The organism is Cupriavidus sp. 05L411, from assembly GCF_056398045.1.
Map to the genome: position 1 here is coordinate 56,327 of NZ_JBFTOQ010000007.1, position 56,282 is coordinate 112,608.

Annotated in this window: 56 protein-coding genes, 1 tRNA gene and 1 pseudogene (1 of these 58 cut by a window edge); 51 read left to right on the plus strand and 7 right to left on the minus strand. The window is 64.3% G+C overall.

Translation table 11 applies throughout. From position 1 onward, the window contains the following. The first annotated feature begins 159 nt into the window (after positions 1-159). The 7 genes from AC1DQR_RS09920 to AC1DQR_RS09950 all read left to right on the plus strand — a co-directional run bounded on the left by AC1DQR_RS09920 (position 160) and on the right by AC1DQR_RS09950 (position 7,819). A complete protein-coding gene (locus AC1DQR_RS09920) occupies positions 160-1,920 on the plus strand; it encodes an acetolactate synthase 3 catalytic subunit (protein WP_043344716.1) in 1,761 nt (586 codons plus the stop codon). Continuing rightward, positions 1,920-2,411, plus strand: coding sequence for an acetolactate synthase small subunit (ilvN, locus tag AC1DQR_RS09925; protein WP_006156850.1), 492 nt, complete (start codon positions 1,920-1,922; stop codon positions 2,409-2,411). Before AC1DQR_RS09920 ends, ilvN begins: the two co-directional genes overlap by 1 nt. 97 nt (positions 2,412-2,508) lie before the next feature. Beyond that, positions 2,509-3,525, plus strand: coding sequence for a ketol-acid reductoisomerase (gene ilvC, locus AC1DQR_RS09930; protein WP_043344720.1), 1,017 nt, complete (start codon positions 2,509-2,511; stop codon positions 3,523-3,525). 154 nt (positions 3,526-3,679) lie between these two features. Continuing rightward, positions 3,680-4,324: a phosphatidylserine decarboxylase gene (locus tag AC1DQR_RS09935; protein WP_416048001.1), complete on the plus strand. Its 645-nt coding sequence runs from the start codon at positions 3,680-3,682 to the stop codon at positions 4,322-4,324. A gap of 42 nt (positions 4,325-4,366) precedes the next feature. After that, positions 4,367-5,269: a CDP-diacylglycerol--serine O-phosphatidyltransferase gene (gene pssA / locus AC1DQR_RS09940; RefSeq protein WP_416048002.1), complete on the plus strand. Its 903-nt coding sequence runs from the start codon at positions 4,367-4,369 to the stop codon at positions 5,267-5,269. 145 nt (positions 5,270-5,414) lie between these two features. Beyond that, the gene (gene lysM, locus AC1DQR_RS09945; protein WP_253932763.1) at positions 5,415-5,924 is read left to right on the plus strand and encodes a peptidoglycan-binding protein LysM; all 510 of its coding nucleotides are present in this window, start codon (positions 5,415-5,417) and stop codon (positions 5,922-5,924) included. A gap of 356 nt (positions 5,925-6,280) precedes the next feature. Continuing rightward, complete coding sequence (locus AC1DQR_RS09950) at positions 6,281-7,819, plus strand: 2-isopropylmalate synthase (protein ID WP_416048003.1); 1,539 nt, start codon at positions 6,281-6,283, stop codon at positions 7,817-7,819. 104 nt (positions 7,820-7,923) lie between these two features. On the opposite strand, the gene AC1DQR_RS09955 is transcribed toward AC1DQR_RS09950, so the two are convergent. Continuing rightward, positions 7,924-8,454, minus strand: a complete 531-nt coding sequence (locus tag AC1DQR_RS09955) for a hypothetical protein (RefSeq protein ID WP_416048004.1) — start codon at positions 8,452-8,454, stop codon at positions 7,924-7,926. A gap of 218 nt (positions 8,455-8,672) precedes the next feature. Between AC1DQR_RS09955 and AC1DQR_RS09960 the strand changes: the two genes are divergently transcribed. The 28 genes and pseudogenes from AC1DQR_RS09960 to AC1DQR_RS10095 form a co-directional block, all read left to right on the plus strand. Continuing rightward, complete coding sequence (locus AC1DQR_RS09960; RefSeq protein ID WP_253932765.1) at positions 8,673-9,917, plus strand: branched-chain amino acid ABC transporter substrate-binding protein; 1,245 nt, start codon at positions 8,673-8,675, stop codon at positions 9,915-9,917. 190 nt (positions 9,918-10,107) lie between these two features. Further along, the gene (gene rpsO, locus AC1DQR_RS09965; RefSeq protein ID WP_006156843.1) at positions 10,108-10,380 is read left to right on the plus strand and encodes a 30S ribosomal protein S15; all 273 of its coding nucleotides are present in this window, start codon (positions 10,108-10,110) and stop codon (positions 10,378-10,380) included. Between the two features lie 512 nt (positions 10,381-10,892). Further along, positions 10,893-13,088 (plus strand): polyribonucleotide nucleotidyltransferase, encoded by a 2,196-nt coding sequence (pnp, locus tag AC1DQR_RS09970; RefSeq protein ID WP_477132943.1) that lies wholly within the window; start codon positions 10,893-10,895, stop codon positions 13,086-13,088. A gap of 209 nt (positions 13,089-13,297) precedes the next feature. Beyond that, a complete protein-coding gene (locus tag AC1DQR_RS09975) occupies positions 13,298-14,302 on the plus strand; it encodes an NAD(P)H-quinone oxidoreductase (RefSeq protein ID WP_416048006.1) in 1,005 nt (334 codons plus the stop codon). 138 nt (positions 14,303-14,440) lie between these two features. Further along, a complete protein-coding gene (gene tpiA, locus AC1DQR_RS09980; RefSeq protein WP_183033672.1) occupies positions 14,441-15,178 on the plus strand; it encodes a triose-phosphate isomerase in 738 nt (245 codons plus the stop codon). Between the two features lie 46 nt (positions 15,179-15,224). Further along, on the plus strand, positions 15,225-15,593 hold the full coding sequence (gene secG, locus AC1DQR_RS09985; RefSeq protein WP_150983745.1) for a preprotein translocase subunit SecG: 369 nt from the start codon (positions 15,225-15,227) through the stop codon (positions 15,591-15,593). A gap of 207 nt (positions 15,594-15,800) precedes the next feature. Continuing rightward, positions 15,801-15,885: transfer RNA gene (locus AC1DQR_RS09990), tRNA-Leu, on the plus strand. A 164-nt stretch (positions 15,886-16,049) separates the two neighbouring features. Then, positions 16,050-16,409: an NADH-quinone oxidoreductase subunit A gene (locus tag AC1DQR_RS09995; RefSeq protein WP_006156838.1), complete on the plus strand. Its 360-nt coding sequence runs from the start codon at positions 16,050-16,052 to the stop codon at positions 16,407-16,409. 6 nt (positions 16,410-16,415) lie between these two features. After that, positions 16,416-16,898: a NuoB/complex I 20 kDa subunit family protein gene (locus tag AC1DQR_RS10000; protein ID WP_006156837.1), complete on the plus strand. Its 483-nt coding sequence runs from the start codon at positions 16,416-16,418 to the stop codon at positions 16,896-16,898. A gap of 1 nt (position 16,899) precedes the next feature. Then, complete coding sequence (locus tag AC1DQR_RS10005; RefSeq protein WP_174426495.1) at positions 16,900-17,499, plus strand: NADH-quinone oxidoreductase subunit C; 600 nt, start codon at positions 16,900-16,902, stop codon at positions 17,497-17,499. Positions 17,500-17,508: 9 nt separating this feature from the next. After that, complete coding sequence (locus AC1DQR_RS10010; protein WP_416048007.1) at positions 17,509-18,762, plus strand: NADH-quinone oxidoreductase subunit D; 1,254 nt, start codon at positions 17,509-17,511, stop codon at positions 18,760-18,762. 212 nt (positions 18,763-18,974) lie between these two features. Then, a complete protein-coding gene (nuoE, locus tag AC1DQR_RS10015) occupies positions 18,975-19,481 on the plus strand; it encodes an NADH-quinone oxidoreductase subunit NuoE (RefSeq protein WP_006156834.1) in 507 nt (168 codons plus the stop codon). A 1-nt stretch (position 19,482) separates the two neighbouring features. Continuing rightward, positions 19,483-20,778, plus strand: coding sequence for an NADH-quinone oxidoreductase subunit NuoF (gene nuoF / locus AC1DQR_RS10020; protein ID WP_043344740.1), 1,296 nt, complete (start codon positions 19,483-19,485; stop codon positions 20,776-20,778). Between the two features lie 12 nt (positions 20,779-20,790). Beyond that, on the plus strand, positions 20,791-23,169 hold the full coding sequence (gene nuoG / locus AC1DQR_RS10025) for an NADH-quinone oxidoreductase subunit NuoG (protein ID WP_416048008.1): 2,379 nt from the start codon (positions 20,791-20,793) through the stop codon (positions 23,167-23,169). Between the two features lie 18 nt (positions 23,170-23,187). Continuing rightward, on the plus strand, positions 23,188-24,252 hold the full coding sequence (gene nuoH / locus AC1DQR_RS10030) for an NADH-quinone oxidoreductase subunit NuoH (protein WP_043344744.1): 1,065 nt from the start codon (positions 23,188-23,190) through the stop codon (positions 24,250-24,252). Positions 24,253-24,317: 65 nt separating this feature from the next. Next, the gene (nuoI, locus tag AC1DQR_RS10035) at positions 24,318-24,809 is read left to right on the plus strand and encodes an NADH-quinone oxidoreductase subunit NuoI (RefSeq protein ID WP_006156830.1); all 492 of its coding nucleotides are present in this window, start codon (positions 24,318-24,320) and stop codon (positions 24,807-24,809) included. Between the two features lie 143 nt (positions 24,810-24,952). Further along, entirely contained in the window at positions 24,953-25,603 is a 651-nt protein-coding gene (locus AC1DQR_RS10040; protein WP_043344747.1) for an NADH-quinone oxidoreductase subunit J, read from the plus strand. A gap of 16 nt (positions 25,604-25,619) precedes the next feature. After that, positions 25,620-25,925 (plus strand): NADH-quinone oxidoreductase subunit NuoK, encoded by a 306-nt coding sequence (gene nuoK / locus AC1DQR_RS10045; RefSeq protein ID WP_006156828.1) that lies wholly within the window; start codon positions 25,620-25,622, stop codon positions 25,923-25,925. Between the two features lie 59 nt (positions 25,926-25,984). Further along, positions 25,985-28,084 carry an NADH-quinone oxidoreductase subunit L gene (nuoL, locus tag AC1DQR_RS10050; protein WP_183033668.1) on the plus strand — a complete coding sequence of 700 codons (2,100 nt, stop codon included), beginning with the start codon at positions 25,985-25,987 and terminating at the stop codon, positions 28,082-28,084. A gap of 13 nt (positions 28,085-28,097) precedes the next feature. Beyond that, positions 28,098-29,564, plus strand: coding sequence for an NADH-quinone oxidoreductase subunit M (locus tag AC1DQR_RS10055; RefSeq protein WP_416048010.1), 1,467 nt, complete (start codon positions 28,098-28,100; stop codon positions 29,562-29,564). A gap of 18 nt (positions 29,565-29,582) precedes the next feature. Then, positions 29,583-31,058 (plus strand): NADH-quinone oxidoreductase subunit NuoN, encoded by a 1,476-nt coding sequence (gene nuoN / locus AC1DQR_RS10060; RefSeq protein ID WP_416048011.1) that lies wholly within the window; start codon positions 29,583-29,585, stop codon positions 31,056-31,058. 22 nt (positions 31,059-31,080) lie between these two features. Further along, on the plus strand, positions 31,081-31,389 hold the full coding sequence (locus AC1DQR_RS10065; RefSeq protein WP_416048012.1) for a DUF2818 family protein: 309 nt from the start codon (positions 31,081-31,083) through the stop codon (positions 31,387-31,389). 52 nt (positions 31,390-31,441) lie between these two features. Further along, a complete protein-coding gene (locus AC1DQR_RS10070) occupies positions 31,442-32,065 on the plus strand; it encodes an NUDIX domain-containing protein (RefSeq protein ID WP_416048013.1) in 624 nt (207 codons plus the stop codon). A gap of 334 nt (positions 32,066-32,399) precedes the next feature. After that, the gene (locus tag AC1DQR_RS10075) at positions 32,400-32,849 is read left to right on the plus strand and encodes a DUF1178 family protein (protein ID WP_150983760.1); all 450 of its coding nucleotides are present in this window, start codon (positions 32,400-32,402) and stop codon (positions 32,847-32,849) included. 95 nt (positions 32,850-32,944) lie between these two features. Further along, entirely contained in the window at positions 32,945-34,147 is a 1,203-nt protein-coding gene (locus tag AC1DQR_RS10080) for an acyl-CoA dehydrogenase family protein (RefSeq protein ID WP_174422901.1), read from the plus strand. Between the two features lie 13 nt (positions 34,148-34,160). After that, positions 34,161-35,279 (plus strand): acyl-CoA dehydrogenase family protein, encoded by a 1,119-nt coding sequence (locus AC1DQR_RS10085; RefSeq protein ID WP_477132944.1) that lies wholly within the window; start codon positions 34,161-34,163, stop codon positions 35,277-35,279. Between the two features lie 125 nt (positions 35,280-35,404). Further along, complete coding sequence (locus AC1DQR_RS10090; protein ID WP_043344764.1) at positions 35,405-35,854, plus strand: MaoC family dehydratase; 450 nt, start codon at positions 35,405-35,407, stop codon at positions 35,852-35,854. 104 nt (positions 35,855-35,958) lie between these two features. Beyond that, positions 35,959-36,393 (plus strand): annotated as a pseudogene (locus tag AC1DQR_RS10095) (MaoC family dehydratase); the annotation flags it as partial. Between the two features lie 65 nt (positions 36,394-36,458). Here the strand turns inward: AC1DQR_RS10095 and AC1DQR_RS10100 are convergent. The 3 genes from AC1DQR_RS10100 to AC1DQR_RS10110 are packed head-to-tail and all read right to left on the minus strand — an operon-like array spanning position 36,459 to position 39,419. Next, positions 36,459-37,760: an MFS transporter gene (locus AC1DQR_RS10100; RefSeq protein ID WP_416048014.1), complete on the minus strand. Its 1,302-nt coding sequence runs from the start codon at positions 37,758-37,760 to the stop codon at positions 36,459-36,461. A 3-nt stretch (positions 37,761-37,763) separates the two neighbouring features. Next, positions 37,764-38,606, minus strand: coding sequence for an alpha/beta fold hydrolase (locus tag AC1DQR_RS10105; RefSeq protein WP_416048015.1), 843 nt, complete (start codon positions 38,604-38,606; stop codon positions 37,764-37,766). Between the two features lie 45 nt (positions 38,607-38,651). Continuing rightward, entirely contained in the window at positions 38,652-39,419 is a 768-nt protein-coding gene (locus AC1DQR_RS10110; RefSeq protein WP_477132945.1) for an SDR family oxidoreductase, read from the minus strand. A 537-nt stretch (positions 39,420-39,956) separates the two neighbouring features. Between AC1DQR_RS10110 and urtA the strand changes: the two genes are divergently transcribed. From urtA to AC1DQR_RS10185, 15 genes are all read left to right on the plus strand, one after another. Further along, entirely contained in the window at positions 39,957-41,222 is a 1,266-nt protein-coding gene (gene urtA / locus AC1DQR_RS10115) for an urea ABC transporter substrate-binding protein (RefSeq protein ID WP_150983768.1), read from the plus strand. Between the two features lie 183 nt (positions 41,223-41,405). Then, the gene (urtB, locus tag AC1DQR_RS10120) at positions 41,406-43,043 is read left to right on the plus strand and encodes an urea ABC transporter permease subunit UrtB (protein WP_416048017.1); all 1,638 of its coding nucleotides are present in this window, start codon (positions 41,406-41,408) and stop codon (positions 43,041-43,043) included. Then, a complete protein-coding gene (gene urtC, locus AC1DQR_RS10125; RefSeq protein WP_416050453.1) occupies positions 43,043-44,248 on the plus strand; it encodes an urea ABC transporter permease subunit UrtC in 1,206 nt (401 codons plus the stop codon). Before urtB ends, urtC begins: the two co-directional genes overlap by 1 nt. Beyond that, positions 44,245-45,093: an urea ABC transporter ATP-binding protein UrtD gene (gene urtD, locus AC1DQR_RS10130; protein ID WP_416048018.1), complete on the plus strand. Its 849-nt coding sequence runs from the start codon at positions 44,245-44,247 to the stop codon at positions 45,091-45,093. The genes urtC and urtD overlap by 4 nt, the downstream gene beginning before the upstream one ends. Positions 45,094-45,126: 33 nt before the next feature. Further along, positions 45,127-45,819: an urea ABC transporter ATP-binding subunit UrtE gene (urtE, locus tag AC1DQR_RS10135; RefSeq protein WP_006156811.1), complete on the plus strand. Its 693-nt coding sequence runs from the start codon at positions 45,127-45,129 to the stop codon at positions 45,817-45,819. A 218-nt stretch (positions 45,820-46,037) separates the two neighbouring features. Continuing rightward, positions 46,038-46,910 (plus strand): urease accessory protein UreD, encoded by an 873-nt coding sequence (locus AC1DQR_RS10140; RefSeq protein ID WP_416048019.1) that lies wholly within the window; start codon positions 46,038-46,040, stop codon positions 46,908-46,910. Between the two features lie 67 nt (positions 46,911-46,977). Continuing rightward, positions 46,978-47,280, plus strand: a complete 303-nt coding sequence (locus tag AC1DQR_RS10145) for an urease subunit gamma (RefSeq protein WP_043351444.1) — start codon at positions 46,978-46,980, stop codon at positions 47,278-47,280. Positions 47,281-47,312: 32 nt separating this feature from the next. After that, complete coding sequence (locus AC1DQR_RS10150; RefSeq protein ID WP_416048020.1) at positions 47,313-47,936, plus strand: HupE/UreJ family protein; 624 nt, start codon at positions 47,313-47,315, stop codon at positions 47,934-47,936. 28 nt (positions 47,937-47,964) lie between these two features. After that, on the plus strand, positions 47,965-48,270 hold the full coding sequence (locus AC1DQR_RS10155; RefSeq protein WP_150983775.1) for an urease subunit beta: 306 nt from the start codon (positions 47,965-47,967) through the stop codon (positions 48,268-48,270). Then, a complete protein-coding gene (ureC, locus tag AC1DQR_RS10160) occupies positions 48,270-49,988 on the plus strand; it encodes an urease subunit alpha (protein ID WP_150983776.1) in 1,719 nt (572 codons plus the stop codon). Before AC1DQR_RS10155 ends, ureC begins: the two co-directional genes overlap by 1 nt. Before the next feature lie 9 nt (positions 49,989-49,997). Further along, entirely contained in the window at positions 49,998-50,633 is a 636-nt protein-coding gene (gene ureE, locus AC1DQR_RS10165; protein ID WP_416048021.1) for an urease accessory protein UreE, read from the plus strand. A 22-nt stretch (positions 50,634-50,655) separates the two neighbouring features. Then, positions 50,656-51,348: an urease accessory protein UreF gene (locus tag AC1DQR_RS10170; protein WP_416048022.1), complete on the plus strand. Its 693-nt coding sequence runs from the start codon at positions 50,656-50,658 to the stop codon at positions 51,346-51,348. A 49-nt stretch (positions 51,349-51,397) separates the two neighbouring features. Next, the gene (ureG, locus tag AC1DQR_RS10175) at positions 51,398-52,027 is read left to right on the plus strand and encodes an urease accessory protein UreG (protein ID WP_416050454.1); all 630 of its coding nucleotides are present in this window, start codon (positions 51,398-51,400) and stop codon (positions 52,025-52,027) included. Positions 52,028-52,076: 49 nt separating this feature from the next. Beyond that, positions 52,077-52,241 carry a hypothetical protein gene (locus AC1DQR_RS10180; protein WP_477132946.1) on the plus strand — a complete coding sequence of 55 codons (165 nt, stop codon included), beginning with the start codon at positions 52,077-52,079 and terminating at the stop codon, positions 52,239-52,241. A gap of 101 nt (positions 52,242-52,342) precedes the next feature. Then, complete coding sequence (locus AC1DQR_RS10185) at positions 52,343-53,362, plus strand: threonine/serine dehydratase (RefSeq protein WP_416048023.1); 1,020 nt, start codon at positions 52,343-52,345, stop codon at positions 53,360-53,362. Between the two features lie 11 nt (positions 53,363-53,373). On the opposite strand, the gene AC1DQR_RS10190 is transcribed toward AC1DQR_RS10185, so the two are convergent. After that, positions 53,374-53,763, minus strand: coding sequence for a helix-turn-helix domain-containing protein (locus AC1DQR_RS10190; protein ID WP_416048024.1), 390 nt, complete (start codon positions 53,761-53,763; stop codon positions 53,374-53,376). 409 nt (positions 53,764-54,172) lie between these two features. On the opposite strand from AC1DQR_RS10190, the gene AC1DQR_RS10195 reads away from it, so the two are divergent. After that, positions 54,173-54,934: a hypothetical protein gene (locus tag AC1DQR_RS10195; protein ID WP_477132947.1), complete on the plus strand. Its 762-nt coding sequence runs from the start codon at positions 54,173-54,175 to the stop codon at positions 54,932-54,934. 33 nt (positions 54,935-54,967) lie between these two features. Here the strand turns inward: AC1DQR_RS10195 and AC1DQR_RS10200 are convergent, their stop codons facing one another. Further along, positions 54,968-55,660 (minus strand): glutathione binding-like protein, encoded by a 693-nt coding sequence (locus tag AC1DQR_RS10200; protein ID WP_416048026.1) that lies wholly within the window; start codon positions 55,658-55,660, stop codon positions 54,968-54,970. Positions 55,661-55,848: 188 nt separating this feature from the next. Then, positions 55,849-56,282: the final stretch of an acyl-CoA dehydrogenase family protein gene (locus tag AC1DQR_RS10205; protein ID WP_253932722.1), read on the minus strand. It continues 829 nt past the right edge of the window; only the last 434 of its 1,263 coding nucleotides appear in the window; its start codon lies off the right edge, out of view; its stop codon occupies positions 55,849-55,851.

Here is a 56,282-nt window from a genome sequence, read left to right on the forward strand (position 1 = left end):
CAATCCAGTATCGTCGCGGGTTCACACGACATCAGTGGTTGTCTCATTCGGCCGCTTATGAGGCGGTCTATCATGCAGACGCGCACCGCTTGAACCCGTGCCACAAGCCCGGCAGAGAGCATCCGAACAATTTTTTGCCGAAAATTGCAAAGGACTAAAATGAACATGCCCAGCGCGGAATTCCACGCAGACAGCAATTCATCCGCCGCACCGGAAATGATCGGGGCGGAAATTCTCGTTCACGCACTTGCCGAAGAAGGCGTCGAGTACGTCTGGGGCTACCCCGGCGGCGCAGTGCTGTATATCTACGACGAGTTTTACAAGCAAAAGAAAATCGAGCACATCCTGGTGCGCCACGAGCAGGCCGCGGTTCATGCCGCAGACGGCTATGCGCGTGCGACCGGCAAGGTGGGCTGCGCCCTGGTGACCTCTGGTCCCGGCGTCACCAATGCGGTGACGGGCATTGCCACGGCCTACCTGGACTCGATCCCGATGGTGATCATCACCGGTAACGTGCCGACGCACGCTATCGGCCAGGACGCTTTCCAGGAATGCGACACGGTCGGCATCACCCGCCCCATCGTCAAGCACAACTTCCTGGTCAAGGACGTTCGCGATCTCGCCGCGACCATCAAGAAGGCGTTCTATATTGCCGCAACCGGCCGTCCCGGCCCCGTTGTCGTCGATATTCCCAAGGACGTCTCGCGCAATTCCTGCAAGTACGAGTATCCCAAGTCGATCGACATGCGCTCGTACAACCCGGTGAACAAGGGCCATTCGGGCCAGATCCGCAAGGCGCTCGCGCTGTTGCAGGGCGCCGAACGGCCGTTCATCTACGCAGGTGGCGGTGTAGTGCTGGCCAATGCCAGCGAAGAGCTGCGCCAGCTTGCCGCGCTGACCGGCCATCCGGTCACCAACACGCTGATGGGCCTCGGCTCGTTCCCCGGTACCAGCAAGCAGTTCGTCGGCATGCTCGGCATGCACGGCACGTATGAAGCCAACATGGCCATGCAGAACTGCGACGTGCTGATTGCCATCGGGGCGCGTTTCGACGATCGCGTGATCGGCAACCCGGCGCACTTCACCTCGCAGCCGCGCAAGATCATCCATATCGACATCGATCCGTCTTCCATCTCGAAGCGGGTCAAGGTCGACATTCCCATCGTGGGCCACGTCAAGGATGTGCTGCAGGAGCTGATCTCCCAGCTGCAGGCCAGCGACGTCAAGCCCAAGCGCGAGGCCCTGGCCAAGTGGTGGGAACAGATCGAGCAATGGCGTTCGGTGGACTGCCTCAAGTACGACCGCAACTCCGAGATCATCAAGCCGCAGTATGTGGTGGAAAAGATCTGGGAACTGACGCACGGCGATGCCTTCGTCTGCTCGGACGTGGGCCAGCACCAGATGTGGGCCGCGCAGTTCTACAAGTTCAACGAGCCGCGCCGCTGGATCAATTCCGGTGGCCTGGGCACGATGGGCGTGGGTCTGCCGTACGCGATGGGCATCAAGAAAGCCTTCCCCGAGAAGGAAGTGGTGACCATCACCGGCGAAGGCTCGATCCAGATGAACATCCAGGAACTGTCGACCTGCCTGCAGTACGACACCCCGGTGAAGATCTGCGCGCTCAACAACCGCTACCTCGGCATGGTGCGCCAGTGGCAGGAAATCGAGTACGACAACCGCTACTCGCATTCCTACATGGACGCGCTGCCCGACTTCGTCAAGCTGGCCGAGGCCTATGGCCATATCGGCATGCGCATCGAAAAGACGGCCGATGTCGAGCCCGCCCTGCGCGAAGCCTTCCGCCTGAAAGACCGTACCGTGTTCCTCGATTTCCAGACCGACCCGACTGAAAACGTGTGGCCGATGGTCCAGGCCGGCAAGGGCATCTCCGAGATGCTGCTCGGCGCGGAGGACCTGTAATGCGACATATCATTTCGGTCCTGCTGGAAAACGAACCGGGCGCGCTGTCGCGCGTGGTGGGCCTGTTCTCGGCGCGCGGCTATAACATCGAGACGCTGACGGTGGCCCCCACCGAAGACGCCTCGCTGTCGCGCATGACGATCGTCACCAGCGGTTCGGACGACATCATCGAGCAGATCACCAAGCACCTGAACCGCCTGGTGGAAGTGGTCAAGGTGGTGGACCTGACCGAGGGCGCGCACATCGAGCGCGAGCTGATGCTCGTGAAGGTGCGTGCGGTTGGCAAGGAGCGCGAGGAAATGAAGCGCACCGCCGACATTTTCCGCGGCCGCATCATCGACGTCACCGAGAAGACCTACACCATCGAGCTGACCGGCAACGGCGGCAAGCTGGATGCCTTCCTGGACGCCATCGACCGCGCCGCCATCCTCGAGACCGTCCGTACCGGCGGCTCGGGCATTGGCCGCGGCGAGCGCATCCTGAAGGTCTGAGCCTGATTGCAGTATCCAAGGGCGGCGCCGGTGCCGGCACTAGCCGGGCGGTGGCCGCCAACCCGACACACGAAAACGAAAGACTGAAGGAACCATCATGAAAGTGTTTTACGACAAGGACGCCGACCTCTCCCTGATCAAGGGCAAGAACGTCACCATCATCGGCTACGGCTCGCAAGGCCACGCCCACGCGCAGAACCTGAACGACTCCGGCGTCAAGGTCACAGTTGGCCTGCGCAAGAGCGGCGCATCGTGGAACAAGGCAGTCAACGCCGGCCTGCAGGTCAAGGAAGTGGCTGACGCCGTCAAGGACGCCGACGTGGTCATGATCCTGCTGCCGGACGAGCAGATCGCAGACGTGTACAAGAACGAAGTGCACGACAACATCAAGCAAGGCGCCGCACTGGCCTTCGCCCACGGCTTCAACGTGCACTACGGTGCCGTGATCCCGCGCGCCGACCTCGACGTCATCATGATCGCCCCGAAGGCGCCGGGCCACACCGTGCGCTCGACCTACGCCCAAGGCGGCGGCGTGCCCCACCTGATCGCCGTGCACCAGGACAAGTCCGGCGCCGCCCGTGACATCGCCCTGTCGTACGCTACCGCCAACGGCGGCGGCCGCGCCGGCATCATCGAAACCAACTTCCGCGAAGAAACCGAAACCGACCTGTTCGGCGAGCAAGCCGTGCTGTGCGGCGGTACCGTCGAGCTGATCAAGGCTGGCTTCGAAACGCTGGTGGAAGCTGGCTACGCGCCGGAAATGGCTTACTTCGAATGCCTGCACGAACTCAAGCTGATCGTCGACCTGATCTATGAAGGCGGCATCGCCAACATGAACTACTCGATCTCCAACAACGCCGAATACGGCGAATACGTCACCGGCCCGCGCGTCGTGACCGAGGAGACCAAGAAGGCCATGAAGCAATGCCTGACCGACATCCAGACCGGCGAGTACGCCAAGAGCTTCCTGCTCGAGAACAAGGCCGGCGCCCCGACCCTGATCTCGCGCCGCCGCCTGACCGCTGAGCACCAGATCGAAGAAGTGGGTGCCAAGCTGCGCGCGATGATGCCCTGGATCGCAAAGAACAAGCTGGTCGACCAGTCGAAGAACTAAGCTGTACTACAGCCCGACGGCCCGCCGCTGCTGACGGCGCGGGCCGCAGCCGTTCAGTCATCCGCACATTTCCCCCTATCGAGGGGTTATTCAGGCGGGGACTGAACGGCTTTTTGTTATCCTTGTCAGACTTTATCCACCAAGTAAGCATTGCATGAACTATCCTCATCCGCTGATCGCCCGTGAAGGCTGGCCGTTCCTGGCTGGCGCCTTTGTCATCTCGCTGCTGGTGCAGGTCAGCGCCGGCTTCTGGTGGGCCTTGCCGCTGTGGATCATTACACTGTTCGTGCTGCAGTTTTTCCGTGATCCGCCGCGGTCCATTCCCGCCCAGCCGAACGCTGTCCTGGCGCCCGCCGATGGCCGCATCGTGGTGGTCGAGAAGACCATGGACCCGTACGCGGGCCGCGAGGCGCTGAAGATCAGCGTCTTCATGAACGTGTTCAACGTACACTCCAACCGGGTGTCCGTGGACGGCAAGGTCGAGAAGGTCGAGTATTTTCCCGGCAAGTTCGTCAACGCCGACCTCGACAAGGCTTCGCTCGAAAACGAACGCAACGCCGTGGTCATCCGCCGTGCCGCAGATGGCAAGGTGGTGACCCTGGTACAGGTGGCCGGCCTGGTGGCCCGCCGCATCCTCTGCTACACCCGCGTCGGCGAGACGCTGTCGCGCGGCCAGCGCTATGGCTTCATCCGCTTTGGCTCGCGTGTCGACGTTTACCTGCCGGTGGATGCGCGCCCGCGCGTGACCATCGGCGAGAAGGTGTCGGCCTCGTCGACCATCCTGGCTGAGCTGGATTAATCCGGCGACGCCGGAACAGATCAGACCCACTGGAGAACAGGCATGGGTGCTTTCAACCGACGCAATAAGCGCGTTACCAATGGCAACGTGACCAACTTGCGTCCTTTCCGCCACAACCAGTTGCGTGGCAACGGGTCCGACAATTTCGACGACGAAGCCGGGGACGATCACGACATCGAGTACGTGCGCCCGCGCCGTCGCGGCATTTACCTGCTGCCCAACGCGTTCACCACCGCGGCGCTGTTCGCCGGCTTCTTTGCCATCGTACAGGCCATGAACATGCGCTTTGACAGCGCGGCCATCGCCATCTTCGCCGCGATGGTGCTGGACGGCATGGACGGGCGCGTCGCACGCATCACCAATACGCAGAGCGCGTTTGGCGAGCAATACGATTCGTTGTCGGACATGACCTCGTTCGGTGTGGCGCCGGCGCTGGTGATGTATGAGTGGATCCTGCACGACCTGGGCAAGTGGGGCTGGATTGCCGCCTTTGTCTATTGCACCTGCGCCGCGCTGCGCCTGGCGCGCTTCAATGCCAACATCGGCGTGGTCGACAAGCGCTTCTTCCAGGGGCTGCCCAGCCCGGCGGCGGCGGCGCTGGTGGCTGGCTTTGTCTGGCTGGTGATCGACAACAAGCTGCCGGTCAAGGACCTGTGGATGCCCTGGGTGGCGTTCGGCATCACGCTGTACGCGGGGCTGTCGATGGTCTCCAACGCGCCGTTCTATAGCGGCAAGGCGCTCGATGTGCGCTATCGCGTGCCCTTCGGCATGATGGTGCTGGTGCTGGTCTTGTTCGTGGTGGTCTCGACGGATCCGCCGGTGGCGTTGTTCGGCCTGTTTGTCGCCTACGCCATCTCCGGCTACCTGCTGTGGGGCTGGCATGCACTGCATGGCAAGCCGGCCGAAATCCGCAAGGTGCGGGACGGCGGGAACGATCGTTCCTGATCGCAGGTTGGTAAAAAGGCGCTAAGGCGCCTTTTTTTACATTTGTTTTCCAGGCTGTCGCATTGCCGTGGCGTTTGCCGTGGTTCACTGTAGCCTGGGTTGTACTGTAGTCCCCCTTGTTGTCCACTTATCACTGGAGGTTCTCATGGGCATGCTCGACTTCATCAAGGAAGCAGGAGAGAAACTGTTTGGCGGCAGCGCAGCGCAAGCCGCGCCCGCGGCGGCTCCGGCCGATGCGCCGGCGGCGGATGCCGATGCCGATGCGGCCAACCGCGCCGCCGGCGATGCCATCGAAGGCTACATCAAGCAGATGAACCTCGACGCCACCGGGCTGATGGTGCAGGTGGACGGCTCGCAGGGGCTGGTGACGGTGTTCGGCGTGGCGCCGGACCAGGCCACCCGCGAGAAGATCATCCTGTGCTGCGGCAATGTGCAAGGCGTGGACAAGGTCGACGACAAGATGTCGGTCAATGTCGACTCCACCGAATCGACCTGGCATACCGTGGTCAAGGGCGACACCCTGTGGGCGATCTCCCAGACGGCCTACGGCAACGGCGCGCTGTACACCGCGATTTTCGAGGCCAACGAGCCGATGTTGACGAATCCGGACAAGATCTACCCCGGCCAGAAGCTGCGCATCCCGCCCAAGGCCTGACGCCCCCTGGCCTGTTTTTCGGCTATCGGCCTGATGCTGGCCTGAATGAGGCATCCATATTGCACACACCCGGCTTCTCGGCTATAGTCGCTCACATGATTTCGCGCCAAGCCCTACTCGCCCGCACCATTCTAGGTGGCCTACTAGGCCGTCAGGTCGGGGCGCGTTCGCGCTGAGGGAAGCCAAGCCCCTCGCGTAAAGTCACACAGGATTTACAAAACGCCCCGGCCTGCATCACTGCACGCCGGGGCGTTTTGCATTCAGCACGAATACAGCAGCACAGCAAAACGAAACGGCGAATGCCGAGGCATCCACCCGATTCGCCGAATACAAAAGTCAGCCCAGGAGCCCCAACCATGTCCGACAAACTCATTATTTTCGACACCACCTTGCGCGACGGCGAACAGTCGCCCGGCGCCTCCATGACCCGCGAGGAAAAGATCCGCATCGCGCGCCAGCTGGAGCGCCTGAAGGTCGACGTGATCGAAGCGGGCTTTGCCGCCAGCTCCAACGGCGACTTCGAAGCGATCCGCTCCATCGCCCAGGTCGTCAAGGATTCGACCATCTGCTCGCTGGCCCGCGCCAACGACCGCGATATCGCCCGCGCCGCGGAGGCGCTCAAGCCGGCCAACGCCTTCCGCATCCATACCTTCATCGCCACCTCGGCGCTGCATATGGAAAAGAAGCTGCGCATGACGCCGGACCAGGTTTTCGAGCAGGCCATCCAGGCGGTGCGCTTTGCGCGCCAGTTCACCGACGATATCGAATTCTCGCCTGAAGACGGCAGCCGCTCGGACATGGATTTCCTGTGCCGCGTGCTCGAAGGCGTGATCAAGGAGGGCGCTACCACCATCAACCTGCCGGACACGGTGGGCTACGCCGTGCCGGAAGGCTACGCGGGCCTGATTCGCTCGGTGCGCGAACGCATCCCCAATTCCGACAAGGCCATCTGGTCCGTGCATTGCCACAACGACCTCGGCATGGCCGTGGCCAATTCGCTGGCGGCGGTCAAGCTTGGCGGTGCGCGCCAGGTCGAGTGCACCATCAACGGCCTCGGTGAGCGTGCTGGCAATACCAGCCTGGAAGAAGTTGTGATGGCGGTCAAGACGCGCCGCGACTACTTCGACATGGACGTCGGCGTGGACACCACGCAGATCGTGCCAGCCTCCAAGCTGGTGTCGCAGATCACCGGCTTCGTAGTGCAGCCCAACAAGGCCGTGGTGGGCGCCAACGCCTTCGCGCATGCTTCGGGCATCCACCAGGATGGCGTGCTGAAGGCGCGCGATACCTACGAGATCATGCGAGCGGAAGACGTGGGCTGGACCGCCAACAAGATCGTGCTGGGCAAGCTCTCGGGCCGCAATGCGTTCAAGCAACGCCTGCAGGAACTTGGCATCGAGCTGGAGAGCGAGGGCGAGGTCAATGCCGCGTTCACCCGCTTCAAGGAACTGGCCGACCAGAAGTCCGAGATCTTCGACGAAGACATCATGGCCATCGTTTCCGACGAGGCGCACGACGTCAACGAACACTTCCGCTTTATCTCCCTGTCGCAGCACTCCGAGACCGGCGAGCGCCCGCATGCGCGCGTGGTGTTCAACATGGACGGCAATGAGGTGACGGGTGAAGGCGAGGGCAATGGCCCGGTCGACGCCACGCTGCACGCCATCGAGGGCAAGGTCGCCAGCGGCGCCGAGCTGGTGCTGTATTCGGTCAATGCCATCACCGCCGGCACACAGGCCCAGGGCGAAGTGACGGTCCGCTTGTCCAAGGGCGGGCGCATCGTCAACGGCGTGGGCACCGATCCCGATATCGTGGCCGCCTCGGCCAAGGCCTACCTGGCCGCGCTGAACAAGCTGCACGACAAGGCAGTGCAGAAGATCAACCCGCAGATCTGATCCCGATCTGACCGGTAAGCCCGCGGCCTATCCGGCCGCGGGGCTTGAATCGGCCCGCCGCATTCCCATGAGGATGACGGCGGGCTTTTTGCATTCTCCTGCCCTCAGCGGCGCCGGCCGCGCCCCTCCGCGAGCGGGTCTGGCGTGATCTGGGTCTGGCGCAGCACGCCGGCGTCGTCGAAATAGAAATTGAACATCGACGGCCAGGTGTCCTCATGCCTGAAGCGGTAAGACCATACTTCGCGCTTCATCAGCGGGTAATACTGCTTGGGCTCGCGGGGCTTGCCGAAGTGCTGTTCCACGTCCAGCTTGGTCCAGACATCGACCTTCGCCTTGTAGAGCTCGCTGGTCTGCAGCATCTGGCGGAAGGCGCTCAGGTGGCCATCGCGGTCGAAGTCGGCCGCGTAGGATTGCTGCCCGAAGGGTTGCTTCGAGTAGATCCATCGCTGCGTGCCGTCGGATAGCTGATAGGTATCGGTTGGTGTGCCAAAGCGGGCTTGTACGGCGGCTTCTGGCGCGCCCATCATGTCCTGGCCGACTTTGACCGGTTGCAGCACCGAGCAGGCTGGCAGGATGGTTGCCGCTGTTGCTAGCACGAGCCAGCGGGCGGCACGGCGCGACGATGAGGCTTTCATGGCAGTCCTCTTATTGAAATTCGTGGTGATATGAATTAAGAGTGTAGCGGCGCGCAAAAGTTGTGTGCGCCTCATGTGGCATGCGCGGCTTTTTGAGGGCAAGCGCCGCCATGGCACCGCCATCCTCGCCCAATTTCCCGTTTTGCCGCGAACGCGATCCGATTTGCCTAGGCTGGGTCCCTGGCTTACCATGCAGCGCTTTGGCGGGAGATCACTCGATGTGGGCTAAACGATGGCTGGCGGGCTGTTTGCTGGCGGTGGCGGCGAGCGCCGGCGCGCAGGAGCCGATTCGTCTCGGCATGATCGAGGGTTTGTCCGGCCCCTTTGCCAACGCGGGCGACGCGGTGGTGCGCAACCTTCGGATCGCCATCGACCGCGTCAATGCGCGCGGTGGCGTCAAGACCGCGGAAGGCGCGCGGCCCCTTGAGCTGGTTACCTTCGATAGCAAAGGCAATGTCGACGAGAGCCTGATCCAGTTGCGCGGGCTGGTGGACAAGCGGATTCCCTTTGTCCTGCAAGGCAATAGCTCGGCGGTGGCTGGCGCGCTGGTCAGTGCGATCAACCGCCATAACAGCCGGCAGCCCGATGCCCGCGTGCTCTTCCTGAATTACTCGGCGGTCGATCCCACGCTGACCAATGAGGGGTGCAGTTTCTGGCACTTCCGCTTCGATGCCAGCGCCGACATGCGCATGCAGGCCCTGACCGAAGTCATCCGTGCCGATGCCGGCGTGCGGCGCGTCTACCTGATCGACCAGGACTACAGTTTCGGCCATCAGGTGTCGCGTTCGGCGCGCGAGATGCTGGCGGCCAAACGGCCCGAGCTGCGCATCGTGGGCGATGAGTTCCACCCGATCGGCAAGATCAAGGACTTCGCCCCGTATATCGCCAAGATCAAGGCCAGCGGCGCGGATGCGGTGATCACGGGCAACTGGGGCAACGATCTCACCCTGATGATCAAGGCCGCGCGCGAGGGCGGGCTGAATGCCAAGTTCTACACCTTCTACGGCAACGGGCTGGGCGCGCCGGCGGCCATGGGCGATGCCGGGGTAGGGCGCGTGCTTGCGGTGGCGGAGTGGCACCCGAACGTGGGCGGCGCGGCCTCGGACGCGTTCTACCAGGCGTTCCGTGCCCGTTACCCTGAGCCCAAGGACGACTACGTTCACCTGCGCATGCAGATGATGGTGGAAATGCTCGCCCGGGCCATCGAGCAGGCGGGCTCGACCGACGCCGTCAAGGTGGCGCGTGCGCTGGAGGGCATGCGCTACGTCAACGACTTCCATGATGCGACGATCCGCGCCGACGACCACCAGGTGCTGCAGCCGCTCTACGTGTCGGTGATGGAGAAGCAGGGCGGCGATGTGCGCTTTGACAATGAAGGGTCGGGATATGGCTTTCGCACGGTGAGGAAGCTAAAGTCGGCGCAGACCATGTTGCCTACGACCTGCAAGATGGAGCGGTTCTAGCGGTTCCAGGCCGGCGTTGCCGCAAACGCCATCGCCGGCCCGTTTTCCGTTATAATCGCCCGCTGTCATAGCCAGCCGGTTGTCAAAAACCGGTCCGGCGAGACAGTTGCCTGTATGTAGGACACGCACAAGGCACGACGCATGCGGCACATTTCGTGCTGTAGCGTTCGCAAGTGAAAAGGAAATCACCATGGCAGAAGCCCAAATCAGCAGCAAAACCGAAGTCATCAAGCAGTTCGCACGTGCCGCCAACGACACGGGTAGCCCCGAAGTCCAGGTCGCTCTGCTGACCACCCGCATCAACGAACTGACCCCCCACTTCAAGGCCAACATGAAGGATCACCACAGCCGCCGCGGTCTGCTGCGCATGGTGAGCCGTCGTCGTCGCCTGCTGGACTACCTCAAGGCCAACGATGCCGACCGTTATCGTTCGCTGATCGAGAAGCTCGGCCTGCGTAAGTAAGCAGCCAGGATCGTCCGGATGGCAGCACGAATGGATGCACTGCACGCCTTCGCGTGAGCCACTAATGCCTGCGTCAGCCTCGCTGATGCAGGCATTTTGTTTTTGCGGATGAAATGCCGCAGGTCCGGCCGTCGTTCGGTCGCTGTCCTGTCGATGTTCAGCATTGCTGCAAGTGATTTTTGCTCTACTTGATGGTGCCATGGCCCCGGGGGCTGGCACACGTTGCGCCAAGACGTGCAACGGAGTAAGTTACTGTGTTCTTTAGCTTTTTTTAGCTTTTTTCTGTTAATCCATACCGGAGTCGGGCAAGGAAGCGGGGCTTTGTGTCATTCCAGCGCGGTATCTGCCCAGGCAGATGCCACGTACCAGCTACCAGCTGCCAGCTATCAGGTATCGCGCTGGAATGGCATAGCACTTCCCTGTGACTGAGGCCGACGCTGATCCGGCAGTTCGCCCGCGGCTGCTAACGCGGGCGTTGCACAAGCGTGCAAGCACGAACAAAAGGAACGCTCATGACCATGTTCAACAAGATCGTCAAGGAATTCCAGTGGGGCCAGCACAAGGTGCGCCTGGAAACCGGCGAGGTTGCCCGCCAGGCTGGCGGTGCCGTGATCGTCGACATTGAAGACACCGTGGTGCTCGCCACCGTTGTCGCGGCCAAGTCGCCCAAGGCCGGCCAGGATTTCTTCCCGCTGACCGTCGACTACATCGAAAAGACCTACGCTGCTGGCAAGATCCCCGGCGGCTTCTTCAAGCGTGAAGGCCGTCCGTCGGAAAACGAGACGCTGACCTCGCGCCTGATCGACCGCCCGCTGCGCCCGCTGTTCCCGGAAGGCTTCTACAACGAAGTGCAAGTGGTCATCCACGTGCTGTCGCTGAACCCGGAAGTCCCGGCTGACATCCCCGCCCTGATCGGCGCCTCGGCTGCCCTGGCAGTGTCGGGCATTCCGTTCAGCGGCCCGGTCGGCGCAGCGCGCGTTGGCTACAAGGACGGCCAGTACCTGCTGAACCCGACCCGTTCGCAGATCGCCGCTTCGGAACTGGACCTGGTGGTTGCCGGTACCGAGCGCGCCGTGCTGATGGTGGAATCGGAAGCCCGCCAACTGTCGGAAGAGGTGATGCTGGGCGCCGTGGTCTATGGCCACGAGCAGATGCAGACGGCCATCAATGCCATCCATGACCTGGTGCGCGACGGCGGCAAGCCGGAGTGGGACTGGACCGCGGCACCGAAGAACGAAGCGCTGATCGCCAAGGTTGGCGAGATCGCCCTGCCGCTGCTGCAGGACGTCTACCAGCTGCGCCAGAAGTCGGCTCGCAGCCAAAAGCTCAAGGAAGTCTACGCTACCGTGTCGGCCAAGCTGGCCGAAGCCGGCGTGGAAGCCGACAAGGTCGAAGTGGGCAACGTGCTGTTCGATATCGAAGCCAAGATCGTGCGCAGCCAGGTGCTGTCGGGCGAGCCGCGCATCGATGGCCGCGACACCCGCACCGTGCGCCCGATCGAGATCCGCTCGTCGGTGCTGCCGCGCGCTCACGGCTCGGCCATCTTCACCCGTGGCGAAACCCAGGCGCTGGTGGTTGCCACGCTGGGCACCAAGGGCGATGAGCAGATCATCGACGCGCTCGCCGGCGAATACCGCGACCGCTTCATGCTCCACTACAACATGCCTCCGTTCGCCACCGGCGAAACCGGCCGCGTGGGCAGCCCCAAGCGCCGCGAAATCGGCCACGGCCGCCTGGCCAAGCGCGCGCTGATTCCGGTCCTGCCGAAGGATGACGAATTCGCCTACACCATCCGCCTGGTGTCCGAAATCACCGAATCCAACGGCTCGTCGTCGATGGCATCGGTGTGCGGCGGCTGCCTGGCGCTGATGGACGCGGGCGTTCCGATCAAGGCGCACGTGGCCGGCGTGGCCATGGGCCTGATCCTGGAAGGCAACAAGTTTGCCGTGCTGACCGACATCCTGGGCGACGAGGACCACCTCGGCGACATGGACTTCAAGGTCGCGGGTACCGACACCGGCATCACCGCGCTGCAGATGGACATCAAGGTCCAGGGCATCACCAAGGAAATCATGCAGGTCGCGCTGGCGCAAGCCAAGGAAGGCCGCCTGCATATCCTGGGCAAGATGCAGGACGCGATGGGCCATGCGCGCACCGAGCTGTCGGAGCACGCGCCGCGCATGATCACCATGAAGATTCATCCGGACAAGATCCGCGAAGTGATCGGCAAGGGCGGCTCGACCATCCAGGCCCTGACCAAGGAGACCGGCACCACCATCGACATCCAGGAAGACGGCACCATCACCATCGCCTCGACCTCGACCGAAGGCATGGCCGAAGCCAAGCGCCGCATCGAAGGCATCACCGCCGAAGCCGAAGTGGGCAAGATCTACGCCGGCACCGTGCTCAAGCTGCTGGACTTTGGCGCCATCGTCAACATCCTGCCGGGCAAGGATGGCCTGCTGCATATCTCCGAGATCGTCAACGAACGCGTCAAGGACATCAAAGACTGGCTCAAGGAAGGCCAACACGTGCGCGTCAAGCTGATCCAGGCTGACGAGAAGGGCCGCCTGCGCCTGTCCCTGAAGGCCGCGCTGGCCGAAGAGGGCGGCAGCATCAGCCCGATCGCCAACACCAGCGAGGCACCGGCAGCACCGGCCGCGCCGGCAGCACCGACGACGCCTTCGGCTGATCAGCAACAGCAGTAAGTGTTTTACGGTGCCGGCAGAACGACGGTACCCGTAGCAGAAAAAGCGGCTGGCGATGTCCAGCCGCTTTTTTGTTTACACTCCCGCCAGTCCCACCCCATGCGGCCCGGCTGTTCGGCTCGCTGCATGGCGGGTGCCCAGATTGATCTCCCCGCCATGCGTGCGTGAGCCCGCCGCATGCGCGAGGTCCCTAACCGCAAGGAGCAGCAATGCAAGCCATCGAAATCCGCGAGTACGGCGCCCCCGAAGTCCTGCAACTGGCGCAACGCCCCGACCCGGTGCCCAAGGCCGGCGAGATCCTGATCCGCGTGGCCGCGGCCGGCATCAACCGCCCCGACGTATTCCAACGTACCGGCAACTACCCGGTGCCACCCGGCGCGTCCGACCTGCCGGGCCTGGAAGTAGCCGGCGTGGTGGCCGGCGGCGACCTGGCGCACCCCGACAACCGCTTCGGCCTGAAGCTGGGCGATCGCGTGTGCGCGCTGGTGCAGGGCGGCGGTTACGCCGAGTTGTGCGTGGCCCCCGCGGCGCAATGCCTGCCGGTGCCGGAGGGCCTGTCGGATGTCGAGGCGGCCGCATTGCCGGAGACGTTCTTCACCGTGTGGAGCAACGTATTCGATCGCGGCTACCTGGGTCGCGGCCCGCTGGGCAAGGACGAGACCCTGCTGATCCAGGGCGGCTCGAGCGGCATCGGCACGACCGCCATCCAGATCGCCAAGGCCCTGGGCCACAAAGTCTTCGTCACCGCCGGCAGCGCCGACAAGTGCCGTGCCTGCGAGGAACTGGGCGCCGATCGTGCCATCAACTACAAGACCGAGGACTTTGTCGCCGAGGTGAAAGCCCTGACCGGCGGCCGTGGCGCAGATGTCATCCTCGACATGGTGGCTGGGCCGTATCTGGCGCGCGAACTGTCCTGCGTCGCCGACGATGGCCGCATTGTGATCATCGCGCTGCTGGGCGGCGCCAAGGCCGAGATCCCGCTGGGCGATATCCTGCGCCGCCGTATCACCGTGACAGGCTCCACGCTGCGTCCCCGCCCGGTGGCGTTCAAGGGCGAGATCGCGCAGGCGCTGCACCAGCACGTGTGGCCGCTGCTGGCGGCGGGCAAGATCAAGCCGGTGATCCACCAGACCTTCCCGGCCGCCCAGGCCGCCGATGCGCATCGCCTGATGGAGTCCAGCGAGCACATCGGCAAGATCGTCCTGACCTGGTAATGCCGCTGCTAGCGGGCTGATGGCTGAGAGCGGCCAGGTGCGGCCGGGGCCCCGCGCCCCGGCCGATTTCGGGGCCCTTCTGTGGCGTAGGGCCTTGGCCCGCGCTACAATAGCCGGTTTGATTGAGAGGGGCGCCCTGTGAGACAAAAGCTCGTTATCGGCAACTGGAAGATGCACGGCAGCCTGGCTGCCAATGTGACCTTGCTGGAAGCGATCAAGGCGGCGCCCGCAAGCGCGCGCCTGGCAGTATGCGCGCCGTTCCCGTATCTTGCGCAGTGCCAGGCGTTGCTGGCCGGGTCCGCGGTGGCCTGGGGCGCGCAGGACGTGTCCGCCGAGGCGCGCGGTGCCTTCACGGGCGAAGTCGCGGCCTCCATGCTGGCTGAGTTCGGTGTTTCGTATGCCCTGGTGGGGCATTCGGAGCGACGCAGCTACCATGGCGAGACGGATGCCACGGTAGCGGCCAAGGCGGTGCGTGCGCTGGAGTTCGGCATTGTGCCGGTGGTGTGCGTGGGCGAGAGCCTGGCGCAGCGCGAGGCAGGCGAGACCGAGGCCGTGGTCGGCCGTCAGCTCGGCGCCGTGCTCGAGGCCCTGTCGCTTGAGCAGCTCGGCCGCATCGTGCTGGCCTATGAGCCGGTGTGGGCGATTGGCACGGGCAAGACCGCAAGCAGCGAGCAGGCCCAGGCCGTGCACGCTTTCCTGCGCGCCCAGGTGGCGGCGCGCGACGCCGGCGTGGCCGCTCGCATGGCCATGTTGTATGGCGGCAGCGTGAAGCCGGACAATGCGGCAGAACTATTTTCCATGCCCGACATCGACGGGGGCCTTATCGGAGGCGCCTCGCTGAAGTCGGACGATTTCCTCGCGATCGGCAACGCCTGAATGCCGGCCGCTCATAGGGTCTGATCAGGCAAGCGAATCGAACCAAATGGCAATTTTCAAAACTTTGTTGGTAGTGGCGCAGGTACTGTCCGCGCTTGGCGTGATTGGCCTGGTGCTGCTGCAGCATGGCAAGGGCGCCGATGTCGGTGCGGCGTTCGGCTCGGGGGCCTCGGGCAGCCTGTTCGGCGCCACCGGCTCGGCCAACTTCCTGTCGCGTACCACCGCCGTGCTGGCGACGCTGTTCTTCATCTGCACGCTGAGCCTGACGCTGATGGGCAACTATCGGCCGGCAGCCTCGCTGGGCGTGATGGGCTCCGCGCCCGCGGTGGCACCGGCGGTGGCGGGGGCTTCGGCGCCTGCTGCTGCATCGGCTGCCGCGGCCTCGAATCCTTCTGCGCCTGCTGTACCGAAATAATCAACGAGCCTTGTGACTTATTCTTGAAGATTTTTGCTGTTGTGCATTGAACAAAACAAGAATCCTAGGTTAGAATACAAGGCTTGAAACGATCCCCAGCGACGGGGCTCCAGCCAGGATAAAGTAGTATCCCAGCCAGAGTTCCGAAGGGTGTAAAAACCCAGGGCCCTGAAAAGCCCGGCGCGAGGCAATATTGTTTCTCCCCCAGCCGACGTGGTGAAATTGGTAGACACGCTATCTTGAGGGGGTAGTGGCGAAAGCTGTGCGAGTTCGAGTCTCGCCGTCGGCACCAAACAACTTGATCGGGGCATACATCCGGAAACCATCCCGGATGTATGCCCCGGCCAGTCCGCAAGGCGGCGTCGTAATTTCTACGGAATGGCGCTTGGGGTGGGCAACAGGACGCCGCTTACCGCTGGTGCTGTTGACAACATTCCAGATAAGGCTGGCCGTACCTTGAATCTCGAAGCCTACTTCCCCGTCCTCATCTTCATCATCTTCGGTGTCGTGCTCGGCATTGCACTGATGTCGATCGGCCGAATTCTCGGTCCAAACAAACCTGATCCCGCGAAGCTCTCTCCGTACGAGTGCGGCTTCGAAGCGTTCGAGGACGCGCGCATGAAGTTCGACGTGCGCTACTACCTCATCGCTATTCTTTTTATCCTGTTCGATCTCGAGACCGCCTTCCTGTTTCCCTGGGGTGTAGCCCTGCGGGATATCGGCTGGCCGGGCTTCTTCGCCATGGGCGTGTTTCTGCTGGAATTCATCGTGGGCTTCGTCTACATCTGGAAAAAGGGCGCGCTCGATTGGGAGTGATGTGATATGGCAATCGAAGGCGTTCTCAATGAAGGCTTCGTCACGACTACCGCTGACAAGCTGATCAACTGGACCCGCACCGGGTCGCTCTGGCCGATGACCTTTGGCCTGGCGTGCTGCGCTGTGGAAATGATGCATGCCGGCGCCGCGCGCTACGACATGGACCGCTTCGGCGTGATTTTCCGCCCGTCGCCGCGCCAGTCGGACGTGATGATCGTGGCCGGCACGCTGTGCAACAAGATGGCCCCCGCGCTGCGCAAGGTCTATGACCAGATGGCAGAGCCGCGTTGGGTGATCTCGATGGGTTCCTGCGCGAATGGCGGTGGCTACTATCACTACTCGTATTCAGTGGTGCGTGGTTGCGATCGGATCGTGCCGGTGGATATCTATGTGCCTGGCTGCCCCCCGACGGCGGAAGCGCTGATCTACGGCATCATCCAGCTGCAGAACAAGATCCGTCGCACCAACACCATCGCGCGCAAGGGCTGACATGTCGAACCTCGATACTCTGAAGGCCGCGCTCGAAAAGGTACTGGGCAAGCGTATCCAGAAACTGGTAGAGGCGCTAGGCGAGATTACCCTTATCGTCAAGGCCGATGACTACCTGGAAAGCGCGCTGATGCTGCGCGACGATCCCTCACTGCATTTTGAGCAACTGCTCGATGTGTGCGGCGTCGACTATTCCACCTATGGCGACGGCGCCTGGGACGGCCCCCGTTTCGCGGCCGTGACGCACCTGATCTCGATCAAGCATAACTGGCGCCTGCGCGTACGCGTGTTCGCGCCGGACGACGACGTGCCCGTGGTGCCCTCGCTGACCGACGTCTGGAACTCGGCGAACTGGTTCGAGCGCGAAGCGTTCGACTTCTACGGCATCGTGTTCGAAGGCCACAACGACCTGCGCCGCCTGCTGACCGACTACGGTTTCGTCGGCCACCCGTTCCGCAAGGATTTCCCGGTCTCGGGCTATGTCGAGATGCGCTACGACCCCGAGCAAAAGCGGGTGATCTATCAGCCCGTCACGATCGAGCCGCGCGAGGTCACGCCCCGCGTGATCCGCGAAGAGAATTACGGCGGCTTGCAGCACTGAGAACGCGCAATGGCAGACATCAAGAATTACACCCTTAACTTCGGCCCGCAGCACCCTGCGGCACACGGCGTGCTGCGCCTTGTGCTGGAGCTGGACGGCGAAGTCATCCAGCGCGCCGACCCCCATATCGGCCTGCTGCACCGTGCCACCGAAAAGCTGGCCGAGCAGAAGACCTGGATCCAGAGCGTGCCTTACATGGACCGCCTCGACTACGTGTCGATGATGGTCAACGAGCATGCCTACGTGATGGCCATCGAGAAGATGCTGGGTCTCGAGGTGCCGATCCGCGCGCAATACATCCGCGTGATGTTCGACGAAATCACGCGCTTGCTGAACCACCTGATGTGGATCGGCTCGCACGCGCTCGACGTGGGCGCGATGGCGGTGTTCCTGTACGCCTTCCGCGAACGCGAAGACATGTTCGACATGTACGAGGCGGTGTCGGGCGCGCGCATGCACGCGGCCTATTACCGTCCGGGCGGCGTGTACCGCGACCTGCCGGACACGATGCCGCAATACAAGGCGTCGAAGATCCACAACGAGCGCGCCATCAAGGCCATGAACGAAGCGCGTTCGGGCTCGCTGCTGGACTTCATCGAGGACTTCACCAACCGCTTCCCGAAGTACGTCGACGAATACGAGACGCTGCTGACGGACAACCGGATCTGGAAGCAACGCCTGGTCGGCATCGGCGTGGTGAGTCCCGAACGTGCACTGCAGATGGGCTTTACCGGCCCGATGCTGCGCGGCTCTGGCATCGAGTGGGACCTGCGCAAGAAGCAGCCCTACGAAGTGTATGACCGCATGGAGTTCCAGGTGCCGGTGGGCGTGGGCGGCGATTGCTACTCCCGCTACCTGGTGCGCGTGGAAGAAATGCGCCAGTCGAACAACATCATCAAGCAGTGCATCGACTGGCTGCGCCGCAATCCGGGCCCGGTGATGAGCGACAACCATAAGGTTGCGCCGCCGTCGCGCGTGGACATGAAGTCGAACATGGAAGAGCTGATCCACCACTTCAAGCTCTTCACCGAAGGCATTCACGTGCCTGAAGGCGAGACTTATGCGGCAGTGGAGCACCCGAAGGGCGAGTTCGGCATCTATGCCATCTCCGACGGTGCGAACAAGCCGTATCGCCTGAAGATCCGTGCCCCGGGCTTTGCCCATCTGGCCGCACTGGATGAAATGGCCAAGGGCCACATGATTGCGGATGCGGTAACGATCATCGGTACGCAAGACATCGTCTTCGGCGAAATCGACCGCTGACGAGCTAACAAGAGCCGCCGGCCCCGGACGACGATCCGGGCGCCCCTGGCACGGACCCACAAATGATCGTGTCCGGTCACGGGAAACCCGCGGTGAGCCCAGCATGCCTTTGACATGCGGGCTGCAACGGCAGCGACGGCTGCAAACCTGCGGGATGCGCGCCATGTGGCGGCGCAGATCCGCAAATGACACGGCGTATTACAGCAACGACCATGCTATCAGCAGAAGCTCTCAAGGAAATCGATCGCGCGATCGCCAAGTATCCGGCTGACCAGAAGCAGTCGGCCGTGATGGCGGCGTTGGCCGTGGCGCAGGGCGAAGTGGGCTGGGTCTCCCCGGAAGTCATGCAGTTTGTTGCCAGCTACCTCGACATGCCGCCGGTATGGGTCGAGGAGGTTGCAACCTTCTACAACATGTACGACACCAAGCCGGTCGGCAAGTACAAGCTGACCGTCTGCACCAACCTGCCGTGCGCACTCTCCGGCGGCGAACGTGCCGGCGACTACCTCAAGCAAAAGCTGGGGATCGGCTACAACGAAACCACCCCGTGCGGCACCTTCACCCTCAAGGAAGGCGAGTGCATGGGTGCCTGCGGCGACGCACCGGTGATGATCGTCAACAATACCCGCATGTGCAGCCATATGAGCGACGCCAAGCTGGATGCGCTCGTCGACGAGCTCAAGGCCGCCGGCAGCACTGCAGCCAAGGGAGACAAGTAACATGACCTCTCTGCACGACCGTCATATCAAGCCGCTGATCCTGGCTGGCCTCGATGGCAGCAACTGGCACCTCGATGACTACGTCAAGCGCGGTGGCTACCAGCAGCTCAAGCGCATCCTGACCGAGAAGATCACGCCCGAGCAGGTGATCGCGGACGTCAAGGCCTCTGGCCTGCGCGGCCGTGGCGGCGCAGGCTTTCCCACCGGCCTGAAGTGGAGCTTCATGCCGCGTCAGTTCCCCGGCCAGAAATACCTGGTCTGCAACACCGACGAGGGCGAGCCCGGTACCTTCAAGGACCGCGACATCATCCGCTACAACCCGCATGCGCTGATCGAAGGCATGGCCATCGGTGCGTACGCGATGGGCATCACCGTGGGCTACAACTACATCCACGGCGAGATCTGGAACGAGTACAAGATCTTCGAGCAAGCCCTCGAAGAGGCGCGTGCCGCCGGCTTCCTGGGTGACAACATCCTGGGCTCGGGCTTCGACTTCCAGCTGCACGCCCACCACGGCTACGGCGCCTACATCTGTGGCGAGGAAACCGCGCTGCTCGAATCGCTGGAAGGCAAGAAAGGCCAGCCGCGCTTCAAGCCGCCGTTCCCGGCCAGCTTCGGCCTGTACGGCAAGCCGACCACCATCAACAACACGGAAACGTTTGCCGCGGTGCCGTTCCTGCTGTCGATCGGGCCGGAGAATTACCTGAAGATGGGCAAGCCGAACAACGGCGGCTCCAAGATCTTCTCGATCTCCGGCGACGTCGAGCGCCCCGGCAACTACGAGATCCCGCTGGGCACGCCGTTCGCGACCCTGCTGGAACTCGCCGGCGGCATGCGCGGCGGCAAGCGCATCAAGGCAGTGATCCCTGGCGGCTCGTCCGCCCCGGTGGTGCCGGGCGACATGATGATGGCGTCCGACATGGACTATGACTCGATCGCCAAGGCCGGCTCGATGCTGGGCTCGGGCGCGGTGATCGTGATGGACGAGACGCGGTGCATGGTTCGCTCGCTGCTGCGTCTGTCGTATTTCTACTTTGAAGAATCGTGCGGCCAGTGCACGCCGTGCCGTGAAGGCACTGGCTGGCTCTATCGCATGGTGAATCGTATCGAACACGGAGAAGGGCGCCAGGAAGATCTGGACCTGCTCAATAACGTCGCTGAAAACATCATGGGCCGTACTATCTGCGCGCTTGGTGATGCGGCAGCGATGCCGGTCCGCGGCATGCTCAAGCACTACTGGAAAGAGTTCGAATATCACGTCGAACACAAGCAGTGCATGGTTCCGGCCTACTCTTAAGCGTGGCAGAACATGGTTGAACTCGAGATCGACGGCAAGAAGGTTGAGGTTGCTGAAGGCAGCCTGGTGATGGAAGCCGCCCGCCAGTTGGGCACCTACATCCCGCACTTCTGCTACCACCGTAAATTGTCCATCGCGGCGAACTGCCGCATGTGCCTGGTTGAGGTTGAGAAAGCGCCCAAGGCGCTGCCCGCCTGCGCCACGCCGGTCACCCCTGGCATGAAGGTCTTCACCAATTCGGAGAAGGCAGTCAAGGCCCAGAAGTCGGTGATGGAATTCCTGCTGATCAACCACCCGCTGGATTGCCCGATCTGCGATCAGGGCGGCGAGTGCCAGTTGCAGGATCTGGCGGTGGGCTACGGTGCATCGGAATCGCGCTACAAGGAAGAAAAGCGCGTCGTATTCCACAAGAACGTGGGCCCGCTGATCTCCATGGAAGAGATGAGCCGCTGCATCCACTGCACCCGCTGCGTGCGCTTTGGCCAGGAAGTGGCCGGCGTGATGGAGCTGGGCATGCTGGGCCGTGGCGAGCACTCCGAGATCACGACCTTCGTTGGCCAGACCGTGGATTCGGAACTGTCCGGCAACATGATCGACCTCTGCCCGGTCGGCGCGCTGACCAGCAAGCCGTTCCGCTACTCGGCACGTACCTGGGAACTGGCACGCCGCAAGTCGGTGTCGCCGCACGATGGCCTGGGCGCGAACCTGGTGGTGCAGACCAAGAACCAGCGCGTGATGCGCGTGCTGCCGCTGGACAACGAAGCCGTCAACGAATGCTGGCTGTCCGACAAGGACCGCTTCTCGTACGAAGGCCTCAACAGCCCGGACCGCCTCACCAAGCCGCTCGTCAAGCAGGGCGGCGAGTGGATGGAAGCCGACTGGCAGACCGCGCTGGAATACGTGGCCAACGGCCTCGCGAGCATCAAGCGCGACCATGGCGCCGACCAGATCGCTGCGTTGGCCAGCCCGCACAGCACGCTGGAAGAACTCCACCTGCTGGGCAAGCTGGTGCGTGGCCTGGGCAGCGACAACGTCGACTTCCGCCAGCGCCAGACCGATTTCTCGGCCGCCATCAAGGGCGCGCCGTGGCTTGGCCTGCCGATCGCCGATGTCTCCACGCTGCAACGCGTGCTGGTGATCGGTTCCGCCCTGCGCAAGGATCATCCGCTGCTGGCCGCGCGTCTGCGCCAGGCTGGCAAGAAGGGGGCCCGCGTGGCCGTGCTCGGCGCCAGCGCCGACGATCTGCTGATGCCGCTGGCCGCACGCATTGACGTGGCGCCGTCCGGCTGGACCGCGGCCCTGGCCGGCGTGGCACGTGCCGTTGCCGCCGCCAAGGGCGTGGCCGCTCCGGCGGGCACCGATGGCTTCGATGGCGATGACAAGGCCAAGCTCGTGGCCGACGCGCTGCTGTCGGGCGAGCGCCGCGCGGTGTTCCTCGGTAACGAGGCCGTGCGTCATCCGCAATTCGCCGCGCTGCATGCGCTGGCACAGTGGATCGCCACGGAAACCGGCGCGACGCTGGGCTTCCTGACCGAAGCCGCGAACACCGTCGGTGGCTATATCGCCGGCGCGCTGCCGCAGAACGGCGGCGCCAATGCGCAGGCCATGTTCGACACGCCGCGCCGTGCCTACGTGCTGTTGAACACGGAACCCGAGTTCGATGCCGCCAACCCGACTCAGGCGCTGGCCGCGCTGGCCCAGGCCGGCACCGTGGTGGTGCTGTCCGCCTTCCGCTCGGACGCCGCGCTGCAATATGCTGACGTGATCCTGCCGGTGACCCCGTTCACCGAAACCGCCGGCACGTTCGTGAACTGCGAAGGCCTGCCGCAAAGCTTCAACGGCGTCGTCCGCGCGCTGGGCGATTCGCGTCCGGGCTGGAAGGTGCTGCGCGTGCTGGGCAATCTGCTGGACGTGCCTGGCTTCGACTTCGAGACCGCCGAAAGCGTGCGCGACGAAGTGCTGGCCAAGCCGGTCGCACCGCAACTGAACAACGGCACCGACGCGGCCATCCGCGTCACCGCCCAGGTGGCAGGTGGGATCGAACGCATCGCCGATGTGCCGATCTACCACGCCGACCCGATCGTGCGCCGTGCGGATTCGCTGCAACTGTCCGCAGCCGCGCGCCGCGCCATGCAAGCCGGCCTGTCGGCAGACCTGTTCGCCTCGCTGGGTGTGCAGGCTGGCGATCCGGTGCGCGTGACGCAAGGCCAGGGCAGCGTGGTGCTGCCGGCCGCCCTCGAAGCCGCGTTGCCTGCCGGCACCGTGCGCGTGTCCGCTGGCACCGTTGCCGCGACCACGCTGGGTGCACCGTTTGGCACCGTCACCGTAGAGAAAGCCATCGACCTGGCCGCCACCGCGAAGGGCGCGGCCGAGCCGGCGGCCACGGCATAAGAAGAGCGAGAAAGAAACATGATCGATTGGATTACCTCGCAAGGACAGAATCTCTTCGGCGGCGCCTGGACGCCGCTGTGGATCCTGATTCGCGCCGTGGTCATTGTGGTGCCGCTGCTGTTGTGCGTGGCCTACCTGATCCTGTGGGAGCGCAAGCTGATTGGCTGGATGCACGTGCGTATCGGCCCGAACCGGGTCGGCCCGCTGGGCCTGCTGCAGCCGATCGCCGACGTGCTCAAGCTGCTGCTCAAGGAAGTGATGATGCCCACGCAGGTCAGCCGGGGCATGTACCTGGTTGCCCCGCTGATGGTGCTGATGCCCGCCGTGGCGATCTGGGCGGTGATTCCGTTCCAGGCCGAAGTGGTGATGGCCAACGTCAACGCCGGCCTGCTGTACGTGATGGCGATCAGCTCGGTTGGCGTCTACGGCGTGATCCTGGCCGGTTGGGCCTCCAACTCCAAGTACGCCTTCATCGGCGCCATGCGCGCCGCGGCGCAGATGGTCTCGTATGAAATCGCCATGGGCTTTGCCCTGGTGACGGTGCTGATGGTGTCGGGCAGCCTGAACCTGTCGGCCATCGTCAACTCGCAGAACACCGGCTATTTTGCCAACATGGGGATCAACGTACTGTCGTGGAACTGGCTGCCGCTGCTGCCCATGTTCGGCGTGTACTTCATCTCCGGCGTGGCCGAAACCAACCGCCACCCGTTCGACGTGGTGGAAGGCGAGTCGGAAATCGTTGCCGGCCACATGATCGAGTACTCGGGCATGGGCTTTGCGCTGTTCTTCCTGGCTGAGTACATCAACATGATCGTCATCTCGACGATGACCGCGTTGATGTTCCTGGGAGGCTGGGCGCCGCCGTTCGAGAGCTTCATCACCAATGCGGTCCCGGGCTTCTTCTGGCTGGTGATCAAGGTATTTTTGCTGCTGTCGGTGTTTATCTGGATTCGTGCTTCGTTCCCGCGCTACCGCTATGACCAGATCATGCGCCTGGGCTGGAAGATCTTCATCCCGCTGACGGTGGGCTGGCTGGTCATCGTCGCGATCTGGATCCGGTCGCCCTGGAATATCTGGCATTGAACGGCCAAAGCAGGGGCGCTGCCACGACAGGCGGCGCCCTGCGGAATCATTAGGAAGCAATCGTCATGCTGCTCGCCATCAAGGACTTCTTCAACAGCCTGCTCCTGAAGGAACTCTTCAAGGGCATGGCTCTGACCGGGCGCTATCTCTTCGCCCGCAAGATCACGGTCCAGTTCCCCGAAGAGAAAACGCCGATGTCGCCGCGTTTTCGTGGCCTGCATGCGCTGCGCCGCTACCCCAACGGGGAAGAGCGCTGCATCGCCTGCAAGCTGTGCGAAGCGGTTTGCCCGGCTGTGGCCATCTCCATCGAGTCTGATGCCCGCGCCGATGGCACCCGCCGCACCACGCGCTATGACATCGACCTGACAAAGTGCATTTTCTGCGGCTTCTGCGAAGAAGCTTGCCCGGTCGACGCCATCGTCGAGACGCATATCCTCGAATACCACGGCGAGAAGCGCGGCGACCTGTACTTCACCAAGGACATGCTGCTGGCAGTGGGGGACCGCTACGAGCCGCAGATCGCCGCGGCCAAGGCCGCGGACGCCAAGTACCGCTGATAAGCGCATTACAGGGCATGCCCGCCGAATCTGGTGGGCGTTGCCAATGCATTGTGAATCGGGCCCCGTGTGGGGCTAACGAAAAGGATGCCGCAAGGGCAGGCCACCGGGGGTGGCTTGTGCCGGAAGGCTCGACGAGGACCATGGAACTCACGACCACCATCTTCTATGTCTTTGCGCTGGTGCTGGTGCTCTCCGCACTGAAAGTCATCACCGCGAAGAACCCGGTGCACTCCGCACTGTTCCTCGTGCTGTCGTTTTTTACGGCAGCCGCGATCTGGATGCTGCTGAAGGCCGAATTCCTCGCCATCCTGCTGGTGCTGGTGTACGTGGGCGCCGTGATGGTGCTGTTCCTGTTCGTGGTGATGATGATCGATATCGACATCGAGCACCTGCGACGGGACTTCTGGACCTACGTGCCGCTGGCCTCGGTGATCGGTGCGCTGATCATCGGCGAGATGGCCACCGTGCTGGTGCGTAACTTCATCGGCACCACGGTGCCGCTGAACAACGTCGCGCAGGGCCCGGACTACTCCAACACGGCCGCGCTCGGCAAGCTGATCTACACCGACTACATCTACGCGTTTGAAGTGGCGGGCATCATCCTGCTGGTGGCGATCATCGCCGCCGTCGCGCTGACGCTGCGCCGCCGCAAGGACAACAAGTCGCAAGACGTGGGCGAGCAGTTGCGTACCCGCCGCCAGGACCGCGTGCGCCTGGTCTCGATGCCCAGCGAAGCCCGTGCCGGCACCCAAGCCAGCCCGGATGCCGCGGCTGCCGCTAACAAGAACTAAAGCCCGGAGAAACGCTGTGCTCTCTCTCGCCCATTTCCTCGTGCTCGGTGCGATCCTGTTCGCCATCAGCATCGTTGGTATTTTCCTGAACCGCAAGAACGTGATCGTGCTGCTGATGGCGATCGAGCTGATGCTGCTTGCGGTCAATATGAACTTCGTCGCCTTCTCGCACTATCTGGGCGACCTGGCAGGACAGGTTTTCGTTTTCTTTATCCTCACGGTGGCTGCGGCCGAATCGGCAATCGGCCTTGCAATCCTGGTCGTGCTGTTCCGCAACCTGGACACGATCAACGTGGACGACATGGACACCCTCAAGGGCTGATCCGCGCCGCTACGTTATGAATCAAGACCGTTCTCCGACCGCACACCACTAAGCGTCCTATGGCAACCACGCTCGACCCCAACCTGCTACTGGCGATTCCGCTCGCACCGCTCGCCGGTGCAGCCATCGCCGGCCTGTTCGGCACCAAGTTCTTCAGCACGTTCTCCTCGGAGACACGCGCCGGCCGCACGCTGGCCCACACCGTGACGATTCTCGGTGTGGCGATTTCCTGCCTGCTGTCGATCATCGTGCTGATGGACGTCATGAACGGCGCGAGCTTCAACGCCACCGTGTACGAGTGGATGAAGATCGGCGACCTGAAGATGGAAGTGGGCTTCCTGGTCGACTCGCTGACCGCGATGATGATGGTGGTGGTGACCTTCGTCTCGCTGATGGTGCACATCTACACCGTCGGCTACATGAGCGAAGACCCCGGCTACAACCGCTTCTTCGCCTACATCTCGCTGTTCACCTTCTCGATGCTGATGCTGGTGATGAGCAACAACTTCCTGCAGCTTTTCTTCGGCTGGGAAGCTGTGGGCCTGGTGTCGTACCTGCTGATCGGCTTCTGGTACACCCGCCCGACCGCCATCTTCGCCAACCTGAAGGCGTTCCTGGTCAACCGTGTGGGTGACTTCGGCTTCATCCTCGGCATCGGCCTGCTGCTGGCCTACAGCGGCAGCATGAACTACACCGAAGTCTTCGCCGCGCGCGACCAGCTCGCCACGGTGATCTTCCCGGGCACCGACTGGTTGATGATCACGGTCGCCTGCATCTGCCTGTTCATCGGCGCCATGGGCAAGTCGGCGCAGTTCCCGCTGCACGTGTGGCTGCCCGACTCGATGGAAGGCCCGACCCCGATCTCCGCGCTGATCCACGCCGCCACCATGGTGACGGCCGGCATCTTCATGGTCGCGCGCATGTCGCCGCTGTTCGAGCTGTCGGACACCGCGCTGTCGTTCGTGCTGGTGATCGGCGCCATTACCGCGCTGTTCATGGGCTTCCTGGGCATCATCCAGAACGACATCAAGCGCGTGGTGGCTTACTCCACGCTGTCGCAGCTGGGCTACATGACCGTCGCGCTGGGCGCCTCGGCATACTCGGTGGCCGTGTTCCACCTGATGACCCACGCATTCTTCAAGGCGCTGCTGTTCCTTGCCGCGGGCTCGGTCATCATCGGCATGCACCACGATCAGGACATCCGCAACATGGGTGGCCTGCGCAAGTACATGCCGATTACGTGGATCACCTCGCTGGTGGGTTCGCTGGCCCTGATCGGCACGCCGTTCTTTGCTGGTTTCTACTCCAAGGACTCGATTATCGAGGCCGTGGCCGAGTCGCATATCCCGGGCTCGGGATTCGCTTACTTCGCGGTGCTGGCCGGCGTGTTCGTCACGGCGTTCTACTCGTTCCGCATGTACTTCCTGGTGTTCCACGGCGAAGAGCGTTTCGGCAAGGAAGACCACCACGCGCATCACGCGGGCAACCATGACGATGAGGAGGCAACGGCCGACCATCACCACGGCCTGGCCCCGGGCGAGAAGCCGCACGAGTCGCCGTGGGTCGTCACGCTGCCGCTGGTGCTGCTGGCCATCCCGTCGGTGGTGATCGGCGCGATCGCGATCGGCCCGATGCTGTTCGGCGACTTCTTCAAGAATGGCGTGGCTTTCAAGAACGTGATCTACGTGGGTGAGAACCACCACGCGATGGCGGAGCTGACCGAAGCCTTCCACGGCTGGGTGGCGATGGGCCTGCATTCGCTGACCACGCCGGTGTTGTGGCTGGCCATCTCGGGTGTGGTGCTGTCCTGGTTCTTCTACATGAAGCGCCCGGATATCCCTGCCGCGATCAAGCAACGCTGCTCGGGCCTGTACACGCTGCTCGACAACAAGTACTACATGGACGCCATCAACGAGGCAGTGTTTGCCCGCGGTGCACGTCTGCTTGGCACCGGCCTGTGGAAGGGCGGCGACCAGGGGCTGATCGATGGCCTGGTGGTCAACGGTGCCGCACGTGTGGTCGGCTGGTTCGCTTCGGTGAGCCGCTACCTGCAGTCCGGCTATATCTACCATTACGCATTCGCCATGATCCTGGGCATGCTGGTACTGCTGACGATGACGGTGTTCGGCACCTCGTTCGCCACAGTGGGCACCAAGTAAGGAAAACAAGAAAATGGTTCTGTCTTTCGCTATCTGGCTGCCGATCTTTTTTGGCCTGCTGATACTAGCCTCGGGTTCCGACCGCAGCCGCTGCTATGTGCGCTGGATGTCGCTGTTCGGCTCCATCGCCAGCTTCATCGTCACGCTGCCTCTGGTGTTTCACTTCGACCGCTCCACGGCGGCCATGCAGTTCGTCGAGAAGTCGAGCTGGATCGAGCGCTTCAACATCAACTACCACCTGGGTGTCGACGGCATCTCGATGTGGTTCGTGGTGCTGACCGCCTTCATCACGGTGATCGTGGTGATCGCCGCCTGGGAGGTGATCACCGAGCGCGTGGCCGAGTACATGGCAGCGTTCCTGATCCTGTCGGGCGTGATGGTCGGCGTGTTCTGCGCGCTCGACGGCATGCTGTTCTACGTGTTCTTCGAAGCCACGCTGATCCCGATGTACATCATCATCGGTGTCTGGGGCGGCCCGAACCGCGTCTACGCGGCCTTCAAGTTCTTCCTATACACGCTGCTCGGCTCGCTGCTGACGCTGGTTGCGCTGCTGTACCTGTACAGCAAGACCGGTACTTTCGCGATCCTCGAATGGCACCAGGCCAAGCTGTCGATGAACGAGCAGATCGCGCTGTTCATTGCCTTCTTCATGGCCTTTGCCGTGAAGGTGCCGATGTGGCCCGTCCACACCTGGCTGCCTGACGCCCACGTGGAAGCGCCGACCGGCGGCTCGGTGGTGCTGGCTGCCATCATGCTGAAGCTGGGCGCCTACGGTTTCCTGCGTTTCTCGCTGCCGATCGCACCCGACGCCAGCCATAGCCTGTCCGGGTTCATCATCGCGATCTCGCTGATCGCCGTCATCTACATCGGTCTGGTCGCGCTGGTGCAGGCCGACATGAAGAAGCTGGTGGCGTACTCGTCGATCGCCCACATGGGCTTCGTCACGCTGGGCTTCTTCATCTTCAACGAGATCGGCATCGAGGGCGGCATCATTCAGATGATCTCCCACGGCTTTATCTCGGGCGCCATGTTCCTTTGCATCGGCGTGCTGTATGACCGGGTGCACTCGCGCCAGATCGCCGATTACGGCGGTGTGGTGAACACCATGCCGAAGTTCGCGGCGCTGTCGGTGTTCTTCGCCATGGCCAACTGCGGCCTGCCGGCTACCTCGGGTTTCGTCGGTGAGTTCATGGTCATCCTGGGCGCGGTCAAGTTCAATTTCTGGATTGGCCTGCTGGCAGCCACGGCACTGATCCTGGGCGCCGCCTATTCGCTGTGGATGGTCAAGCGCGTGATCTTTGGCGACGTGGTGCACAAGCACGTGGCCGAGCTGGTCGACCTGAACAAGCGCGAGTTCTTCATGCTCGGCCTGCTGGCGATCATGACCCTGTATATGGGCCTGTATCCGAAACCCTTCACCGATGTGATGCACGCTTCCGTGGTGAACCTGCTGTCGCACGTGGCGCAGTCGAAGCTGTAATCGGGGAGAGAAACAAACATGCAACCGTCCTCGACATTGGCACCTGTGGCGCCAATCATTTTCCTGGCGATCGCGATCGCCGCGGTCAACTGGATCGACCTTGCCCGTGGCAAGAACCGCACCAGCGTGGCCTATCCGTTGTCGCTGCTGACCACGCTGGTGCTGACCGCGTGGTTCGGCATCAACGGCGTTGCCGGCGAGACCCACTACGCGTTCGCCAACCTGGTGGTGGTGGACCCGATGGCCAACCTGCTGTCGGCCTTCGCTTCCGCGGCGCTGTTCGTCACGCTGGTCTACACCCGTAGCTACCTGGCCGACCGCGACATGTTCAGCGGCGAGTTCTATATGCTCGCGCTGTTTACGCTTGGCGGCCAGATCGTGATGATCACCGGCAACAACTTCCTGACCCTGTACCTGGGCCTGGAACTGCTGTCGCTGGCATCCTACGCGCTGGTGGCCTTGCGCCGCGACAACCGCGTGACTTCCGAATCCGCCATCAAGTACTTCGTGCTGGGCGCACTGGCCTCGGGCTTCCTGCTGTACGGCATGTCCATGCTGTACGGTGCCACCGGCTCGCTGAACCTCGGCGAAGTGTTCCGCGTGGTGGAATCGGGCCGCGTCAACACCACCATGCTGGCCTTCGGCGTGGTCTTCATCGTGGCCGGCATTGCGTTCAAGATGGGCGCCGCACCGTTCCACATGTGGATCCCGGACATCTACCAGGGCTCGCCGACCGCGGTGACGCTGCTGATCGCTGGCGCGCCCAAGCTGGCTGCGTTCGCCATGGCGCTGCGCCTGCTGGTGGAAGGCCTGCTGCCGCTGGCGGTGGACTGGCAAGTCATGCTGATGGTGCTGGCCGTGGCGTCTCTCGCCATCGGCAACCTGACTGCCATCGTGCAGACCAACCTGAAGCGGATGCTGGCTTACTCCACCATCTCGCACATGGGCTTCCTGCTGCTGGGCCTGCTGTCCGGCGTGGCCGACGGCAAGGCCGACGGCGCCGCCAGCGCCTACGGTTCGTCGATGTTCTATGCCGTGACCTACGTGCTGACCACGCTGGGCACCTTCGGCATTGTGCTGCTGCGCGCCGGCAAGGATTTCGAAGCCGAGACCCTGGACGACCTCAAGGGCCTGTCGCGCAAGAACCCCTGGTACGCGCTGCTGATGCTGGTGATGATGTTCTCGCTGGCCGGCATCCCGCCGACCATGGGCTTCTACGCCAAGCTGGCGGTGCTCGAAGCCGTGGTCAAGAGCGGCATGACCTGGCTGGCCGTGGTCGCCGTGCTGTTCTCGCTGATCGGCGCGTTCTACTACCTGCGCATCGTCAAGCTGATGTACTTCGATGCACCGGCTGACGAGCGCAAGCTGGAGTCCAGCTTTGGCCTGCGTTCGATGCTGACGCTGAACGGCGCGGTCATCATTGCCCTGGGCCTGTTCCCCGCGGCGCTGATGAACCTGTGCTACCAGGCGATCCGCGCCACGCTGGCGTCCTGATGCACCACGGCGGCGTAGCGATATGAGTTCATCTGCGGCGGGCTGGTTTGTCATCTTGTTGGCATTGGTTTGTGCCAACCTGCCGTTCGTCAACCAGCGGCTGTTCGCGCTGATTCCGCTGCGCTTCGCCAGGAAGCCGCTGTGGATGAGGCTGGCTGAGTTGATCACCTGGTATGTGGCGGCAGGCCTGGCCGGCTTTGCCGTGGAAGCGGGGCTGGGCAACGCCTTCCCGCAGGGCTGGCAGTTCTACGCCATTACCGCCTGCATGATGCTGGTGTTCGCCTTCCCGGGCTTCACCTGGCAGTACCTCGTCAAACATCGCGCGGCTTGACAGCCGGGTAGCGAAGGCGCCCGGGCCGGCCGCGTCCGGACCCGGAGCTTTCATGAGCGACAAGATTGACACGCTGGACGCTAGCGAGATCGCCGCTGGCGGCGATCAAGGCCTGAAGGAAGTGTGCGTGGCGTCCGCCACGCTGCACACAGGCAAATTCCTCACTCTCAAGCAAGATATCGTCAAGCTGCCCGACGGCAAGCATGCCGGGCGGGAATACGTGCTGCATCCGGGCGCGGTGATGATGATCCCGCTGTTCGATGATGGCACCGTGCTGCTGGAGCGGCAGTACCGCTATCCGGTTGGCGAAGTGATGCTGGAGTTCCCTGCCGGCAAGCTGGATCCCCAAGAAGGCGCGCAGCGCTGCGGCGAGCGCGAGCTGCGGGAGGAAACCGGCTACAGCGCGCGGCGTTGGGATTACCTCACGCGCATCCATCCCGTCATTTCGTATTCCACCGAGTTTATCGATATCTTCCTGGCGCGGGACCTGACCGCCGGGCCGGCGCAGCTCGATGAAGGCGAATTCCTCGAGACGTTTATCGTGCCGGCGGGGCAGGTGATCGATTGGGTGCGCTCGGGGCGGATTACGGACGTGAAGACGATCATCGGGGCGTTTTGGCTGGAGAAGGTGGTGTCGGGGGTGTGGGAGGCGGGGGAGCAGGTGTTGCCGGGATAGAGGCGGGTGTGGGGAAGGGCAGAACCGTTGGCTCTTGTCCACACTTTGGATCTGTTTGATATGGCGTTGGCTTTTGGGTCCAAAAACCAACGCCGCTCAAAAAACAGCGACCAACCCCGCAAGGGCAATGTCGTACGCCACATAGGATCCAAAAACCATCTCCGCCCTAACAGCGTAAAATCCCATTTAGCCGTGTGATCGCAGCCATGCCTCGTCCCCCCTTTGCACAAGGCTCCCCACCAAGGGCATATGTAATGGCTGCAAAAAAATTAGCACGACCGTTCACAAAATTCCGTTTCGCGGATACTATAGCTTTCGACGGGCTGGAAACATCATGAAGGTGCTCGACCTGCGCTGCGCGCAAGACCATCGTTTCGAGGGCTGGTTTGCTTCGGAGGACGACGCGCAATCGCAGATTTCGCGAAATCTCGTCCAATGTCCGGTCTGCGAAGACCATGCCATCACCCGGCTGCCCAGCGCGCCGCGCCTGAATCTCTCGGGAGCGGCCGCCGCGCCGGCGGGCAAGCCAGCCGGGGCGAAGGCCCCTGCGGCGCCGGCGACACTGCAGTCGCTTTACCTGAAGGCGGTAAAGCAGGTGCTGGCGCGGACCGAGGATGTGGGCGAACGCTTTGCCGAAGAGGCCAGGCGCATGCATTACGACGAAGCGCCGGAACGCGGGATCCGCGGCACGGCGTCGCCGGACGAAGTGCAGGCCCTTGCCGAAGAAGGCATCGATACTTTCCAGCTCGTGGTGCCGGATGCGCTCAAGCAGACGGCTCACTGAATAGCGTCCTGTGCCCAAGGCAGTGTTCTTGCCGGCGCATGACGCGCTAGCTAGAACAAACTGCCGGTCTCACACCGGCATCACTGGAGACGGGCATGGATCTCAACTATTCGGCGTCCGACGATGCCTTCCGCGCCGAAGTGCGCGGCTGGCTGGAGGCCAACCTGCCGGCGGAAATCAGCAGCAAGATTCTGAACCACCGCCGCCCCAACCGCGACGACCTGGTGCGCTGGCACAAGCTGCTGGCGGGCCGTGGCTGGTCCGCGCCGCACTGGCCGGTGCAGTATGGCGGCACGGGCTGGAACGCCACGCAGCGCCATATCTGGGACGAGGAAAATGCCCGCGTCGGCGCGCCCGGCGTGCTGCCCTTTGGCGTGGCCATGGTCGCGCCCGTGATCATGAAGTACGGCAGCGAGGAGCAGAAGTCGTACTACCTCCCGCGCATCCTGGATTGCACCGACTGGTGGTGCCAGGGTTACTCCGAGCCGGGCTCGGGTTCCGACCTGGCGTCGCTGAAGACCCGCGCCGAGCTGACCTCGGACGGCAAGCACTACATCGTCAACGGCCAGAAGACCTGGACCACGCTCGGCCAGCACGCCGACATGATCTTCTGCCTGGTCCGCACCGATTTCGAAGCCAAGAAGCAAGAGGGCATCTCCTTCCTGCTGATCGACATGAAGACCCCGGGCATCACCGTGCGCCCGATCATCATGCTCGACGAAGAGCATGAAGTGAACGAAGTGTTCTTCGACAACGTCCAGGTGCCGGTGGAAAACCGCGTCGGCGAAGAAAACCGCGGCTGGACCTACGCCAAGTACCTGCTCGGCCATGAGCGCACCGGCATCGCCCGCGTGGGCAACTCCAAGCGCGAGCTGGGCTTCCTCAAGCGCGTGGCCAAGCAACAGCAGAAGAACGGCCGTCCGCTGCTGGAAGACCCGCTGTTCGGCGCCAAGGTTGCCGCGCTGGAGATCGAGCTGATGGCGCTGGAGCTGACCGTGTTGCGCGTGGTGTCGAGCGAGAGCGCTGGCAAGGGCCCCGGCCCCGAGGCATCGATGCTCAAGATCAAGGGCACCGAGATCCAGCAGATGCTGACCGAGCTGATGGTGGAGGCCGTCGGCCCCTACGCCCAGCCGTTCGACACCGCCTACCTGGAATGCGAACACGAACATGCAGTGACCGGCTACGACGACGCCGCGCCGCTGGCCGCTTACTACTTCAACTATCGCAAGACCTCCATCTACGGCGGGTCCAACGAAATTCAGAAGAACATCATCAGCCAGATGATCCTGGGGCTGTGAGGAGACACGCGATATGAACTTCAATCTCAGCGACGAACAGAAGCAACTGGCTGACGCCGTCCACCGCTTCATCGACAAAGACTACGATTTCGAGACCCGCAAGAAGGGCATCAAGGCCGAAGCTGGCCATAGCGATGCCGCCTGGGGCGCGCTGGTCGAGCTCGGCCTGACCGCGCTGCCGGTGCCGGAAGCGCAGGGCGGTTTCTCGGGCACGCCCATCGACATGATGGTGGTGATGCAGGAGCTGGGCCGCGGCCTGGTGGTCGAGCCGTACCTCGCCACCGTGGTTGCCGCCTACGCGCTCAAGCTGGCCGGCGGCCAGGACGCGCTGCTGGAGCAGGTTGCCGGCGGCGAGCTGAAGCTGGCCACCGCCTTCAACGAGCCGCATGCCCGCTATGCGCTCAACGACGTGCGCGTGACCGCCAAGGGCGGCAAGCTCAATGGCCGCAAGGTCGTGACCATTCACGGCGCGCAAGCCGGCAAGCTGGTCGTCTCGGCCCGCACCAGCGGCGCCGATGCCGACACCAATGGAATCTCGCTGTTCCTGGTGGACCCGAAGGCGGCCGGCGTCAGCATTACCGACTACCGCACCATCGACAACCTGCGCGCCGCTGATATCACCTTCAAGGACGCACAGGGCGAACTGCTGGGCACCGAAGGCGCGGCGTTTGCGCTGATCGAGCAGGTGGCCGACTACGCCGCCGTGCTGCTGTGCGCAGAGGCCGTTGGCGTGATGGACACGCTCAACGCCGCCACGCTGGAATACGCCAAGACCCGCCAGCAGTTCGGCGTGCCGATCGCGCGCTTCCAGGCGCTGCAGCACCGCATGGTGGAGATGTTCATCCACGCCGAGCAATCGCGTTCCATCACGTTGCTGGCCGCCGCCAAGTTCGATGAGGCCAGTCCGGAAGAACGCCGTCGCTTTGCCTCGGCGGCCAAGGCACGCGTGGGCCAGGCGGCTCGCTCGGTCGGCCAGGAGGCCGTGCAGATCCACGGCGGCATGGGCGTCACCGACGAACTGCCGGCGGCGCACATGTTCAAGCGCCTGACGCTGATCAACACCACCTTCGGGGATGTCGATCATCACCTGTCGCGCTTCGCGACACAGCCGGGCTTCCTGGAAACGGTCTGATCCAGGTTGAATCAAAAAACCGCGCCGGTTGTCCCAGGCGCGGTTTTTTGTTATGAATTGATCTCGTATTTTCTGCCGCGATTCTCGCGCCTCGCATCTCGCATTCATCGTTGACGGAGCGGTTCATGTCCACCCTGTATTTCGAAGATTTCGCCGTCGGCAGCAAGCGCGACCTCGGATCCCACCTGGTGACGGAGGAGGAGATCCTGACCTTCGCCCGCCAGTATGATCCCCAGCCCTTCCACATCGACAAGGAAGCCGCGCAGAAAAGCATCTACAAGAACCTGATCTCCAGCGGCTGGATGACCTGCTCGATCATGATGCGCCTGCTGGTGGACAACATGACCTCCAAGGCCGCCAGCATGGGCTCGCCCGGCGTGGATGAAATCCGCTGGCTCAAGCCGGTCTATGCGGGCGATACGCTGAGCGTGTCGCTGGTGGTGCTGGATGCGCGCGCTTCCTCGTCCAAGCCGGACCGCGGCGTGGTGCACACCCAGTGGGAAGCCACCAACCAGCGCGGCGAGCTGGTCTGCACCGTCAAGGGCATGGGCATGTACGGACGGCGGCCCGCCTGACGTTTCACAAGCATCATCCCGGCCATCCCGGCCACTAAAGACAACACGTACAACACGTACAACACGTACAACACGTACAACACGTACAACACGTACAACACGTACAACACGTACAACACGTACAACACGTACAACACGTACAACACGTACAACACGTACAACACGAAGCTACTGGTGATCACCAATGGATTCACGTCGACGTGGAGCGCGCCCGCCGCGAATCGCCGTTCGGCGGCCCGGTGGCGCATGGCTTCCTGACGTTGTCGCTGCTGCCGGCGTTCATGCACAACGCGCTCGATATGCCGGGCGTGAAGATGGGCGTCAACTATGGCCTGAACCGCGTGCGCTTTACCGCGCCGGTGCCGGTCGGCAGCCGCCTGCGCGCGCGCGTGAAGCTGCTCTCGGTGGAGCGCCTGGAGCCCCTGCCGAACGCGCCCGCGCTGGTCGGCGCCCAGTCCAACTGGGAAGTCACGGTAGAGCGCGAGGGCAGCGAGCGCCCGGTGTGCGTGGCGGAATCCATCAGCCGCCGTTACTCGTAAGCCTGACAGGCCGCGACGGCCGCCACGGCCGTCGCGGCCAGGTGGCGGCCATCCCAGGGCGCAGCTCAGGCCGGCGAACGCGCGGCCGCCATGTCTTGTGGCGAGGCCGCCAGCGCCTTTGCGGAGCGCTCGGGATTGATCCAGCATAAGCCAATCACGCCACTTGCCAGCAGCAGCAGGGCGTTGATTGTGAAGCCCGTTTCAAAGCCGCCGTTCATGCCATGGCGCTGCACCAGTTGCCCCACCACCGCCGGCGCCAGGATGCCGGCCAGCGTGATCAGCGCCGTGTGGATCGACAACACGCTGCCGCGCTGGCCCTCCGGCACGATCTGCGCGAGCATGGCCGGCGTCAGGGCGAATGCCACGGGCGGCAGGCATGCCGCCACGGCAATCAGCAAGGTCTTGGGCACCGGCGCCAGCGTGATCGATGCGATCGCCAGGTACACGCCGCCGCCTGCCAGCGCGGCCACCGAGATGAGCACGCCACGCGCAAGCCGCGACGATGCGCCCGCACGCAGCATGCGCTGCGACAACCAGCTAAGGATCAGCGTGACGGGCATGGCCGAGGCCACGATGGCCGCATACCAGCGCCCGGTGGTGACCGGGTCGAAGCCCAGGCCCTTTTCCAGGTAGGCGGGCAGCCAGGTCAGCCCCAGCGCCAGCGCCCAGTATGCGCAGAAGCCAATGGCCAGGCAGGCCAGCACGGTCGGGTCGCGGAAGATGCGCAGATAGGGCAGGCGCACGGGCGTGGCCGCGGTGCCGGCGCGTGGTGCGCTTGCCTGTGTGATCGGGCCCTCGCGACCCACGCAGAGCCACATTGCGCTCCACGCCATGCCGATGCCGGCCAGGATCATGAAATTGGCACGCCAGCCCCATCGTATCGTCACCAGCGGGATCAGCAGTCCCGCCAGCAGCAGGCCTACGGTGGCCCCCTGGTTGACCATCGCCACCGGCAGGTTGCGCTTGTGGTCCGGAAACCATTTGAACAGCGCGTGCACGGAGATCGGGAAGGCTGGCCCTTCGGCCGCGCCAAGCAGCATGCGGCACACCAGGATGGTCATGGCCGATCCCGCCAGCGCCAGCGGGACCTGCAGCACGGCCCACGACAAGCCCATCGCCAGCAGCAGCCAGCGCGCGGCCACGCGATTGGACAGAAAGCCGACCAGCACGGTGGATAGCGAGAACAGCCAGAAGAAGCTGCTGGCGATCAGGCCGAACTCGGCCGGCGGCAGCTTCAGGTCCGCCATCAGCGGCACGGCGACCATGCCCAGCACGATCTTGTCGAGGAAGTTGATCAGCGAAAGCCAGGTCAGCATCGAGGCCATGGCCCAGGCGCTGCGTGGCTGGTAGGACGCAAGTGTGTTCATCGGTCAGCCTTGGGATCGGTTCAACGTGTTGGCTTGGTGCTCGCTTGTGCTGGTGGTCGCAGAATCCAGGTGCTGCTCGATCAGTGCGAGCAGGCGCTCGGGCTGCTCCAGCATCACCAGGTGCCCGCTGTCGATCTCCGCGTAGCTGGCACCGCTGATCGCCGCGGCGAGCGCTTGGCAATGCGCCGGCGGCACCATCTGGTCGTGGCGCATGCCGATCACGAGCGTGGCGGCGCGGATGCGGGGCAACAGCGGCGTGATGTCGATGATGGCGTCGAGCCCGGCCTGGCGGTCGCTGCCGGGCGCCAGGCTCGCGCCGAAGCGCCGCAGCATGCCTTCGACGGTGGCGTCGTCCATGCACGCGATAAAACGCTCCGATACGCCATTGAGCAGGACCATGCGCGCCAGTTGATGGCGGTCCGACCGCGCCAGCGACTGCCACAGCGTAAACAGCAGGCGCATGCGGCTATCGGTCCGCGCCCAGGCGCCAAACAAGACCAGGCGCCGCACGCGCTCAGGCATCAGCGCGGCCGCGGTGGCTGCCACTACGCCGCCTAGCGAGTAACCGACCAGGTCCACGGGCAGGTCTCCCGCCAGCGCCATGCAGTCGCGCACCTGTCCGACCAGCGCATCGAGTGTCAGCGGCGCGCCGTCGTCACGGGTTTCACCAGAGCCTGCAAGGTCCAGCGCCAGGCAGCGCCTGCGCTGCGCGAGCCCGGGCAGCAGGGCGGCCCAGTTGGTTTCCGCGCTGGAACTGGTGCCGTGCACAAGAAGAGTCGGCCGTCCGGTGCCGGCCTCGATCAGGCTGGTTCGGATAGGCTCCGACGCGATTTCCAGGCGTTGCATGTCGAACTCCCTTGGGTTCTCTTGGCGGGCTGCGTGGAGACAGGCTTACTGGGCGGTGATGCCGCCATCGACCGTGAACTGCGAGCCTGTGATGTAGCTACCCTCGTCGCTAGCCAGCAGCAGGAACACGCCGACGATTTCCTCTGGCGTAGCCAGGCGGCCAAGGGGCGTGAAGGCTTCGATGCGCGCGCGTGCGGTGCCGCCACCGGCATCGCGCTGGTCCAGCGCGCCCTGGACCATCGGCGTGTCGACGAAGCCGGGGTGGATGGAGTTGACCCGCACCGGCGGCTTGAGCGTGGCGCCGTGCAGGGCGGCGGAGCGCGTGAGCAGCGTGACGCCGCCCTTGGCCGCGCAGTAGGCGGCAACCTGCGCGCCGCCCACCTGGCCGTAGACCGAGGAAACATTGACGATGGAGCCGCCCGCACCCATCAGCGGCAGCGCGGCGCGGCAGCCCAGGAAGACGCCGGTCAGGTTGACGTCGAGCGTGCGCTGCCAGTCGGCCAGCGTGCAATCCGCCACCGAGCCGCGCAGCGCGATGCCAGCGTTGTTCACCAATACGTCCAGTTTGCCGTGCCGTTCGCGCACCGCGCCCATGGCGGCTTCCCAGTCCGCCTCGCTGGTGACATCCAGCGTTTGGTAATGCGCTTGCACGTCTTGCGCCCGCAGCGCTTGCGCCAGGATGCGCCCGGCGGCATCGTCGATGTCGGCGAGCACCACGCGCGCACCGGCTTGCGCCGCCGCGCGCGCAAACGCCGCGCCCAGACCGGACGCGGCGCCGGTGACCATGACCACTTTGTCTTGCAGCCGCTGCATGTGAAGTCTTCCTCGAACGGTGGGTGTCAATGCAATCGATGTCGTCGATGTCGTCGATGTGGCAGGTGCCGGCGGCCGGGCAATGCCAGGGCCGCTCGCCGGCATGGCGCAGGACATAGCGCGCCTGGCACTCGAGCATGAAAATGAGGGAGACGATCTGGTCCGCGCCGGGCGTCGTTGACGCTTTCAATGGGCTGTCTCCGTCGTGCTTTTTCTGGGTAGTCGCGGCGCATGCGGCAACGCCGTGGCGCGCAATCGAGAGGCCACCTTAGAGCCGATTGCGGATTCGGGCAAGGCACGGCGCAACATGCGTGCCGCCATGTGCCCCAATCTGAATCAGCCGGCGGCGGCGCACAGGCTTGGTGCGTGACGCTTGCGCACTATCGTGGTGCGATGGGTGGCCTGGCGGCCCCTGGAGGCTCGCCAGGCCGTGTGCACAGCCTTGTATACAAGCTTGTATGCCATGGCATGCTAGTTGCAAAAGAAGTACCCGGGGTGCGTTGTTCCTTTATCCAACACGACAATCTGGGAGCTGCAATGAAAAGACGTGACATGCTGAAGCTGTCGGCGGTAGCCGCCGCGGCCTTGTTTGCAACGGCAGGCGTGAGCCCGCTGGCATTGGCGCAGTCCAAGGAGCCGATCAAGGTCGGTATCCTGCATTCGCTGTCCGGCACCATGGCCATTTCCGAGACTTCGCTCAAGGACGTGGCGCTGATGACCATCGACGAGATCAACAAGAGCGGCGGCGTGCTTGGCCGCAAGCTTGAGCCGGTCGTGGTCGATCCCGCTTCCAACTGGCCGCTGTTCGCCGAGAAGGCGCGCCAGCTGATCACCAAGGATAAGGTTGCCGTCACGTTCGGCTGCTGGACCTCGGTGTCGCGCAAGTCGGTGCTGCCCGTTTATGAAGAGCTGAACTCGCTGCTGTTCTATCCGGTGCAGTACGAAGGCGAGGAGATGTCCAAGAACGTCTTCTACACTGGCGCGGCGCCCAACCAGCAGGCCATTCCCGCGGTGGAATACCTGATGAGCAAGGAAGGCGGCGGCGCCAAGCGCTTCTTCCTGCTGGGCACCGACTACGTCTACCCGCGCACCACCAACAAGATCCTGCGTGCCTTCCTGAAGAGCAAGGGCGTGGCGGACAAGGATATCGAAGAGGTCTACACGCCGTTTGGCCACAGCGACTACCAGACCATCGTCGCCAACATCAAGAAGTTCTCGCAAGGCGGCAAGACCGCCGTGATCTCCACCATCAACGGCGACTCCAACGTGCCCTTCTACAAGGAACTGGGCAACGCCGGCCTGAAGGCCAAGGACGTGCCGGTGGTGGCGTTCTCGGTGGGCGAGGAAGAACTGCGCGGCATTGACACCAAGCCGCTGGTGGGCCACCTGGCCGCATGGAACTACTTCATGTCGGTCAAGAACCCGGAGAACGAAGCCTTCAAGAAGCAATGGGCGGCGTGGGTCAAGGCGAACAACTTGCCGGGCGGCGACAAGCGCGTGACCAACGACCCGATGGAGGCCACCTACGTGGGCATCCATATGTGGGCGCAAGCCGTCAAGAAGGCCGGCACGACCGATCCCGACAAGGTGCGTGCCGCGATGTATGGCCAGACCTTCAAAGCGCCGGACGGCTTCACCCTGACCATGGGCGAGAACCATCACCTGTACAAGCCGGTGATGATCGGCGAGATCAAGGGCGATGGCCAGTTCACGGTGGTGTGGAAGACGCCCAAGGCCGTGCGTGCGCAGCCGTGGAGCCCGTTCATCGCGGGTAACGAAGGCAAGCCGGACAAGGTGATGTAAGCAGGGCTCCCGCTTGGCGCTCTCCTGCTCTCCCGCTTGCCTCGTGGCTGGTGAGAGAGGGGAGGGCGCCAGGCAGTGTCTTTGCCTCTTCGCATGCTGTCCGCCGCTTCGGTGCGGTGGCGGCAAATCGTCACGCCGATCAAGGTGACGCGCGTGCTTCGCCGCGCGCGACTCGCAAACCTTATGCACCGACCCTTATCGCTCTCTCTCGCTTCACGGTTGCGCGCCATGCTGGCCGCGCTGCTCCTGCTGGCCGCGTGCCCGCTGTGGGCCGCGCCGCTCACGCAGGCCGACCTGAAGCCGCTGGCCGAAGACGACTTCGACGCCAAGACCGCCGCGATCACCGCACTGACCAAGGCGCCGGTGGCGCAGGCCGGCCCCATCCTCAAGGCCCTGCAGGACGATACGCTGCAGTATGCGCCCGGCGTCGGCATGGTGCGCCAGGACGGCGACAAGCTGGTGGACGCAATCAGCGGCACGCCGGTCACGGTCAAGCCCGATGCGCTCGAAGCGCTCACCCTGAACAACAGCCTGCGCGCCATGGTGGACAGTGCCGCCAGCAGCACGCTGCTGCAATCGCCCGATGCGGCGGTGCGCACGCAGGCCGTCAATACGCTGCTGGACCAGCCGGGCAGCGCATCGCTCCCGGTGGTGGAGGCCGCGCGCAAGGCCGAGGCCGATGCCGGCCTGCGCACCAAGCTCGATGTGATCTGGGCCAATATCGTGCTGGCCGATGGCAACCGTGACGATCGCCTCGAAGCCATCCGCATCCTCGGCCGCGACAGCAATCCGCAGAGCCGCCAGAAGCTGCAGCCGCTGCTGGAAAAGGACGCAGCCGGCAATTTTCGCGAGCCCGACGCCGAACTGCGCGGCGCCGCGCAGCAGGCGCTCGACGCCCTGCGCGGCGACCAGCGCCGCGCCGAGCTGATCGGCAATCTCTTTGCCGGCCTGAGCCTGGGCAGCGTGCTGCTGCTCGCCGCGCTGGGGCTGGCCATCACTTACGGCCTGATCGGCGTCATCAACATGGCGCACGGCGAATTCCTGATGATCGGCGCGTACGCCACGTACATGGTGCAGGGCGTGTTCCGCGCGCACTTCGCCAGCGCGTTCGACTGGTACCTGCTGTTCGCGCTGCCCGCATCGTTCCTCGCCTCCGCCGTGGTCGGCTTTGTGCTGGAGCGGCTGGTGCTGCGCCATCTCTACGGCCGCCCGCTGGAAACGCTGCTGGCCACCTTCGGCGTGAGCTTGCTGCTGATGCAGGCGGTGCGCACGCTGTTTGGCGCGCAGAACGTGGAAGTGGCCAATCCATCCTGGATGAGCGGCGGCATCGAATGGCTGCCCGGCATGGTGCTGCCGTACAACCGCATGGTCATCATCGTGTTTGCGCTGGCGGTGGTGGCGGTGGCCTGGGCGGTGCTCAACCGCACCCGCCTTGGCCTGTTCGTGCGTGCCACCACGCAGAACCGCACCATGGCGGCTTGCGTGGGCGTGCGCACCTGGAAGGTGGACAGCTACGCCTTTGCCTTTGGCGCGGGCATTGCCGGGCTGGGCGGCTGCGCGCTGTCGCAGATCGGCAATGTCGGCCCCGACCTCGGCCAAGCCTACATCATCGACTCCTTCATGGTGGTGGTGCTAGGCGGCGTGGGGCAGCTCGCGGGCACCATCATCGGTGCTTTCGGGCTGGGCCTGATCAACAAGTTCATCGAGCCGTTCTATGGCGCGGTGCTGGCCAAGATCTTTGTCCTGGTGCTGATCGTGCTCTTCATCCAGAAGCGCCCGCAGGGACTGTTCGCGCTCAAAGGGCGCAGCGCGGAGGCATGATGAAGACTTCACTCCCGAATCCATCCACGGCGGGTTTCCGGCTGGCCGTGCCGGAGCGCCAGCCGCTGTTCTCCGGGCGCAGCTGGACGGCGTTGCTGGTGATCGCATTGGTGGTGGGCATCGGTGTGCCGGTGTGCGCGCTGCTGGTGCCCGAAGGCCATCCCATGCATCTGTCGGCCTATGCGCTGACGCTGATCGGCAAGATCATGTGCTTCGCGCTGGCCGCGATCGCGCTGGACCTGGTGTGGGGCTACTGCGGCATTCTCAGCTTGGGCCACGGCTTGTTCTTCGCGCTCGGCGGCTATGCCATGGGCATGTACCTGATGCGCAGCATTGGCCGCGAAGGCGTCTACAAGAGCGATCTGCCAGACTTCATGGTGTTCCTCGACTGGAAGGAAATGCCGTGGTTCTGGCACGGCACCGAGCATCTTGGTTACGCGATGCTGCTGGTGGTGCTGGTGCCGGGTGTGCTGGCGTGGCTGTTCGGCTTCTTCGCTTTCCGCTCGCGCATCAAGGGCGTGTACCTGTCCATCATCACGCAGGCCATGACGTACGCCGCCATGCTGCTGTTCTTCCGTAACGAGACGGGTTTTGGCGGCAACAACGGCTTCACGGATTTCAAGCGCATCGCCGGCTTTGCCGTGGCTGCGCCGCAGACCCGCACGGCGCTGTTCGTGCTGACGTTCCTCGCCCTGCTGGCTGGCTTCATCGCCTGCCGCTACATCGTGACGTCCAAGCTCGGCCGGGTCGTGACCGCGATCCGCGATGCCGAGATGCGCGTGATGTTCTCGGGCTACAACCCGCTTGGCTACAAGCTGTTCGTGTGGACCTTTTCGGCCGTGCTGTGCGGCATCGCCGGCGCGCTCTACGTGCCGCAGGTGGGCATCATCAACCCGGGCGAGATGTCACCGGCCAATTCCATCGAGATGGCGGTCTGGGTGGCCGTGGGCGGACGCGGCACGCTGATCGGCCCGATCATCGGCGCCTTTATCGTCAACGGCGCCAAGACCATGTTCACGGCCTACTTCGCGGAGTACTGGCTGTTCCTGCTGGGCGCGATGTTCGTGCTGGTGACGCTGTACATGCCGGATGGCGTGATCGGCCTGCTCAAGCGCGCGCGTGCCATGCGCGCCAGCCCGCAGGCCGCGCCGGGCAACGCGGCGAATGCGCCGGCTGCCGCCACCCGCAGCGGAGGGGAAGCATGAACGCAGCACTGGGAGCACAACAGGCGGAAAGCGGAGGCACCACGGGCCTTGGCCGCGTCATGGAGCCGGGCGTCATCGACGTCTCGCATGGCCCCATTCTTTACCTGGAAGACGTGACCGTGCAGTTCGACGGTTTCCGCGCGCTGAACAAGCTCACGCTGTCGATCGACCACGGCGAGCTGCGCTGCGTGATCGGGCCCAATGGCGCTGGCAAGACCACCATGATGGACGTGATCACCGGCAAGACCGGGCCGCGCAACGCCAACGTGAGCGGTCGCGTGTTCCTCGGCCAGAGCATCGACCTGATGCGCATGACCGAGCCCAAGATCGCGCAGACCGGTATTGGCCGCAAGTTCCAGAAGCCTACCGTGTTCGAGCAGCACGAAGTGTGGGAGAACCTGGAACTGGCGACGAAGGGCGACAAGCGCTGGTTCACTTCATTGCGCGCGCGCCTGGGCGCCGAGGGGCATCGCCGCATCGAGGAAACGCTGGCGCTGACGGGGCTGGAGGACGAAGCTTATCGCCCGGCCGGCTTGCTGTCGCACGGGCAGAAGCAGCGGCTGGAAATCGGGATGCTGCTGATGCAGCAGCCGCAGTTGCTGTTGCTGGACGAGCCAGTGGCCGGCATGACCGATGAAGAAACCATGCAGCTGGCCAAGCTGCTCAACAGCCTGCGCGGCACCTGCTCGATGATGGTGGTGGAGCACGACATGGAGTTCGTCGCCGCACTGGCCGGCGATGCGGGCAAGGTGACGGTGCTGGCCGAGGGCAGCGTGCTGGCCGAAGGCACGCTCGACGCCGTCAAGCGCGAAGAGCGCGTGATCGAATCCTATCTTGGCCGCTAGGCGCAGGACCAGATCGAAAAAAGGAACGAGACTATGTTGCAGGTCAATGCACTCAACCAGTTCTACGGCGGCAGCCATATCCTGCGCAACGTCACCTTCGAGGTGCCGCAAGGCAAGCTGACGACCTTGCTCGGCCGCAACGGCGTGGGCAAGAGCACCTTGCTCAAATGCCTGATGGGTGTAGTGCCGACCAAGAGCGGCAGCATCAGCTGGGCGGGGCAGGCGCTGGAGAAAAAGCCGCCGTACGAGCGCGTGGCATCGGGGCTGGCCTACGTGCCGCAGGGCCGCGAGATCTTCCCGCGCCTGACGGTCGAAGAGAACCTGCTGATCGGCGCGGCCAGCCTGAAGAGCCCGTCGGGCGTGCCGGACCGCATCTACCAGTTGTTCCCGGTGTTGCGCAGCATGCGCCAGCGCCGCGGCGGCGATCTCTCCGGGGGGCAGCAGCAACAGCTGGCGATCGGCCGCGCGCTGATGAGCGAGCCGGAACTGCTGATCCTGGACGAGCCGACCGAAGGCATCCAGCCCTCGATCATCCAGGACATCGGGCGCGCGCTGCGCCTGCTGGTGGATGAGTTCGGCATGACGGTGCTGCTGGTGGAGCAATACTACGAATTCGCCCGGCACCTGGCGGATCACTACGTGGTGATGAGCCGCGGCGAAGTGGTGGCAAGGGGCGAGGGCGCGAAGATGGAAGAGGAGGGTGTGCGGGAGCTCATCGCGGTGTGATGCGACACGCGGTGCCGCATGATCGTAGTGCTGGTGTGTTCCCCCTCTCCCGCTGTGCGGGAGAGGACGGACGCTGCGCCGGCAGCCGATTGAGTGCCGTCCCGAATGCCGTCCCGAATGCCGCCACGAATCCCACTTCCAGTGCCCCCGGCTGCGCGCTATGATGCCCGCATCCAGCGCACGATGCATTGCCGGCCGCCTCCGCCATTTCAACATTCATGCGTCATCCAGACTTTCCTTCGACCCTCGCCGTGCCGCCAGCATGGGAGGCTAGCCTGCGCCTGCGCTTTGCCGCGCGTGCCGAGCGCAGCGCGCTGGTAGAGCGCCGGCACCAGGGGCCGTTGCTGGTGCAAAAGCCACTCTATCCCGAGGGCTCGATCTGCCACGTGGTGATCCTGCATCCGCCTGCGGGCGTGGCCGGCGGCGACAGCCTGGACATCGCCGTGACAGTGGGCGCCGGCGCCCATGCGGTGCTGGCGACGCCCGGCGCCACCAAGTGGTACAAGTCGCTCGGCCGGGAGGCCGCGCAACGCGTCACGCTGACGCTGGAAGCCGGCGCGCGGGTGGACTGGCTGCCACAGGAGAACATCGTTTTTGACGACGCGCACGCGCGCCTTGCTACCACCGTGACGGTGGCGCCCGGTGCCAGCGCGATCGGCTGGGATGCGATCGTGCTGGGCCGGCAGGCCAGCGGCGAGACCTGGAGCCGCGGCACGCTGGGCATGGAGACCCGGGTGCAGGGCGGCGGCAAGCGCGCGTTGTGGATCGAGAGCGCGCAGCTGGACGCGGCGTCTGCGCTGCGCCAGGCGGTGGCCGGGCTGGACGGGCTCAATGTCATGGGCACGCTGTGGGCGGTAGGTGACGGTGCCACGCAGGAACTCGCCGAGACGCTGGCCGAGCAGCTGCCGTATCGGCCGGACCTGCGCGCTGGCGTGACGCGGCTAGAGCAGGACGGCCAGTCGATGCTGCTGCTGCGCGTGCTGGGCGCGCAGATGGAAGCGGTCAGGCACTTGATGGTCACGGCGTGGAGCGTGCTGCGCGAACCGATCCACGGTGTGCCGGCCAGGCCCCTGAGACTGTGGGCGACGTAGGCGCCGACGCAGGCATTGTGCATCGCGTACCGCACGGACAACACAAAAAAACAACGGGAATACCAAGATGGAACTCACTCCGCGAGAGAAGGACAAGCTGTTGATCTTCACCGCAGCGCTGCTGGCCGAGCGCCGCCGCGCGCGCGGGCTCAAGCTCAACTATCCCGAGGCGGTGGCCTTGATCACCGCCGCCATCATGGAAGGCGCGCGCGACGGCCGCTCCGTGGCGGAGCTGATGCATGAGGGCACGACCGTGCTCTCGCGCGAGGACGTGATGGATGGCGTGGCCGAGATGATCCCGGATATTCAGGTGGAAGCGACTTTCCCCGACGGCACCAAGCTGGTCACCGTGCACCATCCCATCGTTTGAACAAGAGTTTGAACAAGACACGAGGTCAAGACATGAACCACTCCAACCGCTCGCGCGCCGTGAGGCTCGCCACCGTGGGCGCTTCGCTGGCGCTCGCCAGCGCCGCCGCCGTCGCGCATCCGGGCCATGACGCCACCACGGTTGGCGCCAGCCTGTTTGCCGGCTTGCTGCATCCTTTCACTGGCATGGATCACTTGCTCGCCATGGTGGGCGTGGGTGTGTGGAGCGCGCTGGGTGCGCGCTCGCCGCGCGAAGCCTTGCGCATGCCCTTTGCCTTCGTGGCGTTGATGCCCGCCGGCGCGGTGCTTGGCCTCGCCGGCATGAGCCTGCCGCTGGTGGAGCCGATGATTGCCGCGTCGCTGCTGGTGATCGGCTTGCTGGTGACGCTGCGCGCCAAACTGCCAGCATGGGCGGGGATGGCCATCGTGGGCGGCTTCGCCGTCTTCCACGGCTATGCGCACGGATCCGAGTTGCCGGCCACGGCCGGCGCCTTGCCCGCGGTAGCGGCCTATGTGGGCGGCTTCAGCGTGGCCACGATGGGGCTGCACGCGGCCGGCATCGGCCTGGGCGGCGCGCTGCGCCGCCACGCAGGCTGGCTGGCGCGGCTGGCCGGTGCGGGCGTGGCGCTGTATGGCGTCGGCCTGATGGTTGCCTGAGCGCGCTGATCTCGACAAGGAACCCATCATGATTCCCGGTGAACTGATGCCCGCGCAGGGCGAGATCGAACTGAACGCCGGCCGTGCCACGGTCAGCGTGGCGGTGGCCAACACCGGCGACCGCCCGGTCCAGGTCGGCTCGCATTTCCATTTCTACGAGACCAACCCCGCGCTGGATTTTGACCGCGAGGCCACGCGCGGCTTCCGCCTGAATATCGCCGCCGGCACCGCCGTGCGCTTCGAGCCGGGCCAGAGCCGCACGGTGGAACTGGTGGCGCTTGCTGGCGCGCGCATCGTCTACGGCTTCAACGGCAAGATCATGGGAGCGCTGTGATGAGCGTGAAAATCTCCAGGCAGGCTTATGCCGAGATGTTCGGCCCCACCACCGGCGACCGCCTGCGGCTGGCCGACACCGGACTCATCATCGAGGTGGAGAAGGACTTCACCGTCTATGGCGAGGAAGTGAAGTTCGGCGGCGGCAAGGTGATCCGCGACGGCATGGGGCAGAGCCAGCGCATGGCCAAGGACTGCGTCGACACGGTCATCACCAATGCGCTGATCGTCGATCACTGGGGCATCGTCAAGGCCGATATCGGCCTCAAGGACGGGCGCATTGCCTCCATCGGCAAGGCCGGCAACCCGGACATCCAGCCGGGCGTGACCATCGTCGTCGGGCCGGGCACCGAGGTGATCGCGGGCGAGGGCATGATCGTCACCGCTGGCGGCATCGACAGCCACATCCATTTCATCTGCCCACAGCAGATCGAAGAGGCGCTGATGAGCGGCGTCACCACCATGATCGGCGGCGGCACCGGGCCGGCCACCGGCACCTTTGCCACCACCGTCACGCCCGGCCCCTGGTTCATGGAGCGCATGCTGCAGGCGGTGGAAGCCTACCCGATGAATATCGGCCTGCTCGGCAAGGGCAACGCCAGCCTGCCGGGGCCGCTGATGGAGCAGGTCGAGGCCGGCGCCATCGGGCTCAAGCTGCACGAGGACTGGGGCACCACGCCCGCGGCCATCGACAATTGCCTGAGCGTGGCGGATGCCACCGACACGCAGGTGGCGATCCACACCGATACGCTTAACGAGGCCGGCTTTGTCGAGGCCACCGTGGCCGCGTTCAAGGGCCGCACCATCCATACGTATCACACCGAAGGCGCGGGCGGCGGCCATGCGCCCGACATCATCAAGGTGTGCGGCGAGCCCAACGTGCTGCCGTCGTCGACCAACCCGACGCGGCCGTACACCGTCAATACACTCGACGAACACCTCGACATGCTGATGGTCTGCCACCACCTGGACCCGTCGATCGCCGAGGACATCGCCTTCGCCGAGAGCCGCATCCGGCGCGAGACCATTGCCGCCGAGGACATCCTGCATGACCTTGGCGCGTTCTCGATGATCTCCAGCGATTCGCAGGCCATGGGCCGGGTTGGCGAGGTGATCATCCGCACCTGGCAGACCGCGCACAAGATGGCCGCGCAGCGCGGCAAGCTGCCCGGCGACCCCAACGACGCGCGCGGCGGGCATGACAATTTCCGCGTCAAGCGCTACATCGCCAAGTACACGATCAACCCGGCGCTCACGCACGGCATCGCGCACGAGGTGGGCTCGGTCGAAGTCGGCAAGTGGGCCGACCTGGTGCTGTGGAAGCCGGCCTTCTTCGGCGTCAAGCCGAGCCTGATCTTGAAGGGCGGGATGATCGCCGCGGCAGCGATGGGCGACCCCAACGCATCGATCCCCACGCCGCAGCCCGTGCACTACCGCCCGATGTTCGGCGCCGCCGGACGCGCCCTGCACAAGTCATCGCTGACCTTCGTTTCACAAGCGGCGCTGGCCGCCGATGTGGGCGGGCGTTACGGCCTGAACAAGGTGCTTTCCGCGGTACAAGGCACGCGCACCGTGGGCAAGCGCGACATGGTGCACAATGACTGGCAGCCGAACGTCACGGTGGATCCCGAGACCTACCAGGTGGTGGCCGACGGCCAGTTGCTGATCTGCGAGCCGGCTACCGTACTGCCGATGGCGCAGCGCTATTTCCTCTTCTGAAGGGCTGCTTTGCAAAAGATCGACAAACACCTTGCCGCCCCGCACGGCATCGCCGCTGTGCTGGTGCGCCGCGCGCCCAAGCTGGTGCTGCCTTTTTCCGAACGCAGCAAAAGCCGCCTGCGCGCCACTCTCGACAACGGCGAAGACGTGGCGCTGTTCCTTGCGCGCGGCACCGTGCTGCGCGGCGGCGACCTGCTGGTCACCGAAGGCGGCGTCTTTGTCGAAGTGCAGGCCGCGCCGGAATCCGTGCTGCAAGTCGGCGCCAGCGATCCGCAGGCACTGATGCGCGCGGCCTACCACCTTGGCAATCGCCACACGCCGGTGGAAGTGGGCCGCGACTACCTGCGCCTGGAATTCGACCCGGTGCTCGCGGACATGCTGGCCCGCCTCGGCGTGCAGGCCGAACGCGCGGAACTGCCGTTCGAGCCGGAAGCCGGCGCCTACGGCGGCGGGCACAAGCATGGGCACGATGCGACGTTTGCCGAGGACTACGCCGCGGCGCAGGCAGTGTTCCATGAGCATCATGGGCACGATCATGATCACGATCACGATCATGGCCATGCGCACAGTCATGATCACGGCGATGAACATGGCCATGACCATGCGCCACATGTGCATGACAAGAGCTGCGGGCACAAGCACTGAGGCGTTGCGCTAAAGCCGTCCCATGACCCAGCTCTCCCAACTCATTTCCCTGCTGCACCTCGCCTCGCCGGCGCTGCCGATCGGCGGCTTCAGCTATTCGCAAGGGCTGGAGGCTGCCATCGAGTGCGGCATGGTGCGCGATGCCGGCAGCGCGGAGCAGTGGGTGCGCAGCAACCTGCTGGACGTGCAGGCGCAGTGCGAAGCGCCCGTGTGGCTGCTGCTGTATCGCCATTGGCGCACGCTGGATGCAACGCGCCTGGCCGAATGGAACGACTGGTTCCATGCCACGCGCGAAAGCGCCGAGTTGCGGCTGGAGACCGAGCAGATGGGTTGGTCGCTGGCGCGGCTGGTGGCGCAGATGGCGTGGGGCGATGCCGCGCTGCGCGCGCAGCTGGCGGCGTTGTCGCCGGTGTGCCTGCCTACTGCGTTTGCCGCGGCTTGCGTGGCGCTGGACGTGAGTGAGCGCGACGGCCTGGCGGCTTATTGCTTCAGCTGGGCGGAGAATCAGGTGTCGGCGGCGCTCAAGGCGGTGCCGCTGGGGCAGGTGGCCGGGCAGCACATCCTGCGCAGGCTGCATCCCGCGGTGCTTGAGACCGTCGACGAGGCCGTGCGGCGCGCCGCTGCCGAGCCGCCGCTGCTGTCTACTTTTTCCCCGATGCTGGGGCTGCTGTCCGCGCGCCATGAGACGCAGTACTCGCGGCTGTTCCGTTCCTGAAGCGAACCACGGCAGCATTCAAACGATTCCCCAAGACAAGATGTCCACCATGACCCAGGCTCGTACCAAGAAGAATCCTCCGTTGCGCGTCGGCGTGGGCGGCCCCGTCGGTTCCGGCAAGACCACCTTGCTGGAGATGCTGTGCAAGGCCATGCGCGCGCGCTATGACCTGGTCGCCATCACCAACGATATCTACACCAAGGAAGACCAGCGCCTGCTGACCATCTCCGGTGCCTTGCCGGCGGAGCGCATCATGGGCGTGGAAACCGGCGGCTGCCCGCACACAGCGATCCGCGAGGATGCCTCGATCAACCTGGAAGCGGTCGATCGCATGCTGGGCAAGTTTCCCGATGCCGACATCGTTTTCATCGAGTCCGGCGGCGATAACCTGGCGGCCACCTTCAGCCCGGAGCTGTCGGACCTGACCATCTATGTGATCGACGTGGCCGGCGGCGAGAAGATCCCGCGCAAGGGTGGACCGGGCATCACCAAGTCGGATCTGCTGGTGATCAACAAGACCGACCTGGCCCCTTATGTTGGCGCCAACCTGGAAGTGATGGAAAGCGATGCGCGCAAGATGCGTGGCGCGCGCCCGTTCGTGATGGGCAGCGTGAAGTCGGGGCAGGGGCTGGATGAGGTGATCGCATTCATCGAGCGCCAGGGCATGCTGGGGGGGTAACGCCGGGCTGCCGCCACAACGCCGCAGCTTGTGGCATACTTGCCGATCCATGACGTTCCATTCGCTCGCCCCTTCTTCGCTTCGCCGCGGCACCGATACCGGTGCTGCCGCCGCATGCGTGGGCGCCGAGCTGCCGGCGGGGCTTGCCTCCACGTCCGGCGCGTCGTCGATTTCCTTCTCGTTCTCCATTATTCGAATTATCCGGGGTCGCTGAGCTGCGGCTTTGGCTGGTGCTCGGTGGCCCGTGGTCCCTCCCTTGCCGTGCACGGCCATAGGGGCCTGCACGCGACCAACCGATTCGATGGAGAACACCCGATGTCCGATCTTTCCGACCTGCGCGCGCACGCTCGCTATCCCTTGCTGACCGAAATCCAGAGCACCGCGCGGCGCCTGCAAGGCAAGGTGCTGGAGACACCCGTGTGGCGCTGGCAGACCGGGGCGGCCCTGCAACTCGATGCCGGCACGGAGGTCTGGCTCAAGCTGGAACTGTTCCAGATCACCGGCACCTTCAAGGTACGTGGCGCGCTCAACAGCATCGAGCACATGGATGCATCTGCGCGGGCGCGTGGCGTGGTGGCGGCCAGCGCTGGCAACCATGCCATGGCGGTGGCCTATGCGGCCAAGGTGGCCGGCGTCGGCGCCAAGCTGGCCATGCCGGCCACCGCCAGCCCCGCGCGCGTGGCGGCCTGCCGCGAGGCGGGTGCCGAGGTGCTGTTGCTGCCGGACGTGCATGCCGCCTTTGACCACGCGCTGCAGCTGGTGGCCGACGAAGGCCGCACCATGGTGCACCCCTACGACGGCCCGCTGATCGCGCAGGGCACCGCAACGGTCGGGCTTGAGCTGATGCGCCAGGTGGCTGGGCTGGATGCGGTGGTGGTGCCGGTGGGCGGTGGCGGCCTGTGCGGCGGCATTGCCGCGGCGGTCAAGCAGATCAATCCGGCTTGCCGGGTCTATGGGGTCGAGCCGGAAGGCGCCGATGCCATGAACCGCAGCTTCGAGGCCGGGCGGCCGCAAACGCTGGAGCGTGTCACGACGGTGGCCGACAGCCTGGGCGCGCCTTACGCGCTGGACTACAGCTACGGCGTGTGCCGCCAGTTTGTCGACGGCATGGTACGCGTCTCCGACGAGGCGATACGCGCGGCCATGCGCATCCTCTATCGCGACATGAAGCTGGCCACGGAGCCGGCTACCGCGGTGTCCACTGCCGCGCTGCTGGGGCCGCTGCGCCAGACGCTGGCGGGCAAGAAGGTCGCGCTGATCGTGTGCGGGTCCAATCTCGACGCAGCGCGCTTTGCCGAACTGCTGGCAGTGGACGAACCCGCCAGCGCCAGCTGAATCCGCTGCCGTCAGGCCTGCACGGCCCTGACGGCGATCGTGCGCGCCACCGATGCGATCACGTCCTGCTCTGCATCGGTCATCAAGGCCATATGGCGCACCGTGACACGCTGTGCCGGCGTGATGTTGAACTCGGCGCAGCGTTGTTCCAGCACGAGCGCGCCGCCGCGGCCGCCGCTGTCGGCCTCGCTGAAGTTGAGCATCTCGCTGGAGTCCACGCCCAGCGTGCCGGCCAGCGCGCAGATATTGATCAAGGAGACATTGCGCACGCCGCGCTCGATGCCGCTGAGGTAGGAGCGCGCCATGCCGCTTTCGAGCGCGAGCTTTTCCTGTGACCAGCCACGCTGTTTGCGCAGCTCGGCAAGGTGCAGCCCGAAGAGCTTGAGAGGATCGGCGACCATGGCTCTGTAGGTGATTGAGAACGGATCGAGGCTAAGGGTTTGACCTCTTTGTAGCGACGCCTTATAGTAGTACGCACTATAGGTCACTGGTCTGGCACTCGCCGCAGGTAGTCGCAGGTAGTCGCAAATAGCCACATGTCGCCGCACGTCGTTGCGTGCCAGATGAAACGCGGCGCCAACACGTTGCCGACAACCTGCGGATGATGCCCGCCGGCGAAGGGTAAAACCTTGTCCAAGTGTTACGAATGGGTTTTGCAGCCGCTACAAGGAATGAGGCGGCCCGCCTCGGCATCTGGTCAAGGCGGCGAGCACCAGGCCAAAAAAAGGAATCACGACCTCGGCATAGGGGCACTCCAATCCCCGGGGAAGCGCGGCGCTGTATTTTTCCATTACGTGGAGAGTAGGTGCCATGCGTATTTTTTCGTTGTTCGACGCGCAGATGCGCGGCGAAATCCTGCCAGGCGGAACCGCGTCGCAGTTGCGCGTGGGCCTGCAGGTGAGGGTGGTGCCGGAAGCCGCCGGCCTGGGCAGCAGTGGGGACTACATCTTTTTGCGGCAAGGCGCAATGCAGTCCGGCATTGTCACCACGCGCGCCGAGTGGTGGGCTTGCCTGCACGGCACGATCAAGCTGACCCCGGTAGGCGGCGAGCCGGTGCTGGTGTCGGTGGGTGGCGTGTATGCGCTGCGCCAGGCCGAGCGCGTGCATCTGGCGGTGCTGCAGGACACGGTATTGATGCGTGCGATCCTGGACCCGAATGCCGTCGGGCTGGTGGGAGCGGGCGTGACCAGCAGCTACGATGCCTTTGCCGTGGGCCAGGCGGATCTCTGGCAGGCCGATGGCGCACAGCACGGTGCGGATGGCGTGCCGCGCGCCAATGCGGCCTTTGTCTCTCTGGCCGAGGGTGAGCCTGAATGGGCGCTGCGCTTGCGCGCGGGCGGGCTGAACTGGGCGGCCTGCCATGCGGGCACGCTATGCCTGCAGTGGCATTCGCCATGGCCGCATGTCGAGCGGCAGGTGGCGTACCTGCAGCCCGGCATGGTCTTCGCGCCGGATCCCGATGAGGCATACCGGGTCGAGGCGCTGCATCCCGTGGCGAGCCTGCTGTGCTGCCTGCAGGCACCGGCGCGCGTGGCCGGCGCGGGCGAGATGCAGGTGGTTTCCCTGCATTGACCGCCTGGCGCCATGGCCGCACCGGCGGGCTGCTCAGCGGCGCTGGTACTGGGTGGCGCCGAACAGGATTTCCCGTTCCTTGTCGCCGCTCAGCGGCTTGCGTTCCTGCGCCAGCACCGCGACACCGCGCTGCACGGCGGGCCGCTCGGCGATATCAAGGAACCAGCGCTTCAGGTGCGGATAGTCGTCCAGCTCCACCCCCTGGTTCTGCCAGCTGCGCAGCCACGGGAACGTTGCGATATCCGCCACGGAGTATTCGCTGCCGGCCAGCCAGGCATGTTCCGACAATTGCTTGTCGATGACGCCGTACAAGCGTTTGGCCTCGTTGGTGTAGCGGTTGATGGCGTACTCGATCTGCTGTGGCGCATACATACGGAAATGGTGCGCCTGGCCAAGCATCGGGCCGACGCCGCCCATCTGGAACATCAGCCATTGCAGCGCGTCGTACTTGCCGCGCACGTCCTCGGGCAGGAACTTGCCGGTCTTGCCGGCGAGGTAAAGCAGGATGGCGCCGGACTCGAACAGCGAGATGGGTTTGCCGTCCGGGCCGTCGGGGTCGACGATGGCCGGGATCTTGTTGTTCGGGCTGATCTTGAGGAAGTCCTCGCCGAACTGGTCGCCGGCGCCAATATTGATGGGGTGGACCTTGTACGCGAGGCCGCACTCCTCGAGCATGATGTGGATTTTGTGGCCGTTGGGCGTGGGCCAGCTGTAGACGTCGATCATCGGGAAGGGCTCCTGGCTGCGATCGTGCAAACGGTGAATCGCCACATCAACCACTCGCGTGGCGAACCGCGCGATTTAAGCACAGAAGAAAAAAACGCGCAGACTGGCTGCGCGTTTTCCATGTTGCCAGCAGGGCCGGCGGAGAGGCCGGTTGTGGCCCGCTGTGGCGGATTGCGGATCGTTGCGGCTTAGAAGCCGCGTGTCACCGGCATGCTGATGTCGTCCGAGCTCACGCCCATGTGCTTGGCCAGCTCCAGCTTGGCGATGGCGTTGCGGTGCACCTCGTCCGGGCCGTCGGCCAGGCGCAGGGTGCGCTGGTGCGCCCACCAGTTGGCCAGCGGGAATTCGTCCGAGACGCCAGCGGCGCCGTGCACCTGGATGGCCCAGTCGATCACCTTCAGCGCCATGTTGGGGGCGACGACCTTGATCATGGCGATCTCGGCCTTGGCCACCTTGTTGCCGGCGGTGTCCATCATGTAGGCGGCCTTGAGCGTCAGCAGGCGCGCCATTTCGATTTCGCAGCGGGCTTCGGCGATGCGCTCGCGCGTCACGCCCTGGGCGGCCACCGGCTTGCCGAATGCGACGCGCGACAGGGCGCGCTTGCACAGCAGTTCCAGCGCGC

Bases quoted from the DNA above. Each gene is read 5' to 3' on its own strand.
- AC1DQR_RS09920 (WP_043344716.1), top strand. From the start codon at position 160: ATGAACATGCCCAGCGCGGAATTCCACGCAGACAGCAATTCATCCGCC.
- ilvN (WP_006156850.1), top strand. From the start codon at position 1,920: ATGCGACATATCATTTCGGTCCTGCTGGAAAACGAACCGGGCGCGCTG.
- ilvC (WP_043344720.1), top strand. From the start codon at position 2,509: ATGAAAGTGTTTTACGACAAGGACGCCGACCTCTCCCTGATCAAGGGC.
- AC1DQR_RS09935 (WP_416048001.1), top strand. From the start codon at position 3,680: ATGAACTATCCTCATCCGCTGATCGCCCGTGAAGGCTGGCCGTTCCTG.
- pssA (WP_416048002.1), top strand. From the start codon at position 4,367: ATGGGTGCTTTCAACCGACGCAATAAGCGCGTTACCAATGGCAACGTG.
- lysM (WP_253932763.1), top strand. From the start codon at position 5,415: ATGGGCATGCTCGACTTCATCAAGGAAGCAGGAGAGAAACTGTTTGGC.
- AC1DQR_RS09950 (WP_416048003.1), top strand. From the start codon at position 6,281: ATGTCCGACAAACTCATTATTTTCGACACCACCTTGCGCGACGGCGAA.
- AC1DQR_RS09955 (WP_416048004.1), bottom strand. From the start codon at position 8,454: ATGAAAGCCTCATCGTCGCGCCGTGCCGCCCGCTGGCTCGTGCTAGCA.
- AC1DQR_RS09960 (WP_253932765.1), top strand. From the start codon at position 8,673: ATGTGGGCTAAACGATGGCTGGCGGGCTGTTTGCTGGCGGTGGCGGCG.
- rpsO (WP_006156843.1), top strand. From the start codon at position 10,108: ATGGCAGAAGCCCAAATCAGCAGCAAAACCGAAGTCATCAAGCAGTTC.
- pnp (WP_477132943.1), top strand. From the start codon at position 10,893: ATGACCATGTTCAACAAGATCGTCAAGGAATTCCAGTGGGGCCAGCAC.
- AC1DQR_RS09975 (WP_416048006.1), top strand. From the start codon at position 13,298: ATGCAAGCCATCGAAATCCGCGAGTACGGCGCCCCCGAAGTCCTGCAA.
- secG (WP_150983745.1), top strand. From the start codon at position 15,225: ATGGCAATTTTCAAAACTTTGTTGGTAGTGGCGCAGGTACTGTCCGCG.
- AC1DQR_RS10000 (WP_006156837.1), top strand. From the start codon at position 16,416: ATGGCAATCGAAGGCGTTCTCAATGAAGGCTTCGTCACGACTACCGCT.
- AC1DQR_RS10005 (WP_174426495.1), top strand. From the start codon at position 16,900: ATGTCGAACCTCGATACTCTGAAGGCCGCGCTCGAAAAGGTACTGGGC.
- AC1DQR_RS10010 (WP_416048007.1), top strand. From the start codon at position 17,509: ATGGCAGACATCAAGAATTACACCCTTAACTTCGGCCCGCAGCACCCT.
- nuoE (WP_006156834.1), top strand. From the start codon at position 18,975: ATGCTATCAGCAGAAGCTCTCAAGGAAATCGATCGCGCGATCGCCAAG.
- nuoF (WP_043344740.1), top strand. From the start codon at position 19,483: ATGACCTCTCTGCACGACCGTCATATCAAGCCGCTGATCCTGGCTGGC.
- nuoG (WP_416048008.1), top strand. From the start codon at position 20,791: ATGGTTGAACTCGAGATCGACGGCAAGAAGGTTGAGGTTGCTGAAGGC.
- nuoH (WP_043344744.1), top strand. From the start codon at position 23,188: ATGATCGATTGGATTACCTCGCAAGGACAGAATCTCTTCGGCGGCGCC.
- nuoI (WP_006156830.1), top strand. From the start codon at position 24,318: ATGCTGCTCGCCATCAAGGACTTCTTCAACAGCCTGCTCCTGAAGGAA.
- AC1DQR_RS10040 (WP_043344747.1), top strand. From the start codon at position 24,953: ATGGAACTCACGACCACCATCTTCTATGTCTTTGCGCTGGTGCTGGTG.
- nuoL (WP_183033668.1), top strand. From the start codon at position 25,985: ATGGCAACCACGCTCGACCCCAACCTGCTACTGGCGATTCCGCTCGCA.
- AC1DQR_RS10055 (WP_416048010.1), top strand. From the start codon at position 28,098: ATGGTTCTGTCTTTCGCTATCTGGCTGCCGATCTTTTTTGGCCTGCTG.
- nuoN (WP_416048011.1), top strand. From the start codon at position 29,583: ATGCAACCGTCCTCGACATTGGCACCTGTGGCGCCAATCATTTTCCTG.
- AC1DQR_RS10065 (WP_416048012.1), top strand. From the start codon at position 31,081: ATGAGTTCATCTGCGGCGGGCTGGTTTGTCATCTTGTTGGCATTGGTT.
- AC1DQR_RS10070 (WP_416048013.1), top strand. From the start codon at position 31,442: ATGAGCGACAAGATTGACACGCTGGACGCTAGCGAGATCGCCGCTGGC.
- AC1DQR_RS10075 (WP_150983760.1), top strand. From the start codon at position 32,400: ATGAAGGTGCTCGACCTGCGCTGCGCGCAAGACCATCGTTTCGAGGGC.
- AC1DQR_RS10080 (WP_174422901.1), top strand. From the start codon at position 32,945: ATGGATCTCAACTATTCGGCGTCCGACGATGCCTTCCGCGCCGAAGTG.
- AC1DQR_RS10085 (WP_477132944.1), top strand. From the start codon at position 34,161: ATGAACTTCAATCTCAGCGACGAACAGAAGCAACTGGCTGACGCCGTC.
- AC1DQR_RS10090 (WP_043344764.1), top strand. From the start codon at position 35,405: ATGTCCACCCTGTATTTCGAAGATTTCGCCGTCGGCAGCAAGCGCGAC.
- AC1DQR_RS10100 (WP_416048014.1), bottom strand. From the start codon at position 37,760: ATGAACACACTTGCGTCCTACCAGCCACGCAGCGCCTGGGCCATGGCC.
- AC1DQR_RS10105 (WP_416048015.1), bottom strand. From the start codon at position 38,606: ATGCAACGCCTGGAAATCGCGTCGGAGCCTATCCGAACCAGCCTGATC.
- AC1DQR_RS10110 (WP_477132945.1), bottom strand. From the start codon at position 39,419: ATGCAGCGGCTGCAAGACAAAGTGGTCATGGTCACCGGCGCCGCGTCC.
- urtA (WP_150983768.1), top strand. From the start codon at position 39,957: ATGAAAAGACGTGACATGCTGAAGCTGTCGGCGGTAGCCGCCGCGGCC.
- urtB (WP_416048017.1), top strand. From the start codon at position 41,406: ATGCACCGACCCTTATCGCTCTCTCTCGCTTCACGGTTGCGCGCCATG.
- urtC (WP_416050453.1), top strand. From the start codon at position 43,043: ATGAAGACTTCACTCCCGAATCCATCCACGGCGGGTTTCCGGCTGGCC.
- urtD (WP_416048018.1), top strand. From the start codon at position 44,245: ATGAACGCAGCACTGGGAGCACAACAGGCGGAAAGCGGAGGCACCACG.
- urtE (WP_006156811.1), top strand. From the start codon at position 45,127: ATGTTGCAGGTCAATGCACTCAACCAGTTCTACGGCGGCAGCCATATC.
- AC1DQR_RS10140 (WP_416048019.1), top strand. From the start codon at position 46,038: ATGCGTCATCCAGACTTTCCTTCGACCCTCGCCGTGCCGCCAGCATGG.
- AC1DQR_RS10145 (WP_043351444.1), top strand. From the start codon at position 46,978: ATGGAACTCACTCCGCGAGAGAAGGACAAGCTGTTGATCTTCACCGCA.
- AC1DQR_RS10150 (WP_416048020.1), top strand. From the start codon at position 47,313: ATGAACCACTCCAACCGCTCGCGCGCCGTGAGGCTCGCCACCGTGGGC.
- AC1DQR_RS10155 (WP_150983775.1), top strand. From the start codon at position 47,965: ATGATTCCCGGTGAACTGATGCCCGCGCAGGGCGAGATCGAACTGAAC.
- ureC (WP_150983776.1), top strand. From the start codon at position 48,270: ATGAGCGTGAAAATCTCCAGGCAGGCTTATGCCGAGATGTTCGGCCCC.
- AC1DQR_RS10170 (WP_416048022.1), top strand. From the start codon at position 50,656: ATGACCCAGCTCTCCCAACTCATTTCCCTGCTGCACCTCGCCTCGCCG.
- ureG (WP_416050454.1), top strand. From the start codon at position 51,398: ATGACCCAGGCTCGTACCAAGAAGAATCCTCCGTTGCGCGTCGGCGTG.
- AC1DQR_RS10180 (WP_477132946.1), top strand. From the start codon at position 52,077: ATGACGTTCCATTCGCTCGCCCCTTCTTCGCTTCGCCGCGGCACCGAT.
- AC1DQR_RS10185 (WP_416048023.1), top strand. From the start codon at position 52,343: ATGTCCGATCTTTCCGACCTGCGCGCGCACGCTCGCTATCCCTTGCTG.
- AC1DQR_RS10190 (WP_416048024.1), bottom strand. From the start codon at position 53,763: ATGGTCGCCGATCCTCTCAAGCTCTTCGGGCTGCACCTTGCCGAGCTG.
- AC1DQR_RS10195 (WP_477132947.1), top strand. From the start codon at position 54,173: ATGCGTATTTTTTCGTTGTTCGACGCGCAGATGCGCGGCGAAATCCTG.
- AC1DQR_RS10200 (WP_416048026.1), bottom strand. From the start codon at position 55,660: ATGATCGACGTCTACAGCTGGCCCACGCCCAACGGCCACAAAATCCAC.